This window comes from Kribbella sp. NPDC051770 (assembly GCF_040681455.1).
Classification (GTDB): Bacteria; Actinomycetota; Actinomycetes; order Propionibacteriales; family Kribbellaceae; genus Kribbella.
In genome coordinates this window covers 57,672-112,343 of the sequence record NZ_JBFAYT010000019.1, presented here as the reverse complement: position 1 = coordinate 112,343, position 54,672 = coordinate 57,672, and the positions used below count along the sequence as shown (strand labels likewise).

Annotated in this window: 57 protein-coding genes; 33 read left to right on the top strand and 24 right to left on the bottom strand. The window is 69.6% G+C overall.

Translation table 11 applies throughout. The features are described 5' to 3' along the window. The first annotated feature begins 475 nt into the window (after window positions 1–475). The 5 genes from AB0M01_RS37630 (at window position 476) to AB0M01_RS37610 (ending at window position 6,682) form a co-directional block, all read left to right on the top strand. The gene (locus AB0M01_RS37630) at window positions 476–1,561 is read left to right on the top strand and encodes an amidohydrolase family protein (RefSeq protein ID WP_363677420.1); all 1,086 of its coding nucleotides are present in this window, start codon (window positions 476–478) and stop codon (window positions 1,559–1,561) included. A gap of 514 nt (window positions 1,562–2,075) precedes the next feature. Next, window positions 2,076–3,425 carry an N-acetylmuramoyl-L-alanine amidase gene (locus AB0M01_RS37625; protein WP_363677419.1) on the top strand — a complete coding sequence of 450 codons (1,350 nt, stop codon included), beginning with the start codon at window positions 2,076–2,078 and terminating at the stop codon, window positions 3,423–3,425. A 147-nt stretch (window positions 3,426–3,572) separates the two neighbouring features. Further along, on the top strand, window positions 3,573–4,808 hold the full coding sequence (locus tag AB0M01_RS37620) for a histidine kinase (protein ID WP_363677418.1): 1,236 nt from the start codon (window positions 3,573–3,575) through the stop codon (window positions 4,806–4,808). Beyond that, window positions 4,796–5,434, top strand: a complete 639-nt coding sequence (locus tag AB0M01_RS37615) for a response regulator transcription factor (RefSeq protein ID WP_363677416.1) — start codon at window positions 4,796–4,798, stop codon at window positions 5,432–5,434. Before AB0M01_RS37620 ends, AB0M01_RS37615 begins: the two co-directional genes overlap by 13 nt. 117 nt (window positions 5,435–5,551) lie before the next feature. After that, the gene (locus tag AB0M01_RS37610; protein ID WP_363677414.1) at window positions 5,552–6,682 is read left to right on the top strand and encodes a S1 family peptidase; all 1,131 of its coding nucleotides are present in this window, start codon (window positions 5,552–5,554) and stop codon (window positions 6,680–6,682) included. A gap of 48 nt (window positions 6,683–6,730) precedes the next feature. Here the strand turns inward: AB0M01_RS37610 and AB0M01_RS37605 are convergent, their stop codons facing one another. The 3 genes from AB0M01_RS37605 to AB0M01_RS37595 form a co-directional block, all read right to left on the bottom strand. After that, the gene (locus AB0M01_RS37605; protein WP_363677412.1) at window positions 6,731–7,513 is read right to left on the bottom strand and encodes a M23 family metallopeptidase; all 783 of its coding nucleotides are present in this window, start codon (window positions 7,511–7,513) and stop codon (window positions 6,731–6,733) included. A gap of 141 nt (window positions 7,514–7,654) precedes the next feature. After that, complete coding sequence (locus AB0M01_RS37600; RefSeq protein ID WP_363677411.1) at window positions 7,655–8,998, bottom strand: SPFH domain-containing protein; 1,344 nt, start codon at window positions 8,996–8,998, stop codon at window positions 7,655–7,657. Between the two features lie 27 nt (window positions 8,999–9,025). Continuing rightward, window positions 9,026–9,220, bottom strand: coding sequence for a hypothetical protein (locus tag AB0M01_RS37595; protein WP_363677410.1), 195 nt, complete (start codon window positions 9,218–9,220; stop codon window positions 9,026–9,028). Between the two features lie 99 nt (window positions 9,221–9,319). On the opposite strand from AB0M01_RS37595, the gene AB0M01_RS37590 reads away from it, so the two are divergent. Continuing rightward, a complete protein-coding gene (locus AB0M01_RS37590; protein WP_363677409.1) occupies window positions 9,320–9,961 on the top strand; it encodes a maleylpyruvate isomerase family mycothiol-dependent enzyme in 642 nt (213 codons plus the stop codon). A 36-nt stretch (window positions 9,962–9,997) separates the two neighbouring features. On the opposite strand, the gene AB0M01_RS37585 is transcribed toward AB0M01_RS37590, so the two are convergent. Genes AB0M01_RS37585 through AB0M01_RS37570 form a run of 4 tightly spaced genes read right to left on the bottom strand, consistent with a single transcriptional unit; the run spans window position 9,998 to window position 14,025 of the window. After that, entirely contained in the window at window positions 9,998–10,819 is an 822-nt protein-coding gene (locus AB0M01_RS37585; protein ID WP_363677407.1) for a carbohydrate ABC transporter permease, read from the bottom strand. Continuing rightward, complete coding sequence (locus tag AB0M01_RS37580) at window positions 10,816–11,751, bottom strand: sugar ABC transporter permease (RefSeq protein ID WP_363677406.1); 936 nt, start codon at window positions 11,749–11,751, stop codon at window positions 10,816–10,818. The genes AB0M01_RS37585 and AB0M01_RS37580 overlap by 4 nt, the downstream gene beginning before the upstream one ends. Then, window positions 11,748–13,031, bottom strand: a complete 1,284-nt coding sequence (locus tag AB0M01_RS37575) for an extracellular solute-binding protein (RefSeq protein WP_363677404.1) — start codon at window positions 13,029–13,031, stop codon at window positions 11,748–11,750. Before AB0M01_RS37575 ends, AB0M01_RS37580 begins: the two co-directional genes overlap by 4 nt. A gap of 4 nt (window positions 13,032–13,035) precedes the next feature. After that, window positions 13,036–14,025: a carbohydrate kinase family protein gene (locus AB0M01_RS37570; protein ID WP_363677403.1), complete on the bottom strand. Its 990-nt coding sequence runs from the start codon at window positions 14,023–14,025 to the stop codon at window positions 13,036–13,038. 125 nt (window positions 14,026–14,150) lie between these two features. Between AB0M01_RS37570 and AB0M01_RS37565 the strand changes: the two genes are divergently transcribed. From AB0M01_RS37565 to AB0M01_RS37515, 11 genes are all read left to right on the top strand, one after another. Further along, window positions 14,151–14,903, top strand: a complete 753-nt coding sequence (locus tag AB0M01_RS37565) for a DeoR/GlpR family DNA-binding transcription regulator (RefSeq protein WP_363677402.1) — start codon at window positions 14,151–14,153, stop codon at window positions 14,901–14,903. Then, window positions 14,900–16,243: a 6-phospho-beta-glucosidase gene (locus AB0M01_RS37560; protein WP_363677401.1), complete on the top strand. Its 1,344-nt coding sequence runs from the start codon at window positions 14,900–14,902 to the stop codon at window positions 16,241–16,243. The genes AB0M01_RS37565 and AB0M01_RS37560 overlap by 4 nt, the downstream gene beginning before the upstream one ends. Before the next feature lie 171 nt (window positions 16,244–16,414). Further along, window positions 16,415–16,924: a 30S ribosomal protein S16 gene (gene rpsP, locus AB0M01_RS37555; RefSeq protein ID WP_363677400.1), complete on the top strand. Its 510-nt coding sequence runs from the start codon at window positions 16,415–16,417 to the stop codon at window positions 16,922–16,924. A gap of 5 nt (window positions 16,925–16,929) precedes the next feature. After that, window positions 16,930–17,181: an RNA-binding protein gene (locus AB0M01_RS37550; protein ID WP_363677423.1), complete on the top strand. Its 252-nt coding sequence runs from the start codon at window positions 16,930–16,932 to the stop codon at window positions 17,179–17,181. A 106-nt stretch (window positions 17,182–17,287) separates the two neighbouring features. Continuing rightward, window positions 17,288–17,836, top strand: coding sequence for a ribosome maturation factor RimM (gene rimM, locus AB0M01_RS37545; protein WP_363677398.1), 549 nt, complete (start codon window positions 17,288–17,290; stop codon window positions 17,834–17,836). Next, window positions 17,836–19,035 (top strand): tRNA (guanosine(37)-N1)-methyltransferase TrmD, encoded by a 1,200-nt coding sequence (gene trmD / locus AB0M01_RS37540; protein WP_363677396.1) that lies wholly within the window; start codon window positions 17,836–17,838, stop codon window positions 19,033–19,035. The genes rimM and trmD overlap by 1 nt, the downstream gene beginning before the upstream one ends. Window positions 19,036–19,189: 154 nt before the next feature. After that, window positions 19,190–19,540 carry a 50S ribosomal protein L19 gene (gene rplS, locus AB0M01_RS37535; protein ID WP_363677394.1) on the top strand — a complete coding sequence of 117 codons (351 nt, stop codon included), beginning with the start codon at window positions 19,190–19,192 and terminating at the stop codon, window positions 19,538–19,540. Between the two features lie 136 nt (window positions 19,541–19,676). Further along, complete coding sequence (gene lepB, locus AB0M01_RS37530) at window positions 19,677–20,306, top strand: signal peptidase I (protein ID WP_363677392.1); 630 nt, start codon at window positions 19,677–19,679, stop codon at window positions 20,304–20,306. Continuing rightward, complete coding sequence (lepB, locus tag AB0M01_RS37525) at window positions 20,303–21,073, top strand: signal peptidase I (protein WP_363677391.1); 771 nt, start codon at window positions 20,303–20,305, stop codon at window positions 21,071–21,073. The genes lepB (AB0M01_RS37530) and lepB (AB0M01_RS37525) overlap by 4 nt, the downstream gene beginning before the upstream one ends. 358 nt (window positions 21,074–21,431) lie before the next feature. Next, window positions 21,432–22,130, top strand: coding sequence for a ribonuclease HII (locus AB0M01_RS37520; RefSeq protein ID WP_363677390.1), 699 nt, complete (start codon window positions 21,432–21,434; stop codon window positions 22,128–22,130). Continuing rightward, on the top strand, window positions 22,127–22,450 hold the full coding sequence (locus tag AB0M01_RS37515) for a DUF2469 domain-containing protein (protein WP_012922325.1): 324 nt from the start codon (window positions 22,127–22,129) through the stop codon (window positions 22,448–22,450). The genes AB0M01_RS37520 and AB0M01_RS37515 overlap by 4 nt, the downstream gene beginning before the upstream one ends. Before the next feature lie 50 nt (window positions 22,451–22,500). Here AB0M01_RS37515 and AB0M01_RS37510 read toward each other — a convergent pair whose 3' ends face one another. Continuing rightward, window positions 22,501–22,692 carry a hypothetical protein gene (locus tag AB0M01_RS37510; RefSeq protein WP_363677388.1) on the bottom strand — a complete coding sequence of 64 codons (192 nt, stop codon included), beginning with the start codon at window positions 22,690–22,692 and terminating at the stop codon, window positions 22,501–22,503. Between the two features lie 13 nt (window positions 22,693–22,705). Next, on the bottom strand, window positions 22,706–23,488 hold the full coding sequence (locus tag AB0M01_RS37505) for a phosphotransferase (protein WP_363677386.1): 783 nt from the start codon (window positions 23,486–23,488) through the stop codon (window positions 22,706–22,708). A 96-nt stretch (window positions 23,489–23,584) separates the two neighbouring features. Between AB0M01_RS37505 and AB0M01_RS37500 the strand changes: the two genes are divergently transcribed. Further along, window positions 23,585–24,352, top strand: a complete 768-nt coding sequence (locus AB0M01_RS37500) for an SDR family oxidoreductase (protein WP_363677385.1) — start codon at window positions 23,585–23,587, stop codon at window positions 24,350–24,352. A 288-nt stretch (window positions 24,353–24,640) separates the two neighbouring features. On the opposite strand, the gene AB0M01_RS37495 is transcribed toward AB0M01_RS37500, so the two are convergent. The 5 genes from AB0M01_RS37495 to AB0M01_RS37475 all read right to left on the bottom strand — a co-directional run bounded on the left by AB0M01_RS37495 (window position 24,641) and on the right by AB0M01_RS37475 (window position 30,407). Further along, on the bottom strand, window positions 24,641–25,483 hold the full coding sequence (locus tag AB0M01_RS37495) for a LysR family transcriptional regulator (RefSeq protein WP_363677383.1): 843 nt from the start codon (window positions 25,481–25,483) through the stop codon (window positions 24,641–24,643). A gap of 41 nt (window positions 25,484–25,524) precedes the next feature. After that, window positions 25,525–26,613, bottom strand: a complete 1,089-nt coding sequence (gene dprA / locus AB0M01_RS37490) for a DNA-processing protein DprA (RefSeq protein WP_363677382.1) — start codon at window positions 26,611–26,613, stop codon at window positions 25,525–25,527. 113 nt (window positions 26,614–26,726) lie between these two features. After that, window positions 26,727–28,310 (bottom strand): YifB family Mg chelatase-like AAA ATPase, encoded by a 1,584-nt coding sequence (locus tag AB0M01_RS37485; RefSeq protein ID WP_363677380.1) that lies wholly within the window; start codon window positions 28,308–28,310, stop codon window positions 26,727–26,729. Further along, complete coding sequence (locus tag AB0M01_RS37480) at window positions 28,310–28,669, bottom strand: YraN family protein (protein WP_363677379.1); 360 nt, start codon at window positions 28,667–28,669, stop codon at window positions 28,310–28,312. Before AB0M01_RS37480 ends, AB0M01_RS37485 begins: the two co-directional genes overlap by 1 nt. A 127-nt stretch (window positions 28,670–28,796) precedes the next feature. Continuing rightward, window positions 28,797–30,407: an amino acid permease gene (locus AB0M01_RS37475; protein ID WP_363677378.1), complete on the bottom strand. Its 1,611-nt coding sequence runs from the start codon at window positions 30,405–30,407 to the stop codon at window positions 28,797–28,799. 135 nt (window positions 30,408–30,542) lie between these two features. Here AB0M01_RS37475 and AB0M01_RS37470 point away from each other — a divergent pair, with 135 nt between their 5' ends. Together AB0M01_RS37470 and AB0M01_RS37465 are read left to right on the top strand one after the other, a co-directional pair. Then, complete coding sequence (locus AB0M01_RS37470; protein WP_363677377.1) at window positions 30,543–31,481, top strand: tyrosine recombinase XerC; 939 nt, start codon at window positions 30,543–30,545, stop codon at window positions 31,479–31,481. A gap of 72 nt (window positions 31,482–31,553) precedes the next feature. Then, window positions 31,554–32,033: an Rrf2 family transcriptional regulator gene (locus AB0M01_RS37465; protein ID WP_363677375.1), complete on the top strand. Its 480-nt coding sequence runs from the start codon at window positions 31,554–31,556 to the stop codon at window positions 32,031–32,033. Between the two features lie 12 nt (window positions 32,034–32,045). Here AB0M01_RS37465 and AB0M01_RS37460 read toward each other — a convergent pair whose 3' ends face one another. Then, window positions 32,046–32,927 (bottom strand): peptidoglycan DD-metalloendopeptidase family protein, encoded by an 882-nt coding sequence (locus AB0M01_RS37460; RefSeq protein WP_363677374.1) that lies wholly within the window; start codon window positions 32,925–32,927, stop codon window positions 32,046–32,048. 297 nt (window positions 32,928–33,224) lie between these two features. Between AB0M01_RS37460 and rpsB the strand changes: the two genes are divergently transcribed. The 6 genes from rpsB to AB0M01_RS37430 all read left to right on the top strand — a co-directional run bounded on the left by rpsB (window position 33,225) and on the right by AB0M01_RS37430 (window position 38,231). Then, the gene (gene rpsB, locus AB0M01_RS37455) at window positions 33,225–34,151 is read left to right on the top strand and encodes a 30S ribosomal protein S2 (protein ID WP_363677373.1); all 927 of its coding nucleotides are present in this window, start codon (window positions 33,225–33,227) and stop codon (window positions 34,149–34,151) included. Between the two features lie 259 nt (window positions 34,152–34,410). Further along, window positions 34,411–35,229, top strand: a complete 819-nt coding sequence (gene tsf / locus AB0M01_RS37450) for a translation elongation factor Ts (protein ID WP_363677372.1) — start codon at window positions 34,411–34,413, stop codon at window positions 35,227–35,229. A gap of 54 nt (window positions 35,230–35,283) precedes the next feature. After that, entirely contained in the window at window positions 35,284–36,045 is a 762-nt protein-coding gene (gene pyrH / locus AB0M01_RS37445) for a UMP kinase (RefSeq protein ID WP_344183774.1), read from the top strand. A 155-nt stretch (window positions 36,046–36,200) separates the two neighbouring features. Continuing rightward, a complete protein-coding gene (frr, locus tag AB0M01_RS37440) occupies window positions 36,201–36,758 on the top strand; it encodes a ribosome recycling factor (protein ID WP_363677371.1) in 558 nt (185 codons plus the stop codon). Continuing rightward, a complete protein-coding gene (locus tag AB0M01_RS37435; protein WP_363677369.1) occupies window positions 36,758–37,591 on the top strand; it encodes a phosphatidate cytidylyltransferase in 834 nt (277 codons plus the stop codon). Before frr ends, AB0M01_RS37435 begins: the two co-directional genes overlap by 1 nt. A gap of 31 nt (window positions 37,592–37,622) precedes the next feature. Then, entirely contained in the window at window positions 37,623–38,231 is a 609-nt protein-coding gene (locus tag AB0M01_RS37430) for a GNAT family protein (RefSeq protein WP_363677367.1), read from the top strand. Here the strand turns inward: AB0M01_RS37430 and AB0M01_RS37425 are convergent. Next, window positions 38,221–39,216: an LLM class flavin-dependent oxidoreductase gene (locus tag AB0M01_RS37425; RefSeq protein ID WP_363677365.1), complete on the bottom strand. Its 996-nt coding sequence runs from the start codon at window positions 39,214–39,216 to the stop codon at window positions 38,221–38,223. The two genes, AB0M01_RS37430 and AB0M01_RS37425, sit on opposite strands and share 11 nt — an antisense overlap. Window positions 39,217–39,362: 146 nt before the next feature. Here AB0M01_RS37425 and AB0M01_RS37420 point away from each other — a divergent pair, with 146 nt between their 5' ends. Further along, entirely contained in the window at window positions 39,363–40,004 is a 642-nt protein-coding gene (locus tag AB0M01_RS37420) for a C39 family peptidase (RefSeq protein ID WP_363677363.1), read from the top strand. Here AB0M01_RS37420 and AB0M01_RS37415 read toward each other — a convergent pair. Together AB0M01_RS37415 and AB0M01_RS37410 are read right to left on the bottom strand one after the other, a co-directional pair. Continuing rightward, window positions 39,992–40,933, bottom strand: a complete 942-nt coding sequence (locus AB0M01_RS37415) for an NAD(P)-dependent oxidoreductase (protein ID WP_363677362.1) — start codon at window positions 40,931–40,933, stop codon at window positions 39,992–39,994. The genes AB0M01_RS37420 and AB0M01_RS37415 overlap by 13 nt on opposite strands. A gap of 22 nt (window positions 40,934–40,955) precedes the next feature. Further along, a complete protein-coding gene (locus AB0M01_RS37410; protein ID WP_363677360.1) occupies window positions 40,956–41,780 on the bottom strand; it encodes an SDR family NAD(P)-dependent oxidoreductase in 825 nt (274 codons plus the stop codon). A 71-nt stretch (window positions 41,781–41,851) separates the two neighbouring features. On the opposite strand from AB0M01_RS37410, the gene AB0M01_RS37405 reads away from it, so the two are divergent. The 4 genes from AB0M01_RS37405 to pdxY all read left to right on the top strand — a co-directional run bounded on the left by AB0M01_RS37405 (window position 41,852) and on the right by pdxY (window position 45,375). Further along, entirely contained in the window at window positions 41,852–42,754 is a 903-nt protein-coding gene (locus AB0M01_RS37405) for a LysR family transcriptional regulator (protein WP_363677358.1), read from the top strand. A gap of 61 nt (window positions 42,755–42,815) precedes the next feature. After that, the gene (gene rlmN / locus AB0M01_RS37400; protein ID WP_363677356.1) at window positions 42,816–43,934 is read left to right on the top strand and encodes a 23S rRNA (adenine(2503)-C(2))-methyltransferase RlmN; all 1,119 of its coding nucleotides are present in this window, start codon (window positions 42,816–42,818) and stop codon (window positions 43,932–43,934) included. Beyond that, a complete protein-coding gene (locus AB0M01_RS37395; protein ID WP_363677354.1) occupies window positions 43,934–44,446 on the top strand; it encodes a DivIVA domain-containing protein in 513 nt (170 codons plus the stop codon). The genes rlmN and AB0M01_RS37395 overlap by 1 nt, the downstream gene beginning before the upstream one ends. Window positions 44,447–44,523: 77 nt before the next feature. Beyond that, entirely contained in the window at window positions 44,524–45,375 is an 852-nt protein-coding gene (pdxY, locus tag AB0M01_RS37390; protein WP_363677351.1) for a pyridoxal kinase PdxY, read from the top strand. Here the strand turns inward: pdxY and AB0M01_RS37385 are convergent. Then, on the bottom strand, window positions 45,372–46,466 hold the full coding sequence (locus tag AB0M01_RS37385) for a Rossmann fold nucleotide-binding protein (protein ID WP_363677349.1): 1,095 nt from the start codon (window positions 46,464–46,466) through the stop codon (window positions 45,372–45,374). The two genes, pdxY and AB0M01_RS37385, sit on opposite strands and share 4 nt — an antisense overlap. 54 nt (window positions 46,467–46,520) lie before the next feature. Here AB0M01_RS37385 and AB0M01_RS37380 point away from each other — a divergent pair, with 54 nt between their 5' ends. After that, window positions 46,521–47,810 carry an aspartate aminotransferase family protein gene (locus tag AB0M01_RS37380; protein WP_363677347.1) on the top strand — a complete coding sequence of 430 codons (1,290 nt, stop codon included), beginning with the start codon at window positions 46,521–46,523 and terminating at the stop codon, window positions 47,808–47,810. On the opposite strand, the gene AB0M01_RS37375 is transcribed toward AB0M01_RS37380, so the two are convergent. After that, window positions 47,807–48,700, bottom strand: a complete 894-nt coding sequence (locus AB0M01_RS37375) for an aminoglycoside phosphotransferase family protein (RefSeq protein ID WP_363677345.1) — start codon at window positions 48,698–48,700, stop codon at window positions 47,807–47,809. The two genes, AB0M01_RS37380 and AB0M01_RS37375, sit on opposite strands and share 4 nt — an antisense overlap. Before the next feature lie 85 nt (window positions 48,701–48,785). Here AB0M01_RS37375 and AB0M01_RS37370 point away from each other — a divergent pair, with 85 nt between their 5' ends. Beyond that, entirely contained in the window at window positions 48,786–50,204 is a 1,419-nt protein-coding gene (locus tag AB0M01_RS37370; protein ID WP_363677343.1) for a hypothetical protein, read from the top strand. Between the two features lie 27 nt (window positions 50,205–50,231). Here AB0M01_RS37370 and AB0M01_RS37365 read toward each other — a convergent pair whose 3' ends face one another. The 4 genes from AB0M01_RS37365 to AB0M01_RS37350 form a co-directional block, all read right to left on the bottom strand. After that, window positions 50,232–52,013 (bottom strand): helix-turn-helix domain-containing protein, encoded by a 1,782-nt coding sequence (locus tag AB0M01_RS37365; RefSeq protein ID WP_363677341.1) that lies wholly within the window; start codon window positions 52,011–52,013, stop codon window positions 50,232–50,234. Window positions 52,014–52,145: 132 nt separating this feature from the next. Beyond that, on the bottom strand, window positions 52,146–53,012 hold the full coding sequence (locus tag AB0M01_RS37360; protein ID WP_363677339.1) for an amino acid ABC transporter permease: 867 nt from the start codon (window positions 53,010–53,012) through the stop codon (window positions 52,146–52,148). Beyond that, window positions 53,012–53,659, bottom strand: coding sequence for an amino acid ABC transporter permease (locus tag AB0M01_RS37355; RefSeq protein ID WP_363677337.1), 648 nt, complete (start codon window positions 53,657–53,659; stop codon window positions 53,012–53,014). Before AB0M01_RS37355 ends, AB0M01_RS37360 begins: the two co-directional genes overlap by 1 nt. Window positions 53,660–53,738: 79 nt before the next feature. Then, on the bottom strand, window positions 53,739–54,662 hold the full coding sequence (locus tag AB0M01_RS37350; RefSeq protein WP_363677335.1) for a glutamate ABC transporter substrate-binding protein: 924 nt from the start codon (window positions 54,660–54,662) through the stop codon (window positions 53,739–53,741). Between the last annotated feature and the right edge of the window lie 10 nt (window positions 54,663–54,672).

The following is a 54,672-nucleotide window of genomic DNA, read 5'->3' as shown; positions in this document are numbered from 1 at the left end:
TAGTCTCAATCGGTTGAGTGGTTTCCCCTGGTGTCCTCACCCGATCTACAACACCGCCGCGCGCCCCCGCCCCCCCCCCGCGGACTTGTTGGTTTGGAGGGGAGCTCGCGCGAGTTGTCGCGGTCCGCGCGGGCCTGGTCGCGCGGCTTGTCGCGGTGTGCGTGGCTGACCCTTCATCTCAAGTCCGCGCGCCCCGCGACGAGTCGCGCGAACTTGGTGGTTTGAAGGAGAGTTCGCGTGAGTTGTCGCGGTGCGCTGCGCGGCTGACCCTTCACCCCAAGTCCACACGGCCCGCGACGAGTCGCGCGGACTTGGTGTTCGGAGGGGAAGCGCGCGCGAGTACCCGGTGCGCGCGGGCTTGGTCGCGCGGCTTGTCGCGGTGCGCGCGGACATGGGCTGCTTCGAGCGGAGTTGCCGCGCCGAGAGATCAACCCTCTGGGTGCACGACCCGGCCCCGCCGGTTACGGTCGGCGGTATGACGGTGATCAAGCTGGTCGGCACAGTCCTTCCGGACGGCGAACGCCGGGACCTCTACCTCAGCAACGGCACGGTCGTCGACAAGCCCGCGACCGGTGAGGTGACCACGCTCAGCACCGGCGGCTGGATCGTCCCCGGGCTCGTCGACGCGCACTGCCACATCGGGCTCGACCAGCGCGGCGCGGTCGACGAGGAGACCCAGGTCGAGCAGGCGATCGCCGACCGCGACGCCGGCGCCCTGCTCGTCCGCGACGCCGGCTCCGCCGCCGACACCCGCTGGATCGACGACCGCGAGGACCTCCCGAAGATCATCCGGGCCGGCCGCCATATCGCGCGCTCCAAGCGCTACATCCGCAACTACGGCTGGGAGATCGAGCCCGAGGAGCTCGCCGCGTACGTCGAGCAGGAGGCGGCCCGCGGCGACGGCTGGGTGAAACTCGTCGGCGACTGGATCGACCGCGACGCCGGTGACCTGACGCCGTGCTGGCCCGCCGACGTCCTCGACGCCGCGATCGCCCGCGCGCACGAGCTCGGCGCCCGCGTCACCGCGCACGTCTTCGGCGAGCACGCGCTCCCCGATCTGCTTGCCGCGGGCATCGACTGCCTGGAGCATGCGACCGGCCTGCGCCCCGAGCTGCTCGACGACATGGCAGCCCGCGGCGTCGCCGTCGTCCCGACGATCATCCAGCTCGACAACTTCCCCCTGTACGCCGACCAGGCCGAGGCGAAGTTCCCCCAGTACGCCGCCCACATGCGCGACCTGTACGCCCGCCGCCACGAGACCCTGCGGAACGCGGTCGAAGCCGGCGTGCCGGTCTACGCGGGCACCGACGCCGGCGGCGTGCTCGGGCACGGCCTGGTCGCCGACGAGATCCGCGCGCTGACCGAGATCGGGATGACCGGCGAGCAGGCACTCGCAGCCGGGTCGTGGGCGGCGCGCGAGTGGCTCGGCGTACCGGGGGAGCTGACGCCGGGCGCGCCCGCCGACCTGGTCGTGTACGACGAGGACCCGCGCGCGGATCCCCGCGTGCTCGACGCTCCGCGGCTGATCGTCCTGCGTGGTCGGGTGGTTCTCAGTCGGTAGCGTGCTGCGCGGTCAGGTGGTGGTTCTGAGTCGGTGCCGTGTAGCGCGGTCAGGCGGTCCTGAGCCGCTAGCGCGCTGCGTGGTCACGTGGCTCTGAGTCGGTAGCGGTGCTGCGCTGTACGTCAGGTGGTTCCGAGTCGGTGGCGGTGCTGCGTGGTCAGGTCATCGTCAGCCGCTAGCGTGCTGCGGGTCAGATTATCCTGAGCCGCGAGCGTGACCACAGCTGCCCGCCGCCTGTTCTTTCCTTGTTGAGTTTACAAGCGGAGAAACGGATGGTGGGGAGTTGTCCACAGCTCAGCCCGACCGGCGGGAGCACCGCAGGGGGCGATGGGCGCACCTGCTCGGCGTTCCGGGCGTTGTCGAGGAGTGGTGCGGCGTGGGTCCATCAGTTCACCGTGTGAGCGCGTCAGTTCACCCCGTGACGGGAAAAAGTTCACCCAACCTCTGGTCTGGCCGGAAGTTTTTGCCCTACCGTGAGGGAAACCTCCGCCGCCCCTCGGAAGGATTCCCGCCCATGCATTCCAGTATCCCGAGACTGACCGCCGTGCTCGCTGCCGGCGCTCTCGCGTTCAGCGCCCTCCCCAGCAACGCTTCGACGCCGGTCGAGACTGGCTCCACCTCGACGCTGTCCGAAGCCTTCAAGACCGCCGCCGCCCAGTACGACGTACCGCGTGAGCTCCTGGTCGGCATCGGCTACGCCGAGTCCCACCTGGACGGCCACGACGGTCAGCCCAGTCAGGCCAACGGGTACGGCGTCATGCACCTGGCCAGCAACCCGAGCAACCCGACCATGTCCGAGGCCGCGAAGCTGACCGGGCTGCCGGTTGAGCAGCTCGCCAAGGACGCGAATGTGCGAGGCGCCGCCGCCGTTCTCGACTCGTACGCCGACCAGGCCGGGTTGCAGGGCCAGGCTCGCCGCGACATCGGCCGCTGGTACGAGGTCGTCGCGAAGTACTCGCACTCCGCCGACGGCCCGACCGCGCGCCTGTACACCGACGAGGTCTACCGGATCATCGGCCTCGGCGTCGGCGCGGAAGGCGTCTCCACGCAGCCGGTCAAGGTGACGCCGCAGCGCGGCAAGTACGCGAACGTCGCACCGCTCGGCACCCGGACGCCGGCCTCGATCCAGGCCGCCGACTACCCGGGCGCGATCTGGAACGCGGCGAACAGTGCCAACTACCGGGTCGGCCGGACCGCGGCGATCAGCACCATCGTGATCCACGTGACCCAGGGCTCGTACGCCGGCACGATCAGCTGGTTCAAGAACGCGTCCTCGCAGGTCAGCGCGCACTACGTGGTTCGTTCCAGCGACGGCCAGATCACCCAGATGGTCGCCGAGAAGGACACCGCGTACCACGTCCGCAGCGCCAACCCGTACACGATCGGCATCGAGCACGAGGGCTTCGTCGACCAGCCGTCGTGGTTCACCGACGCGATGTACCGGGCCTCGGCGGCGCTGACCAAGAACATCGCCGAGCGGCGCGGCATCCCGAAGACCCGGTCGTACATCAAGGGCCACAACGAGATCCCCGGCAACGACCACACCGACCCGGGTCCGAACTGGAACTGGAACTACTACATGCAGCTGGTGAACGGCGGCAACCCGAACCCGCCGACGTACAACTTCACCACCTACGGCAGCGGTGTCCGGGTCCGCTCGGACGCGAAGCTGACCGCGTCGATCGTCACCACGCTGCCAGGCCCGACACAGGTCTTCGTGACCTGCCAGAAGCAGGGCGACACGGTCAACGCCGAGGGCACCAGCAACAACTGGTGGTCCAAGCTGCGTGACCAGGGTGGCTACATGTCGAACATCTACATCGACCACCCGGCAGCGCAGCTGCCCGGCGTACCGGTCTGCTAGAACCGCCCGAGCGAGCCCCCTGTCGTGGCGACACGGCAGGGGGCTTTGCCATCATCTAGTCAGGGCCCGGTGGAAGAGTAGAGCCTGCTGTACCGACGCGAGGGTGGTCGGCGGCGGAGGATCGGTGCTGACGACGATGGAGGCACGATGCTCACCAAGATCCTGACCCGCGGCTGGCCCGCCTGCCGGTACCTGTACGCCCGGTACCTGTACGGCATGGTCGCTCTGGCGGCGACTCCGATCGGCCTGCTGCTGAGCTGGGCGATTCCTGGCATCACCGCCGGGCTGGTGGAGTTCGCCAACGCCGAGCGGGACAAGGCGACCCGGTACCTCGGGCTGCCGCAGGAGCAGCCACTGCCACGGGCCGTGCCTCGCCAGCCGGCGGACGTGGCCACGCTGGTGAAGGACCGCTCGTTCCGGCGCAGTCTGCGGGTGCTGCCGATGGCGGTGCTCGCGATCCCCGGTCTGTTCGTGGCAACCATCGCTCTCTTCGGAGCGCCCAGCGGCCTGCTGAGCATGTTCCTGTGGAAGCTGCAGCCTGGTGAGTTCAGCCTGATGGGTCTGCCGGTCCACAACTGGCTCGACGCGCTCCTGCTCGGCCCGGTACAGGTAGCGGTCAGCCTGTGGGTGCTGGGCTGGGGTGCTCCACTGGCAGCCAAGGGCTACGCCCGCAGCATCAGAAGCTTGCTCACACCGAGCAGCGCCGAGCTGGAGACAGCCGCGCTGACCCAGCGAGTAGAGGAGCTCACCAGGACCCGCGCCGGAGCAGTCGACTCCCACGGCGCCGAGCTCCGCCGCATCGAGCGCGACCTGCACGACGGCACCCAGGCGCAGCTCGTCTCGCTGGCCATGCGGATCGGTGTGGCCAAGCAGCTGATGGCGGACGACCCCGAGAAGGCAGCCAAGCTGCTCGACGATGCCAGGGACGGCGCTGAGCAGGCGATGACCGAGCTGCGCGGCGTACTGCGGACCATGTACCCGCCGATCCTCCAGGACCGCGGACTCACCGGCGCGGTCGCGGCACTGACCGCGCGCTGCCCGATCCCGGTCGACCTGCGGATGGGCGCGCTCGGCGACGTACCGGCCGCCGTCGAGGCCGCGGCGTACTTCGTGGTCGCCGAGTCGCTGACCAACATCACCAAGCACTCCGCGGCCGGCCAGGCCGAGGTGCATCTCGAGCGGCGCGGCCCGGACCTGTACGTCGCGATCACCGACAACGGCATCGGCGGCGCCCGGGTCGGCGACCAACCGGACCTGCTCGGCCGGGGGAGCGGGCTGCGCGGCATGATGCATCGCGTGGAAGCGATCGACGGACATCTGGAGCTGACCAGCCCGATCGGCGGGCCGACGACGGTCGAGGTGATCCTGCCGTGCGGGTCGTGATCCTCGAGGACAACCCGATCCTCGCCGAGGGCCTCGGCCTCCTGCTCGGCAACTCGGGCTTCGAGGTGATCGGCGTGGCCGGCGACGCGACCGAGTTCGCGACGCTGATCGACAACGACCCGCCGGACATCGCGGTCGTCGACGTCCGGCTCCCGCCGACCTTCACCGACGAGGGCCTGCGCGCGGCGATCGAGGCCCGCGGCAAGCGGCCCGGCCTTCCGGTACTGGTCTTCTCGCAGTACGTCGAGGAGGTGTACGCCGCCGAGCTGCTCGCCTCCGGCAGCGAGGGCATCGGCTACCTGCTCAAGGACCGCGTGTCCCGCGTCGACGAGTTCCTCGAAGCCGTACGCCGGGTCGCCGCGGGCGGCACCGTGCTCGACCCCGAGGTCGTCAGCCAGTTGATGGTCAAGCGCAACGACCCCCTCGACCGGCTGACCCCGCGCGAGCGCGAGGTGCTGGCGCTGATGGCCGAGGGCCTCGGCAACGTCGCGATCGCCGAGAAACTGGTGATCAGCGAAGGGGCCGTGCACAAGCACGTCGGCAACGTGTTCCTCAAGCTCGACCTGCCGCCGACCGACTCCGGGCACCGTCGCGTGCTCGCCGTCCTGGCCCATCTCGGGCTGTAAGCGTTTGCCCTGACAACGTAGGTCTTCGACCTCTTGACGGCTCGTGCGCGATCCAGCACGCTGAGTCGCGAGAGCGCTCTCACCGCACCCCAACCGCCCCGAGGTGAGGAGAGTCCCGTGAAGATCCTGATCACCACAGCCCTGGTCGCCACCGTCCTGGCCGTGCCCGTCCAGGCGTCGGCCGTCCAGTCGGCAGCGACCGAGCAGTTGGCCGTCCCGCGCCAGCAGACAGCGATGCAGAAGGACCTCGGCCTGACCGAGCAGCAGATGCAGAAGCGCCTCCGCGCCGAGTCCGCCGCCACCAAGCTCGTCCCCGCCGCCCAGAAGGCAGCCGGCGCAGCGTTCGGCGGCGCCTGGTACGACGCGGCCCGGGAGACGCTCGTCATCGGCGTCACCACCCCGGCCGCCGCCGACGCCGTACGCCGTACCGGCGCCGAAACCGCGCAGGTGAAGCTGTCCGCCACCGAGCTGGACCGGCGGAAAGCAGCGGTCGACAAGCTCGCCGGCCAAGTCCCCGCAGCCGTCAGCGGCTGGTCGACCGACGCGAAATCCGGCACGATCGTCGTCAACGTCCAAGCAGGCAAGCGATCCGCCGCCACGGATGCCTTCGTCAGCAGGCTCGCCCGAACCACGCCGATCACCGTCAAGGAGGTCGCCGCCCAAGCCCCGACGACCTTCGCCGCCGGAACGGTCGGTGGCGACCCGTACTACACCGGCAACGTCCGCTGCTCGATCGGCTTCTCCGTGCATGGCGGCTTCGTCACCGCCGGCCACTGCTCCGGCGCGGGCGCCAGAACCCGTGGCTGGGACGGCTCCAACCAGGGCGTCTTCCGCGGCTCGTCGTTCCCCGGCAACGACTACGCGTGGGTCCAGGTCGACAGCGGCTGGTGGACCGTGCCGGTAGTGCTCGGCTGGGGGCAGGTCAGCGACCAGCTGGTCCGCGGCTCCTGGGAAGCACCTGTCGGTACGTCGGTCTGCCGCAGCGGTTCGACCACGCACTGGCACTGCGGCACGATCCTGGCCAAGAACGAGACCGTGAACTACGGCAACGGCCAGCTGTTCTACGGCGCGACCAAGACCAGCGTCTGCGCCGAGGGCGGGGACTCCGGTGGCTCGTTCATCACCGGTGACCAGGCCCAGGGCGTCACCTCCGGCGGCTGGGGCAACTGCTCCAGCGGCGGCGAGACCTGGTTCCAGCCGGTCAACGAGATCCTCGGCGCGTACGGCCTGACCCTGCACACCGCATGACAAGAGCCCGGATCCCCTGCCTGAGCAGGGGATCCGGGCCCGGGGCGGCTAACAGACGGGCACGCCTGGCAGCTGTGCCGCGGGATGGTCGATGTAGATGTTGGTGATGAAGCCGTTCTGGTCACGCAGCTTGGACCACCAGTTGTTGGTGTAGCCCTCCGCGTTGACCGTGTCGCCCTGCTTCTGGCAGAGCACGAAGACCTGTGTCGGGCCGGGCAGCGTGCCGACCACCGGAGCGGCCAGCCGGGCGTCGCTGCGGATCCGGATGCCGGAGCCCCAGGTCATGAACGGCGTACCGCCGCCACCCCCGCAGCCGTTGTCGCTGGTCAGGAAGTACTGGTTGTACGAGCCCGGGTAGGCCAGGCCCTGGCCGTTGATGACGATGTTCTGGCCGACGCCGTTGTAGAGCTGCTCGTAGTGGATGTGCGGACCGGACGAGTTGCCGGTGCTGCCGGTGAGCCCGATCTGCTGGCCCTGCGCGACCTGTGCGCCGCTGGGCACGGAGTACGCGTTCAGGTGGAAGTAGTAGGTCTTCCAGCCGCCGCCGTGATCGATGGCGATGTAGTTGCCGGCGCCGGACGGCTGGGAGTAGCGGGTGGCCACGCCGGCCGCCGAAGCCAGGACCGGCGTGTTGTTGGTGGTGCCGCCGTCCGCGCGGACGAAGTCGAGCGCGCGGCGGACCTCGGCCGAGTGGTGGCTGTAGGTCCAGCGCTGACCACACGGGAACGGGGCCTTGAAGTTGGGAGCGGCCAGCGCCTCGGTCGGTACCGCCACCAGCGTGGCGGCACCGACCAGGAGCGAGGCCAGAACAGCGAGAGTCCGTCTGAGCACGATGATCAGTCCCTCAAGCGACCGGTCACGGGCGGTGATGTCCGTGACGCCTGGAGTGATGGGCTCAAGCTAGCGCACCACTGGCCAGTGAGGAACAGAAACTCGACAGATCCCGTTACTGATTAACCTACGGTCGAAAGGCTAGGCCGTTTCGTCCTTCACCGGCTCCAGCGTCGGCTGCTCCTTGGTGCTGAGCGAGTCGATCAGCTGCTTGGCCAGGGCGAAGCCCGAACCACCCATCGTGATCGTCTTGACCAGGGTGTCCTCGATGCCCTGGGCACCGTTCAGCACCACCATGTTGCCGACCTTGTCGAACGACGAGGAGGCGGCCCGGACGATCTCCGGGTAGGCCTCGGCCAACTGCTGGGCGACGACGGCGTCGGTGTTGGTGGCCAGCGCCTCGGCGCGCGCCTTGATACCGGCCGCCTCGGCCATCGCCTTCGCCTGGACGGCGGCCGCCTCGGCCTTACCGGTCAGCTCGGTGGCCTTCGCCTGCGCCTCACCGCGCAGCTGGACCTCGCGGGCGTTCGCCTCGGCGGCCGCGATCTGCGCGTCCCGGGCGGCCGCGGCCAGCGTGCGCTGCTTGTACGCCTCGGCGTCGGCCGGCTTCAGCACGCTCGACTCCAGCTGCTTCTCGGCCAGCGACGCGTTCAGCTTCGCGGTCTCGGTCTCGGCGACCACGACCTCCTGGCGGGCCAGCGCCTCGGCCAGCGGGCCGGACTGCGACGCCTTGCTGTTCGCCTGGTCGACCTCGGCCTGGTACCCGGCCTGCGCGATCGAGCTCTGCCGTACGGCGGCCGCCTTGGCCGCGGCCGCGACCTGCTCGCGCTCGGTCGCCTCACGGTCCCGCTCGGCCTGCGCGATCCGGGCCGCGGCCTCGACCGCGGCGGCCTGCGGGCGGCCCAGGTTCTTGATGTAGCCCGACTCGTCGTCGATCTCCTGGATCTGCAGCGAGTCGACCACCAGGCCGAGCTTCTCCATGTCCCCGGCCAGCGAGCCGCGGATGTTCGTGGTCAGCGTCTCCCGGTCGTGCAGCATCTCCTCGACCGTGGTCGAACCGACGATCGCCCGCAGGTGACCCGCGAACAGCTCGTGGATGGTGCCCATCACCTGCTCGTCGCTCTGCTCCAGGAATCGCCGGGCGGCGTTCGCGATCGAACCGTAGTCGTCACCGACCTTGTACGCCGTGACGCCCTTGATGTGCAGCGGGATGCCCTGGCTGGACACGCAGGTGACGGTCAGCGGCGTGGCCCGGATGTCCAGCGGCAACCGGCGGACAGTCTGAAAGCCTGGGAGCACCGCGGTGCCGCGGCCGACGACGATCTTGAAGCCCAGCGTCTCGTTGACCTGCTCGACGCTGGAGTGCGCGCCGAGGCCGGAGATGATCAGCGCCTCGTTCGGCTCCGCCACCCGCCAGACCATCCGGAACAGGATCAGCAGCACCACCAGCGCGATCGCGCCGATGATCAGGTACGTCCAGAGCATTTCCCCTCCAAGGGAACGGGATACGAATCAGATGGCGCGAGCGACGTAGACCGTCCGGGGCGGATCGAAGTCGACCACCACCACCGGTGTCCCGACCTCGATGACCTCGTCGGTCGCGGGGTAAGCGTAGAAGGCCTCGGTGGCACCGCGGACCGGCAACATCACCTCGCCGACGATCCCCGGACCGACCCGCCCGATCACGCGTCCCCGTTTCCCCACCATGTCGCACCCTCCGACGCACTCAGGCCTGCTCCAGTTCCCGCACCCTACCGCCCGGCCGAGCTCTACCGGCGGCCGTCGGCCGGTGCCACACTGCCGGGTATGGGGGAGTTGCACGAGCTGATCCGCACCGAGCGGCTGGGCCTGATCGAACTGCTGGAGACCCTGGGGCCGGCCGAGTGGTCCACGCCGTCGCTCTGTGGTGCCTGGACCGTGCAGGAGGTCGCCGCGCACCTCGCGTGGGCGCCGGTGACGCCGATGGCCGCAACGCTGGTCGCGCTCGTCCGTTCGGGCTTCCGGCTCAACCGGGCCAGTGCCGAGCAGAGCCGTACGGCGGCCGAAGCCGGACCGGAGGCGATCCTCGCGCAGTTGCGCGACAACGCACGGACGGGCGCGCTGCCCAGCGGCGTACCGGTGCCGGCCGGAGTGGTCGAGGCCGTTGTCCACGGCATCGACATCCGGCGGCCGCTGGGCCGGCCCGTGACGATCACGCCGGAGGTGTTCCGGATCGCGGCCGACACGTCGGTCGGGCTGCGCTGGCCGCTGACCGTCGTGGTCGGCGGCAGCGCCCGCAAGCGGCTGGCCGGGCTGACGTTGGTTGCCGAGGGCTACGACTGGTCGTACGGCGAGGGGCCGGAGGCGGTCGGCTCGGCGGAGACGGTGCTCCGGGTGCTGAACGGCCGGCCGGTCGACCGGGCCGAACTGACCGGACCGGGAGCGGGCCTGCTGATGTCCCGGCTCTGAGCGACCGCGGCTCGGGACAGCCGCGGTCGCTCAGTTCTAACCGCGGACAGCGCCTTCGGTGGCGCCCTTGATGAACTGCCGGGCGAAGACGATGAACACGATGATCAGCGGGATCATCGCCAGCAGCGCGCCGGTCATCACCATGCTGTAGTCGACACCGTGCGACCGGTTCAGCGACGACAGCGCCACCTGGAGGGTGAGGTGGTCGGGGTTGGTCAGCACGATCAGCGGCCAGAAGTAGTCGTTCCAGCTGCCGACGAAGGTGAAGATGCCGAGGAACGCCAGCGCCGGCCGCGCCGACGGCAGCGCCACGTGCCGGTAGACGCCGAAGAAGCCGCAGCCGTCCAGCGTCGCCGCCTCGATCAGCTCGTTGTGGATCGAGTTCTGGAAGTACTGCCGCAGCCAGAAGATGCCGAACGCGTTCGCCGCGGCCGGGATCACCAGGGCCTTCAGCGACCCGACCCAGCCGAACGCGATCATCGTCTGGAACTGCGGTACGACGGACAGCTGCGCGGGCAGCAGCATCGTCGCCAGCAGGATCACGAACAGCGCCTGCCGTCCGGGGAACCGGAACTTGGCGAACGTGAACGCGGCCAGCGAGTCGAAGAACAGCACCAGCACCGTCGTACTGATCGCGACGATCGCCGTGTTGGCCATCGAGGAGAAGAACGCGACGTTCTCCAGCACGTGCCGGACGTTGTCGTCGAACTGCGACCCGAAGGTGAACTTCGGCGGGTAGCGGTAGATGTCGGCGGTGGTGTTGGTCGCCATCACCAGCGTCCAGAAGAACGGGAACAGGCAGAGCAGCCCGGCCACCGCCAGCCCGACGTGCAGAGCGATCCCGCGACCCCGGTTCATTCGGAGCTCCTTCCGCGCAGCAGCCGCCAGTTGATCGCCGTGAACAGCAGCACCAGCAGGAAGATGCTGATCGCGATCGCGCCGGCGTAGCCGTAGTCGTTGGCCCGGAAGGCGGTGTTGTAGAAGTACAGAACAGTGGTCAGACCGCTCTGGTCGGCACCGCCGGTCTCACCGACCATGACCTGCGGCTCGGTGAACGTCTGCAATCCGCCGATCGTCGACATGATCACGGTGAACAGCACCACCGGCCGCAGCTGCGGCAGCGTGATCGAGAAGAACGTCCGCAGCGGACCGGCGCCGTCCACCTTGGCCGCCTCGTACTGCTCGGTCGGGATCGCCTGCAGCCCGGCCAGGTAGATGATCGTGTTGTAGCCGGTCCACTGCCACACGATCATCGCCGAGACCGCGATCTTGATCCCCCACGGCTGGCCGAGCCAGTCCTCGGTGGGCAGCCCGAGGGCCCGCAGCCCGGAGTTGATCAGGCCGAAGTTGGTGCTGAAGATCGCGGCGAAGAAGATCGCCGCCGCGACCAGTGAGGTGATGTTCGGGATGAAGTACGCGATCCGGTAGACGCCCTTGAACCGGATCGCCGAGTTCAGCATCACCGCCAGCGTCAGCGCGATCGCCAGCGTCGGCACGGTCGACATCACGAACAGCACCAGCGTGTTCCACAACGACAGCCAGAACGTGCTGTCCTCGAGCAGGAACCGGAAGTTCTGCAGCCCGACGAACGTGCGCGGGCCGAGGCCGTCCCACTTCTGGAACGCCAGCAGGATCGTGGAGCCCAGCGGGTACAGCCCGAACACCGCGAACAGGATGTAGAACGGCGACAGCGCCAGGTAGTACCGCCAGTACGACCAGATGCTCTTGCGCCGCGGCCCCGTGCCCGCCGTACCGGCGGACCGGGGCGGGGCCGTCGCGGTCAGCGTCACTGCACGCCCTGACGCTTGCCGATCTGCTTCGCCTGCGAGACCGCCTGCTGCCAGGCCGCCTCCGACGACTTGCTGCCGGCCTGGACCGACTTCAGCGCGGCGGTGTACGCGGCGGCGAGCGCGGAGTCGAACGGCGACTCGTAGGCGATCGGGACATTGGCCGCCGCCGGGCCGAGCACGTCGATCGGCACCTGACCGCCGAAGAACGGGTCGGCGACCTTGAGCTGCGGCTTCTCGTACGCCGCCGGCGTGGCCGGGAAGATCTGCGCGTCGGCGTACGCCTTGGCCTGGTTGTCCGGGCTGAGCAGGTACTTGATCACCTCGAAGGCCGCCGCCGGGTCCGGGCAGTTCTTGGTGATGGCCAGGAACGAGCCACCGAAGTTCGCCGGGCCGCTCGGGGTCGGCGCGACCCGCCACTTGCCGACGCCGGTCTTGCTGGCGGCCTTGATGTCGAGGGCCACCCAGGCGGCGCCGACCACGGTCGGCACGGTGCCCTGGTCGAGACCGGCGTTCCAGTCCGGCGTACCGCCCGGGGTGCGGCCGTCGACCTTGGTGGTGATCGCCTTCACCGACAGGTCCCAGGCCCGGCGGATGTGGTCCTGGTCGCCGATGAACTTGTTGTCCTTGTCGATGTAGCGGTCGGTGCCCTGGTTGATGATGGTTCCGTACATGTCGGTCGCGTCGGCGACGATCGGCGCCTTCGGGTTGGCCTTGCGCAGCTCCAGCCCGGCGGCCAGCAGGTCCTCCCAGGTCTTCAGCTGCGCGGCGACCTCGGCCGGGTCGCTGGGCAGGCCGGCCTTGGCGAAGACGTCCTCGCGGTAGAACAGCGCGGTCGGGCCGATGTCGATCGGCAGCCCGATCACCTTGCCGTCCAGCGTGGTGGCCTGCTTGACCTTCCACTCGACGTACTGGCTCAGCACGGAGTCCGCGCCGACCGACTTCAGGTCGACGAACCGGTCGGCCTGCGGCAGCAGCGAGGCGACGTCCTCGCCCTTGAGACCGGTGATGTCGGGGATCGCGGTCCCGCCGTTGAGCGTGGTGACGAGCTTCTGCTTGAAGTCGCCGCCGATCTCGGAGTACTTGATGTGCTGGTCGGGGAAGTGCGCGATGGTGTCGTCCAGCACGGACTTGCCGAGGCCGCCGCCCCAGCACCACAGCGCCAGGTTGCCGGTGGCGTTCTTCTTGCCGGCGCCGGCGTCCATGCTCGACGAGCAGCCGGTGGCCGCGGCGACGACCGCGGCGAAGCTCCCAGCGAGCAGCGTGCGACGGGAGAGCTCCATGGTTCTACCTTCCTGACTGGTCGCGCGACGTCGCGCTTCCGATGGGTGCGCTGTGCTGGCTGGCGACAAGCGCGGCAAGGGATTGGTCTTCGGGGTGGTGCTGGTGCCAGGCGGCGAGATCGGCCCAGGTCGGGGCCGCGTCGGCACCGCCGTACCGGGTGACGGAGAGGGCGGCGGTCAGCGCGCCGAACCGGACCCGTTCGGCCAGCGGGAGTCCCCACAGCGTGGCCGCGATGAAACCGGCGGCGAACACGTCACCCGCCCCGGTGGTGTCCACCGCCGCAACGTGCAGAGCCGGTACGGCGATCCGCTCGCCGGTGCCGGCGTCGAGCGCGAGCGCGCCCTGGTCCCCGTTGGACACGACCACCAGCGGCACCTTCTCGGCGAGCTTGGTGAGCGCCTGGTCGGGGGTGTCGGTGCGGGTGTAGTTCATCGCCTCGCCGGCGTTGGGCAGGAACACGTCGCAGTGCTGGAGCTGGTCCAGGACGCTGGGGTCCCAGCGCTCCGACGGATCCCAGCCCACGTCGGCGAACACCACGCTGCCGGCCGCCTTCGACGTGGCCAGCCACTCGTTCGGCCACGGGCCGATGTGAGCGGCGACCGCGCGGGCGGCCGGCGGCGTGGTGATCAGCTCGTCGGCCGACAGCGGGGGAGGGGTACCCCGGGTGACCAGTGCCCGGTCGTTGTCGTAGGCAAGAGCCACCGTGAGGGGGGTCTGCCAGCCGTCGAGCCTGCGGGAGAGCGTCAGGTCGACGTTCTCGTGGTTGGTGAGCCGGTCGCGGAGGCGGTCGCCGAGATCGTCGGCGCCGAAGGCCGCGGCCAGTCCGGTGCGGAGTCCGAGGCGGGCCAGCGCGACCGCGAAGTTCGCGATCCCGCCGGGGCTCTCGGCCGAGTCGGTCGCCCAGACCTCGGTGCCGGGGCGGGGCGCGCTGGGCAGGCCGAGCACCAGGTCGTGGAAGACCAGGCCGGACACCACCACATCCAGCTCGCTCACGTTCGGCACACTCCTGCACTGTCGCTCAAACTCGTGCAGACAGTGTGGTCCTTTCGAGCAAACCGCGCAATACCCGTGCAGATTGTTGCGTGAGTGTGACGGAGTTTGCGTGGTACGGTCTCTCCGTGTTGCCGAAGCAGCGTCAGGACCAGATCGTGCGCGCGCTCAGGGCCGACGGGGCCGGGGGCGTCAAAGTGCTGGCCGCGCAGCTGGGGGTCAGCGAGGCGACGATCCGCCGCGACCTCGAGCAGCTGCACGAGCAGGGCCGGCTGACCCGCGTGTACGGCGGGGCGCTGGCCGTCGACGGCGGTGACGAACCGTTCGCCGAAGTGAGCGCCGTCCACGCCGACGAGAAGAACCGGATCGCCCGCGCGGCGGCCGAGCTGATCTCCGACGGCGAGTCCGTGCTGCTCGACATCGGGACCACCGCGCTGCGGCTCGCTCAGCAGCTGCACGGCCGGTCCCTGACCGTTGTCACCAGCAACCTCGCCGTCCTGGAGGAGCTGCAGAACGACGAGCAGATCGAGCTGATCGTGCTCGGCGGGTTCCTGCGCCGCAGCTACCGCTCCCTGGTCGGGTACCTGACCGAGGAGAGCCTGCGCCAGATCCACGTCGACACGCTGTTCCTCGGCACCAGCGGGGTCCGCCCCGACGGCCGGGTGATGGACAGCACGATGATCGAGGTCCCGGTCAAGCGCGCGATGATCCAGGCCGCCGACCGGGTGGTGCTGCTGGCCGACGGCACCAAGTTCCCCGGTCACGGCGTCGCGAAGGTCTGCGACCCGGCCGAGCTGGCGATCGTGGTGACCGACCCCGGCGCGGACGAGAAGACCCGCGCCCAACTGACCGAAGCGGGAGTGCAGGTGGTACTGGCGTGAAACTCACCATCCTCGGCGGCGGCGGTTTCCGCGTCCCGCTGGTCTACCAGGCGTTGTTGTCGGACCGCGGCGAAGGCCGGATCACGGCGGTCACGCTCTACGACACCGACCGCCACCGCCTGGACGCGATCACCGCGGTACTGAAGCAGCAAGCTTCTTCTTTCGCTGATGCTCCGTCGGTTTCCCCGACGACTGATCTCGACGAAGCCATTCGTGGTGCCGACTTCGTCTTCTCCGCCATCCGCGTGGGCGGCCTCGAAGGCCGCACCATCGACGAGCGGGTCGCCCTCGACCTCGGCGTCCTGGGCCAGGAGACCGTCGGCGCGGGTGGAATCGCCTACGGTCTGCGAACGTTGCCGGTAGCAACCGCCATCGCGCGGCGGATCGCCGTACTGGCCCCCGAGGCCTGGGTGATCAACTTCACCAACCCGGCCGGCATGGTGACCGAGTCGATGCTCCCGTACCTCGGCGACCGGGTGATCGGCATCTGCGACTCACCGTCCGGCCTCGGCCGGCGCGCCGCGCTCGCGCTCGGCCTCGACGCTTCGCAAACGTTCTACGACTACGCGGGCCTCAACCACCTCGGCTGGCTCCGCAGGCTCGAGTACGACGGCGTCGACCGCCTGCCGCAGCTGCTCGCCGACCCCGAGGCGCTGGGCGCCTTCGAGGAGGGCCGCCTGTTCGGCGTCGAGTGGCTGCGCTCGCTGGGCTCGATCCCGAACGAGTACCTGCACTACTACTACTTCGCCCGCGAGACGCTGGCCGCCGTCCAGTCGGTGGAGAAGACCCGCGGCAAGTTCCTGCTCGACCAGCAGTCCGACTTCTACGCGGAGACCGCCCGCCGCCCCGGCGACGCGCTGGAGCTGTGGCAGAAGACCCGCGCCGAGCGCGAGTCGACGTACATGGTGGAGAGCCGTGAGGTCGCGGACGCCGGGGAGCGCGACGAGCGCGACATGTCGGCCGGCGGCTACGAGCAGGTCGCGCTGTCGCTGATGCGCGCGATCGCCCACAACGAGCGCGCCTCGCTGATCCTGAACGTGCGCAACCGCGGCACGCTGGAGCACCTGGACGCCGACGCCGTGGTGGAGATCCCGTGCACGGTCGACGCCAACGGCGCCCGGCCGCTGACCGTCTCCCAGCTCACCGACCACCAGGCCGGGCTGGTCAGCGCGGTCAAGGCCGTCGAGCGCTCGACGATCGAGGCGGCCGCCTCGGGGTCGCGGGCGACCGCGCTGCGGGCGTTCGCCTGGCACCCGCTGATCGACTCGGTGAACACCGCGGGCAAGCTGCTCGACGGGTACGTCGACCAGCTGCCGGATCTGGCGGCCTTCCGGGGCTGACCCGCGATTGGGCTGTGCGCTGCCGATCTGGCAGAATGTCAGGCTGAGTCCGTCCGGATGCTGTGCAGCCCTCTAACTCCACGCGCCGGCCGGCCCATCGAGCCTTCCTCCGTTGTCCCCACGACGGCGTGCAGCTCACCCATTTGTATTTCCAAGGGAGACCACACAAACGTGGCAGTCAAGATCCGTCTGAAGCGCATCGGCAAGAAGCGTGCGCCGCACTACCGCATCGTCGTGATGGACGCCCGCGCCAAGCGTGACGGCCGCGCCATCGAGGAGATCGGCAAGTACAACCCGAAGACCGAGCCGTCGTTCATCCACGTCGAGTCGGAGCGGGCGCAGTACTGGCTGGGCGTCGGCGCGCAGCCGACCGAGGCCGTCGAGGCGATCTTCAAGGCCAGCGGCGACTGGCAGAAGTTCAAGGGCCTGGAGGCCCCGGCGCCGCTGCGGGTGGCCGAGCCGAAGCGCGACAAGCAGGAGATCTTCAACGAGGCCCTCGCCGAGGCGCACGGCACGCTGAAGACCGAGGCCGTCACGGCGAAGAAGTCCGCGGCCAAGAAGGCCGACAAGAAGGACGACGCCGCCAAGGACGAGGCCAAGACCGAGGAGCCGAAGGCTGCCGAGGCCGACGCCGAGACCCCGGCCGCCGAGGCCGCGCCGGCCGACGACGCCAAGGCCTGACCATGATGGAGACCGAGGCGCTGGAGCACCTGGTCCGAGGCATCGTGGACAACCCTGACGACGTCAACGTCCGCTCGCGCAACCTGCGCCGCGGACGCACCCTCGAGGTGCACGTGCACCCCGACGACATCGGCAAGGTGATCGGCCGCAACGGCCGGACGGCGACCGCGATCAGGACCGTGGTCGGGGCGCTCAGCTCCGAGCAGTCGGTCCGGATCGACTTCGTCGACGAGCTCAACCGGCGCCCGCGCCGCTGATCTCGCAGCAGTCTCTGGAGGGCCGCACCCCACGGGTGCGGCCCTTCGTCTTATCTTCGGTACGTCGGCCCGCTGGGGGCCGTGGAAAGCAGAGAGGGACACGCAGGTGCTGGTGACCGTCGGCCGGATCGGCCGGGCACACGGGATCAAGGGTGAGGTCGGGATGATCGTCCGGACCGACGAGCCGGACCGCCGGTTCGCCGACGGCGCGGTCCTGATGACGGAGTCCAAGCCCGCCCGGGCCCTGACCGTCCAGTCCAGCCGCTGGCACAGCGGCAAGCTGCTGGTGAAGTTCGCCGAGGCCCCGGACCGGACCGCCGCCGAGCTGCTGCGCAACCTGGCCGTCCAGGCCGAGATCGGCGAGGAGGAGCGGCCGGAGGACCCGGAGGAGTACTACGACCGCGAGCTGGTCGGGCTGAAGGTCCGGACCACCGACGGCGCCGAGGCCGGCGAGGTCATCGACGTGGTGCACCTGCCGTCGCAGGACCTGCTGGAGATCCGCCGCCCGGGCGGCAACGCCGTACTGGTGCCGCTGGTCGAGGAGCTGGTCCCGGAGATCGACCTGGGCGCTGGGTTCGTGCTGGTCGCCGACCGGCCCGGCCTGCTGGACCCGGACGGCGCTGAGGTGGTCCCGACCGAGCCGGACGCCGGCTGATGAGGCTGGACGTCTTCTCGATCTTCCCGGAGTACCTGGCCGCGCTGGACCTGAGTCTGGTCGGCAAGGCGGCGAAGAGCGGCCTGCTGGACGTCCGGCTGCACGACCTGCGCGACTGGACCCACGACCGGCACCGCACCGTCGACGACACTCCGTCAGGGGGTGGCGCCGGGATGGTGATGAAGCCGGAGCCGTGGGGCGAGGCGCTGGACAGTGTGGCGCCTCTCGACAGTCCGACGCAGCCCCGGCTGATCGTGCCGACGCCTGCTGGTCGCCCGTTCAGCCAGGAGCTCGCCTACGAGCTGGCCGCCGAGCCGTGGCTCGCCTTCGCCTGCGGCCGGTACGAGGGGATCGACGCGCGCGTCGCAGCGTACGCGGGGGAGCGGATGCGGGTCGACGAGGTCTCCATCGGCGACTACGTGCTGAACGGCGGTGAGGTCGCCGTCCTGGTCATGGTCGAGGCGGTCGCCCGGCTGCTGCCGGGGGTGATTGGCAACCCGGAGTCCCTGGCCGAGGAATCCCACTCCGGTGACGGCCTGCTGGAGTACCCGGTGTACACCAAGCCGACCTCCTGGCGCGGCCACGACGTACCGGACGTCCTGCTGTCCGGGAACCACGCCCTGATCGCCCAGTGGCGCCACGACCAGGCCGTACGGCGTACTGCCGAGCGCCGCCCGGACCTGCTGGCCGCCTGGGGCGGTGTGGTCGCCGGCAAGGACGACGCGGCCGCGCTGGTCGACGTACTGCCTGCTGCTGAGTCCGACGCGGGGGAGCTGCTCACGCTGCAGCGGGCCGCGTACCTGTCCGAGGCGCTGGCGTACGACGACTTCACCATCCCGCCGCTGCTCGAGCCGATCGAGGGCGTCGCCGAGCGGATCCGCCAGGGCGTGGTCTGGAAGGCCGTCGCCGGGACGCGGATCGTCGGGTCGGTGCACCTGGCCGTGGACGGCTCGGTGGGCCGGATCGGGCGGCTGATGGTCGCGCCGGACTGGCAGGGGCGCGGGGTCGGGACGCGGCTGCTCAAGGTGGCCGAGCAGACGGCGCCGGCCGAGGTCACGGCGTACGAGCTGTTCACCGGGACGGAGAGCGAGCGGAACCTCGGGCTGTACCGCAAGGCCGGTTACCGAGAGGTACGGCGTGAGCCGCACACCGCGAAGATCGAGTTCGTGCTGCTGGCCAAGCGGCGCCGCCGCCGGTGATTTCGCCGCGACCGGGGCCGTGTGGCAAACTTGGTCGCTGTTGCCAGTGCGGTGCTCCTGCCACAGGGGGTGACCATCGCACAGTGACATCCTTCAGCTTCTCACCACCTATTTCGTGGGTGACCTGTGGCACGCGCGAGAAAGTGAACACCTGATGACCAACGTCCTGAACGAGCTCGACAACGCGAGCAAGCGTGACGACATCCCCTCCTTCCGCGCCGGCGACACGGTCAACGTGCACGTCAAGGTCGTCGAGGGCAGCCGCTCCCGCGTCCAGGTGTTCAAGGGCGTCGTGATCCGCCGCCAGGGTGGTGGCCTGCAGGAGACCTTCACGGTCCGCAAGGTCAGCTTCGGCGTCGGCGTCGAGCGCACCTTCCCGATGCACACCCCGATCGTCGAGAAGGTCGAGGTCGTCACCCGCGGTGACGTCCGCCGCGCCAAGCTGTACTACCTGCGTGAGCTGCGCGGCAAGGCCGCCAAGATCAAGGAGAAGCGGGACGTCTGAGTCCTAGCGACGACGGTCAGGTATGGCGCCGAGCACTGCGACTCGCGCTCGCCCGGTAGCCAAGAGGGCACGTCGCAGCAAAGGACGACATCGCAGGCTCAAGCAGCGCAACCCGCTGCTGAGCCTGCTGATCGAGATGACCACGGTGACGGTGCTCGCCCTGGTCATCACGGTCGTTCTGCGGCTTTTCGTCGCCGAGGCGTTCTACGTCCCCTCGGAGTCGATGTACGACACGCTCACGACGAACGACCGGATCCTGGCCGAGAAGGTCAGCTACCTGCACCGCGACGTCGACCGGGGCGACATCATCGTCTTCAAGGACCCCGGCAACTGGCTGAACGAGGAGCAGGAGACCCCCGGTCCGCTGCGCCGCGTCGGTGAGTTCGTCGGCATCCTGCCGCGCAGCGGCGAGGGGCACCTGGTCAAGCGGGTGATCGGCCTGCCCGGCGACCGGGTGTTCTGCTGCGACCGGTCGAGCCGGATCCTGGTCAACAAGATCCCGCTCGACGAGCAGGAGTACCTGCTGAAGGACGCGAAGCCGTCGCTGCAGCCGTTCGACGTCGTCGTACCGCCTGGTCATCTGTGGGTGATGGGGGACAACCGCGCCGAGTCGGCCGACTCGCGCGCCCACATGGGGGGTCCCGGTGGCGGGTTCGTGCCGATCGAGAACGTGGTTGGCCGGGCCTGTTGCGTAATCTGGCCGTCTGACCGGATGACGATGCTGCGTCCTCCGGAAACCTTCAAGAAGCCGGGGCTGAAGAAGTGACCGATACATCGACCGAGGCGACGCCGGACAAACCCACCCACCGCTCGGGGCTGGCGGCCGCGGCCCGCGAGTTCGTGCTGATCGTGGTCGGAGCGCTGATCGTCTCGTCGATCCTGCGGGCGTTCGTCGGGCAGATGTTCATCATCCCGAGCGAGTCGATGCAGAACACGCTGCTGGTCGGCGACCGGGTCGTGGTCGAGAAGCTGACCGACGTCGAGCGCGGTGACGTCGTCGTCTTCGAGGACCCGGGCGGCTGGCTGGGCACCGAGGAGAGCGGCCAGAAGCGCGGCTCGATCGGCCGCTTCTTCGAGGTCGTCGGCCTGCTCCCGGACTCCAGCCACGGCCACCTGATCAAGCGCCTGATCGGCATGCCCGGCGACAAGGTGGAGTGCTGCGACGAGAAGGGCCGCCTGCTCGTCAACGGCCAGCCGCTCGAGGAGTCGTCGTACCTGTACCCCGGTGACGCCCCCTCCGCGATGGAGTTCCAGGTCGTCGTCCCGGCCGGCAAGATCTTCGTGATGGGCGACCACCGCTCCGAGTCGGGCGACTCCCGGGTCCACCTGAGCGACACCGGCCCCGACGGCGGCGCGCCCGGCGACGCCGCCTTCGTCCCCCTCGACAAGGTCACCGGCCGCGCCATCCTGGTGGTCTGGCCCGCCAGCAACTTCACCAAGCTCGGCGTCCCCGACACGTTCAAATCCATCCCGGCCCCTGCTGGCCCACCGCCCGCGAAGCCGTCGATCTCCCTGACACCACCCCCCAAGTAGGCGGAGCCGTGCCACTCACCGCACACCCGCCCACCGGCAGCTGCTTTGGAGTACCGGCCGCCGGCAGCTTCTTTCAAGTACCGGCCACCGCCGGGTCCGGCGACTTCGTTCGAGTACCGGCCACGGCCAGGTCCGGCGACTTCGTTCGAGTACCGGCCACCGCCAGGTCCAGCAACCTGTTCCGAGTACCGGCCACCGCCAACTCCAGCGAACCGGCCACCGCCGGGTCCAGCGACGTCTTTCAAGTACCGGCCACCGCCAGGTCCGGCGACCTCGCCACCCCGGTCACCAACGCCGCACCTGGTCGCCCCACCTCCTCCCGTGGCGGTGTTCGCCCATGCCCTGCGGGGAGCGTCAGATGAGCGCTCTCCCGCGCGGCAGCACGATCCGCCGCGACGCGGGCCTGTACGGCTACGAGCGCGCCCTGCGCCGCGTCGGGCTCGACCCGATCGCGGGCGTCGACGAGGCCGGCCGCGGCCCCTGCGCCGGCCCTCTGGTCGCCGCGGCCGTGATCCTGCCCGACGGCAAGCGCGGCCAGATCCCCGAGCTCGCCGACTCGAAGCTGCTGACCGCGAAGGCCCGCGACCGCTGCTACGACCAGATCCGCGCCCGCGCGCTGGCCTGGTCGGTGGTATCCATCGAGGCCGACGAGTGCGACCGCCTCGGCATGCACGTCGCCAACGTCCAGGCCCTGCGGCGGGCCCTGTTCCGCCTCGACGTGCGGCCGTCGTACGTGCTGACCGACGGTTTCGGCGTCGACGGTCTCGGCGTACCGGGCCTGGCGATCTGGAAGGGCGACCGGGTCGCCGCCTGTATCGCTGCCGCGTCAGTGATCGCGAAGGTGACCCGCGACCGGATCATGGCGCACTGGGACACCGTCTACCCGGAGTACGACTTCGCGGTCCACAAGGGCTACTGCACGCCTGAGCACCAGGCGGCACTGGACAAATACGGCCCGTGTCCACAACATCGCCGCCGATTCGAGAATGTCCGCCGCAGTCTGCGGCCCGATATGGGACAGAATGTGACCAGTCCCACCGGAGTGGAGAGCCGATGAGTGCTGACGACCTCGAGAAGTACGAGACCGATATGGAGCTTCAGCTCTATCGGGAGTACAAGGACGTCGTCGGGATCTTCAAGTACGTCGTGGAGACCGAACGGCGCTTCTACCTGTGCAACGCCGTGGACCTCAAGGTCCGCACCGAAGGCGGCGACGTCTACTTCGAAGTGACGATGGCCGACGCCTGGGTCTGGGACGTCTACCGATCGGCGCGCTTCGTGAAGAACGCCAAGGTCGTCACCTTCCGCGACGTCAACATCGAAGAACTCGCCAAGTCCGACCTGGAAGTCCCCAAGGACTCCGACTTCGGCCGCTGACCTGAGTTGAGCCCGGCGCCCCTCCTCGGGGTGCCTGGCTCAGCGCGCGGTCACCTGCAGGACTGCGTCTGTACGCCGTCCTGCGCTTCCGCGCGCGCCCTGGCTTCTCCGCACGCGCGTACCAGTGCGAGGTCGTGCACGTCGCGACTGATCGTCCGCGAGCAGGTCGCCCTGGCCACCTCCGGCGCAGCATGTCCCTCCGCGTCCAGCTGCTCGGCGGCCGCGGTGGCGGTCACGTTCACGATCAGCGTGTCCTCAGCGCAGCGCCAGCTCGAGTTCCTCGGTCTTCGTCTCCAACCACCGAAGCTCCCGCGCGTAGAACTCCAGCGACACCGCCGAGTCGCGCGCGCCCAATCCCCACCCCTCCACCTGCCCCGCGGCCCGGAGCTTCGCCTGAACCAAGGCCGGCACGAGCCGCACCCGCTCCTCCAGCCCGTAAGCATCGGCGAGCACCCGCAGCCGCCGCCCGAGATCCGGCAGCGCCTCGAAGCCGGTCTCGACCAACTCCTGCTCCGAAGCCAGCGGCACGAACGCCCAAGCCGCCGCCGCAACATCCAGCAACGGCGTACTGGCTCCGCACGCGTCCCAATCGATGAACGCGACCGGCAGCCCATCGCGATACACCGTGTTCCAAGGCCCCAGATCTCCATGCGACATCACCTCACCGGCGCGCAATCCATCCGGCGGCACAAACCCCGCACTCGCCTCATGCAGCCGCCGCAACAACCGCCCCACCTCGGCAAGCGCCTCCTCCGAGCGCATCGCAGCAGTCAACGGGTTCCCCTTACCCGGCGTCCACTCCGGATCCGCCGGCACCTCACCCGGCAGCCAGCTGAGGACCTCCACTCGATCCTCCACGCCCAGAACCCGAGGCGCCCCCTCGAACCCGGCAGCTTCCAGATGCCGCAGATACGCATGTACGACCGGCGAAGCCGCGCCGACCGCTCGCCGTACGGTCTCCCCACGCCGTACCACCCCAGCGTTGTTGCGCCCGCCCACGAGCGTCTGGTCAGTTCCCGCCGCCACCTCATCACCCATCTCCCCAGCATCCCGCACCCACCGATACCCGCCGGGTATTGCTGCCCCACCCAAACCGTCATTGTTCGCCCAGCCGCCGCTTGATGGAGTTGTTGCATGAGACAACTTCAGAACAAGGTCGCCCTGATCACCGGCGGCACCGCAGGCATCGGTCTCGCCACCGCGCAGCGCTTCACCGAGGAAGGCGCGACCGTCTACATCACCGGCCGCCGCCAGTCCGAACTCGACACCGCGGCCACCAAGTCAGGCGCCATCCCCGTCCAGGGCGACGTAGCCAACCCGGCCGACCTCGATCGCCTCTACGCCCAGATTCGCGCCGACGGCCACCGCCTCGACGTACTGGTCGCCAACGTAGGCGTCGGCGACTTCGTCCGCCTCGAAGACATCACCGAGGACCACTACGACCGCATCTTCGACACCAACGTCAAAGCCACCCTCAACACCGTCCAAAAGGCCCTCCCACTCCTCAACGACGGCGCCTCGATCGTCCTGGTCACCTCGATCGCCTCAGTCACCCACCAGGAGGGCCTCAGCGTCTACTCCGCCTCGAAGGCAGCCGTCCGCTCCTTCGCCCGCAGCTGGGCCAGAGAACTGAGCCCCCGCAACATCCGAGTCAACGCAATGTCCCCCGGCAGCACCGACACCCCCGCAGTAGACGCCGCCCTGACCGCCGCCGGCCTCACCGACAAGTCCGCCCGCGACGCCTGGAAAACCAACCACGTAGCCACCATCCCCCTGTCCCGAGTCTCCCAACCCGAAGAACAAGCCGCCGCAATCCTCTTCCTCGCTTCCCCCCAGAGCACCTACGTCACAGGCACCGAGTTGGTAACCGACGGCGGCACCACCACAGGCCTCAACCTGTAGGTCGCTCCGCGGGCTGAGTAGCTGGTTGCTTCTAGCAATGCGGGGTGGGTCGTGAGGTGGGCGTGGTGGGAGCTTCCGGCGTTCGCTCCAGCTTGCGTAGGTGACTCGGCGCTTGATGGGCGCCGGGCGGTTGGTGAGGCTGACCGCGAGGCGGCCGGCGTTTGCCTCGGCGTACGGCGCGGGGTGGCGGGGTCGAGGCGGCCGGTTGGGGGAGGAGGTTGGGTGGTGGCGGTCGAGAAAGGTGTTGGCGGGCGGCGGGCGGCGGGCGGCGGGTGGCGCGCGGGGTTGTCAGGCTGTGGCGGCTGGTTGGGGGAGGAGGTTGGGGTGGGGTGCGGCGGTGGATTGGGTGGTTCGGGTGAAGGAGGTGCGGGTGGTGGGTGGGGTTTCGGGGTGCCAGGCGAGGACCAGGTGGGTGGTGGGGGCGTCGATGACGGGGACTGCGGTGATCAGGGGGCCGGTTCGGGTGGTGGCGGTGGCTCCTACGGTGACGATGCGGTGGCCTAGGGAGACCTCCTCGACGAGTTGGTCGAGCGTGTCGGTGGGGGCGCAGGCCGGGCGGTAGGTGGGGTCTGTGGTGATGTCGTGGGTGGTGATGAAAGGGCGGGCGGCCAGGGGGTGGTCGGTGGGGAGGAGAGCGACGGTCTGCTCCTCCGCGATCTCGGTGGTGGTGAGGTCGGTGAGGTCGTTGCGGCCGCAGATGAGGGCTACGTCGGCGGTGCCGGTGTGGACCTCTTGGAGGGGGTCTTGGGTGAAGATGACTTGCACCTCGGCGGCGCCGGGTTGGCGGCGGTAGGCGCGGAGGGTGTTGGCGAGCAGGCCTGGGCCTACGCCTGGTCTGGTGGCGATGACGAGGCGGTGGGGGCGGCCGGTGCGTTGGGCGCTCAGGACGGCGGTGTCGACCGCTCTGAGGGCTTTGCGGGACTGGGTGAGGAACGTGGTGCCGGCGTCGGTGAGGGCCACTCGGCGGCTGGTGCGTTCGAAGAGTTGAACTCCTAGGCGGCGTTCCAGGCGGCTGATGGCTCGGGAGAGCGGTGGCTGGGCGATGCCGAGGCGGTCGGAGGCTCGGCCGAAGTGGAGCTCCTCGGCGACTGCCACGAAGTACTCGAGCTCTCGGGTTTCGACTCGTTCCATACCTTCAAGGTAACAATCGCCCGGGCATCGACAGGGCCGGTTCATGGCGCGCGCCGTTGGCTGGGGGAGAGGCGGTAGCCGGATTCGTCGTGGGTGATCAGGTTGGCCTCGGTGAGGGTTTCCAGGGATTGCTCGACCGTGGTGCGGTCGAGGCCGGCGGTGGCGGCGATGCGGGTGGCGGGGGCTGGGCGGAGTACCGGGACGGCGTCGAGGGTTCGGCGGAGGTCGTGGGAGAGGGCGTCTTCGGCGGTTGTCGGGGCGTGCGGGTACTGCGTGAGCTGGTGGCCCAGGGGTGCGATGGCTTCGAGGATGTCGGCTACTGAGGTCGCGAGGGTGGCGTTGCGTTCGCGGATCAGGAGGTGGGTGCCGTCTGACATCTTCGAGGTGATGGGGCCGGGTACGGCCAGGACCGGGCGGCCGCACTGTTCGGACCAGGTGGCGGTGTTGAGGGCTCCGCTACGGATGGCGGCTTCGACGACGACGGTGCCTTGGGCCATGGCGGCGATCAGGCGGTTGCGGGACAGGAATCGGAGTTTGGTCGGGGAGCAGCCAGGTGGGAGCTCGCTGACGAGGAGGCCTTCGGCGGCGATGCGGTTGAAGAGGGCTGAGTTGCTGCGGGGGTAGCTGACGTTGACCCCGCAGGCGAGGACGGCGATGGTCGTGCCGGTGCTGGCCAGGGCGCCGCGGTGGGCGGCGGCGTCGATGCCGTAGGCACCGCCGGAGACGACGGTGGTGCCTCGGTCGCCCAGGCCGGCGGCGAGCTCGGCGGCTGCGTGTTCGCCGTACGAGGAGCAGGCTCTGGCGCCGACGATGGCCACTGAGGACTGGAGCAGGTGGTGGAGGTTGGCGGGTCCTTTGATCCAGAGGCCGTACGGCGTGCCGCCGCGGCGGGCTTGTTGGCCGGCGTCGGTGAGGACTTCGAGCTGGTCGGGCCACTCGGGGTCGCCGGGGATGACGAAGCGGGCGCCGGCGGCGTCCGCTCGGGCGAGGTCGGCTTCGGGGGAGACCACGGCGACACGGGACGACCAACGTTCCACGCCGGGGGCCTTGGAGCGGAGGAGGTCCCAGATCTCTAGTGGGGTGAGGTCGGCGAAGGTCTTCTGCGTGGTGGGGTCGCCGGGTTCGATCACTCGGGACAGCGCCGCTCTCGCCAGCCGGTCCTCGTCGCAAGGGGCCGGAGGGGCGAGGGCTGTGGAGGGGGCGTTGCCTTGGGCAATCGGTGGGGTGGGGATTGAGGGGTGGGTCATTGCAGGATGGGCTCTCTGAGGGGGCGGATGTCTTCCAGCGGGGTCAGTGGGGCGCCGGTGCGGAGTTGGAAAGCTTCGTGGGTGAGGGGTGGAGTGGGAGCAGGGAGGCCGGCCAGGTCGGTGAGGGTCCAGGCGAGGCGGACTACGCGGTCGAGGCCTCGGGCGGTGAGGCGGCCTTCGGCGTAGTGGGACTCGAGGATGGACTGGCTGGTGGGATCGAGGGGGAACTCTCGGCGGAGAACCGGGCCGGGGATTTCGCTGTTGAGGCGCCACGGTGTGTCTTGGTAGCGGTGGGACTGGCGGTCTCGGGCAGCGCGGACTCGGGCTGCCACGTCGGCGGTGGACTCGGGGTTGTCGGCGGCAGTGCCGATGCCGCGGGCTGCGGGGAGGATCTGACGCTGGATGTCCATCCGGTCCTTGATCGGCCCGCTGATGCGTTGGCGGTAGCGGTTGAGGATCTGGGGTGTGCAGCTGCAGATCCCCGTGGGGGTGCCGGATTGGCCGCACGGGCAGGGGTTTGCGGCCAGGACCAGGAGGAAGCGGGCGGGGAACTTGGCGACGGCGGCGGCTCGGTGGACTTCGACGAAGCCGGACTCCAGTGGCTGGCGCAGGGTGTCGAGGGTCAGCGGGTGCATTTCGGGTGCTTCGTCGATGAAGAGGATGCCTCGGTGAGCGCAGCTGATCGCGCCGGGGCGGGGGATGCCGGAGCCGCCGCCGACCAGGCTGACCAGGGATGCCGTGTGGTGAGGCGCGATGAAGGGTGGGCGGGTGACCAGCTCGGCGTCGTTGGTGAGCAGGCCGGCCAGGGAGTGGACGGCGGAGACCTCCAGGGAGTCGTCGGTGCCCAGGTCGGGCATCAGGCCGGCGAGGCGTTCGGCGAGCATCGTCTTGCCGGAGCCCGGTGGGCCGTACAGGTAGAGGTGATGGCCGCCCGCGGCGGCCGCCTCGATCGCGCGGCGGCCCTCGCGCTGGCCGAGGACGTCGTCGAGGTCGACCTCGGGGACCCGCGTGAGGGACTCCGACATCAGCCGTGGTTCGGCGCGCGGTGGCTCCTCGTCGGGGATCTCCTCGCTGCGGATCATCGCGAGCACCTGGCGCAGCGAGCGCACGCCGTACACGCTGATGTCGGGGACCAGGCGGGCCTCGCCGGCGTTGAGCTCGGGGACGATGATGCGGGTGAAGCCGGCGCGGGCCGCGGCCAGCGTCATCGCGAGGGCGCCGCGGACCTCGCGGATCCGGCCGTCGAGGCCGAGCTCGCCGATGATCGCGCAGTGCCGCAGCTCGCCGATCGGGAGCACGCCGCTGGCCGCGAGCAAGGCACACGCGATCGTCACGTCGTAATGCGAACCGGTCTTGGGCAGGGTCGCCGGGGACAGCCCGATGGTGACCTTGCGGTCGGGGAACCGCTCGCCGCTGTTCACCACGGCGGCGCGGACCCGGTCCCTTGCCTCGGACAACGAGGCGTCGGGCAGGCCGATCAGCGTGGTCTTCGGCAGGCCCTGGGCGATGTCGGCCTCGACCTCGACGAGATGGCCCTCCAGGCCGACGAGGGCGACGGACCAGGCTTGGGCGAGGGACATCAGCCGACTCCTCTCAGGTGCTCGACCGTTGGTTTGCCGCCGCCCGGTGGGACCAGGACGGCGATCACGTCGATCCGGATCTCCGGCGGGTGCAGCTCGTGCTCCTGCAGCCAGCGGCCGACCAGCCGGCGCAGGGTGCTGAGCTTGCGATAGGTGATCGACTCCAGGGGGCTCCCATACCCGAGGCCGCGTCTGGTCTTCACCTCGCAGACGACCAGCGCGCGGCCGTCCCGGGCGACGATGTCGATCTCACCCTGGTCGCAGCGCCAGTTCCGCGCGAGGATCGCGAAGCCCTGGTCGCTGAGATGTTCCGCGGCGAGTTGTTCGCCGTACTGCCCGACTGCGTCTTTGGTGCGCATCGATGACCACCTCCGACAAAGAACATGCCGGGAATCGAGGCGGATTCTGCGGTGACTTCGCAGCTGTGGACAAACGAAAACGCCGGCCGGGCCCGAGGGGCCGGCCGGCGTTCAGGTGGTGCTGGAATCAGTTGCGCATGTGCTTGCCGCGGTTGGACTTCGGTGGGTTGCGGACCGCGCGGAGCTCGTTGTTCTCGTGGCGGACCGGCTGCAGGCCGCCGGTCCCCGGATCGGTGTCGCCGATCTCGAAGTCCCAGCTCTCCTCGTTGGCCAGGCGGCTGTGCCAGCGGCCGTACAGGCCGTAGATGGCCAGACCGATCAGCATCCAGATGCCGAACTTGGTCCACGTACCGGTCTTGAGGTTGAGCATCAGCCACAGCGTCGCGGCCAGTGACAGCAGCGGGATCAGGGGCACCAGCGGGACGCGGAAACCGCGCTCCAGGTTCGGCTCGGTACGGCGCAGGCGGAGCACTCCGACAGCACAGAACGCGAAGCAGAACAGGGCTCCGATGACCAGCAGCTCCTCGAGCTCGACCACCTTCGGGTAGAGCGTGAGCAGCAGGGCGGCGCCGCCAGCCGCCGTGGCGGCGCGAGCCGGCGAGGAGTAGACCCGGCTGACCCGGCCCAGGCTCTTCGGCAGCAGGCCGTCACGGCCCATGTTGAAGAGCACGCGGCTCTGGGCGATCAGAACCACCATGATCACCGTCGACATCGCCAGCAGCGCGCCGAGATTGACCACGTCCGCGGCCCAGCCGACCCCGACCGATTCCAGGGCCTCCGACACCGGAGCGCCGCCGCCGAGCTGACCGTACGGCCGCAGTCCGACCAGGACGACCGCCATCGCGACGTACAGGACGGTGACGACGACGACGCCGAGCAGCATGCCCTGCGGGACCGTCTTGCGCGGGCTGCGGGCGTCCTCGGACGCGGTGGCGATCAGGTCGAACCCGATGAACGCGAACACGATCGCGCTGGCGGCCGTGAAGATGCCCATCATGCCGAACGAGCCGAACGACGAATCGAGCATCCAGCCCAGCAGCGTTGGATTCGCCGTCGCCGGTGCCGGGCGCTCCATCGGGACGAAGGGCTTGAAGTTCTCCATCTTGATGTGCGTCGCGCCGACCACCACGACCAGCAGGATGACCGCGACCTTGGCCGCCACCACCACGGTCAGCACCCGGGCCGACAGCTTGGTGCCGGTGACGATCATCGCGGTCAGCAGCAGGATCAGCAGCGGGGCGACCAGGTTCACCTTGGCCTCGGGGCCGAAGAACTGGGCCAGCCCGTCGGGCAGGGTGACGCCGAAACCGTTCAAGGTCGCGAGGAAGTAGGCGGACCAGACACGGGCGACGATCGCGGCGGCGGTGACGAGCTCCAGCACCAGTGCCCAGCCGACCAGCCACGCCCACATCTCACCGAAGGTGACGTAGCTGAACGTGTAGGCGCTGCCGGACACGGGAATGGTCGACGAGAGCTCGGCGTAGCACGCGGCTGCCAGCAGGCAGACGAGCGCCGCCACCACGAACGACAGAATCACGGCAGGGCCGGCCACGTTCGCGGCCTGCTTGCCGCTCAGGCTGAAGATGCCGGAACCGATCATCACACCGAGGCCGAGCACGACAAGGTCGCGTCGACCGAACAGCCGCGGTAGTCGGTGCCGCGCCTCCTCGACTCGGGTGAACGCCGACTCGACCGGCAGGCGCCGGCCTACGGTCTGTCCGTTCGCTGAGGGGGCCATGGTCAGGGGTGCCTCCGTTGCTACTAGGGCAATCGGGCCGAACAGTAGTCGACCTGGGGACTACGGGCCAGACCTCCTTGTGTCGCCACCGCGCGGCTGCTTGCGATGCCGGGGCCACTCACGCATGGTCGAACCATGGCACCGGACGACGTCGGCCCAGCGCGCTCCGTACCGCGAGAACTCGCTGCGTTACTGGCTGACTACGAACGGCATCTGACGGCGGAAAGAGGCCTCAGCGATCATTCGGTCCGAGCGTACATGGGAGACGTCGCCGATTTGATCGATCATTTGAATCGGCTTGGTCACGATGAGTTGGGCACGCTCGACATTCGTGGCCTGCGGTCCTGGCTGGCCAAGCAGCAGAGCCTCGGCAAGGCTCGCAGCACGATGGCCCGGCGGGCCACGGCCGCGCGGGTGTTCACCGCGTGGGCTCAGCGGACCGGGCGGATCGCGACTGATCCGGGGGCGTTGCTGGCCAGTCCCAAGGCGCACAAGACGTTGCCGGGGGTGCTGGGGCAGGCGGATACGCGTGCTGTGCTCGATGCTGCCGCGGTCGCGGCGGATGACGGGAGCGCTGTCGGGCTGCGGGATCTGGCGATCATGGAGCTGCTGTACGCGACCGGGATCCGGGTTGGAGAGCTTTGCGCTCTCGATCTGGACGAAGTCGATAGGGAACGCCGCGTGGTTCGCGTCTTCGGTAAGGGGCGTAAGGAGAGATCGGTGCCGTACGGCGTACCGGCTGGGGCTGCGTTGGAGTCGTGGTTGGGGGTGCGGGGGCAGTTGGTGCGGGAGGGGAGTGGGGCCGCGCTGTTCCTCGGGGCGCGGGGTGGGCGGATCGATCAGCGGACCGTACGGCGGGTGGTGCATGCGCGGATCGGGGCAGTGGAGGCGCCGGACCTGTCGCCGCACGGGTTGCGGCACACGGCGGCGACGCATCTGCTCGAGGGCGGGGCTGATCTGCGGAGCGTGCAGGAGTTGCTGGGGCATGCGTCGTTGGCTACGACGCAGGTCTACACGCATGTGTCGAGTGAGCGGTTGCGGGCGGCGTACCAGCAGGCTCATCCGCGGGCTTGAGGTCGCTTGCCGTGGGTGGGGTCGCGGCGGGGTGATGGGCGGGCGGGACGGGAATGGGGCAGACTGCGGGCCATGCGGGTTTCGGCTAAATCTGACTATGCGTTGCGGGCGCTGATCGAGATCACTCAGCGCTGGGTCGCGAACGATCCCTCGGTGGTGTCGGCGGAGGAGCTCAGCCGGCAGCAGGGGATACCGCACGGGTTCCTGCAGGGGATCCTGGCTGATCTTCGGCGGGCCGGCGTGCTGACGAGTCAGCGGGGACAGTCTGGTGGGTGGAAGCTGGCTGTGGATCCGAACGAGATCTCGGTGGCTGATGTGATGCGGGCTGTGGACGGGCCGATCGTGAGTATCTCCGGGGTGCGGCCGGAGAGTGTCGACTACAACGAGCGGGCCGTGGTGCTGCAGCGGGTGTGGATCGCTGCTCGGGCGAGTCTGCGGGACGTGCTGGAGCACACGACGCTGACGGATCTTGCCAAGGGCAAGCTTCCGGCGGGGGTGGAGCGGCGGTCGAAGGACGAGGACGCTTGGCAGGCGCGGGTTCCGGGGAGCTGAGGTCATCTTTCGTCAGTGGTTTCTGATGAGGGCTGCTGCGGTGATGGTGAGTAGGGCTGTGAGGGTGACCAGCAGGGTGGGGGCCAGGGGGTTGGCTTCTCGGGTTGGTTTTTCGGTGGTGGGGGTTGGCGGGGTGCCCGGGCGTGGGGTGGTCGGGAGTGGTGGCACTGCGTTGGGTGGGAGTAGCCACGCTGCGTTGGGTTGGGGTTGTTGGCAGGCCGGCGGGCACGTGGTCTGTGGCTGAGGCCGCTGCGCCGGAGGAAAAGACGTGGTGGGGTCTGGCCGGGAGCGCGGGGGTGAGGTGGTGGGGAGTGGTGACGCGGCGTTGGGTGGGAGTGGTCGAGCGGCGTTGGGCTGGGGTTGTTGGCAGGCCGGCGGGCACGTTGGCTGTGGCTGAGGTCGCGGCGCCGGGGGAGAAGACTTGGGGAGTTCTGCGGGGTGTGCCGCGCGGGGCTGGGGTTGGGTTGTGGGGAGTAGGCGGACCGGGTGGGTGGGGAGTAGCTGCAGGGGGTTGAGGTAGGTCTTGCCCTCCAGGAGGCCCCAGTGGAGGCAGGTTGTGGGGGTGCAGTGGGAGGCGGCTGCTGAGAGGGTGCCGATGGGTTGGCCTTGGGTTACCTGGGTGCCTCGGGGGAGGGACGGGATCACGGGCTCGTAGGTGGTTCGGTGGGGGCCTCGGGTGATCACCACGACGGAGCGGCCGGCTACCGGGCCGGCGTACGTGATGGTGCCGGGGGTTGCGGCTAGGACTTTTTGGCCTGGGGTGCCTTCGAGGTCGATGCCTCGGTGGCCGGGGAGCCAGGGCTTGGCCGGTGGGGTGTAGGGGTGGACGATTCTGGGTTGGGGGGTGAGGGGCCAGATGGCGTCTGCGAGGGGTGGGGGCTGCAACGGGGTCATACGGGGAATGTGCAGGTGGGAGCGGTGAAACGCGGGGGTGAGTTGGGGGCTGTGGACGGGGTGGGGGCCGGTTCGACCAGGGGTGGGGTTCTCGCGTAGACTTTTGGTGGCGTCCCACCTCGGTGGGGCGACTTCGCACGTCTGCACACATCCGAATCCTCTTGGTCCCGGTTCGCCGGGGTGGGGTTCGCGCGGGCGTCAGGCGCGACGGACCAACCCCGGTCCGCCGCGGACCAACCGAGACAGCGTCACCGTGACGGGTAACCCGTGCGGGGCGCGACAGGAGAGAACCACGTCATGGCCGTCGTCACCATGAAGCAGCTGCTCGAGAGCGGCGTGCACTTCGGGCACCAGACCCGTCGCTGGAACCCGAAGATGAAGCGCTACATCCTCACCGAGCGCAACGGCATCTACATCATCGACCTGCAGCAGTCGCTGTCGTACATCGACCGCGCCTACGAGTTCGTCCGGAGCACCGTCGCCTCCGGCGGCGCGATCCTGTTCGTCGGCACCAAGAAGCAGGCCCAGGAAGCGATCGCCGAGCAGGCGACCCGGGTCGGCATGCCCTACGTGAACCAGCGCTGGCTGGGCGGCATGCTCACCAACTTCCAGACCGTCAACAAGCGGCTCCAGCGCCTCAAGGAGCTCGAGCTGCTCGACTTCGACGACGTCGCCGCCTCCGGTGTGACGAAGAAGGAGCTGCTGCAGAAGCGTCGCGAGCACGACAAGCTGCTCAAGACCCTCGGCGGTATCCGCGACATGGGCCGGGTTCCGTCCGCGGTCTGGATCGTCGACACCAAGAAGGAGCACCTCGCGGTCGACGAGGCGCGCAAGCTCAAGCTGCCGATCATCGGCATCCTGGACACCAACTGCGACCCCGACGAGGTCGACTTCCCGATCCCGGGCAACGACGACGCGATCCGCTCCGTCGGCCTGCTCACCCGCGTCGTCGCCGACGCCGTGGCCGACGGGCTGATGGCCCGCTCCGGTCAGGGCGCTGCCGCCGCCGGTGAGGAGCTGGGCGCCGAGGAGCCGATGGCCGCCTGGGAGCGCGAGCTGCTGGAGAGCCAGAACGCCGCCGCGGCCGCCCCGGCCAAGGCCGACGAGGCCCCGGCTGCTGCCGAGGCCCCCGCCGCGGAGGCGTCGGCCGCCGCGACCGAGGCGCCGGCTGCCGAGGCTCCGGCCGAGGCCGCTGCCGACGAGGCGCCGAAGACCGAGGCCTGATCCCGTTCCGGGCTGCCGGACGACCTGGTACGCCGCCGGGACCCGCAAGGGTCCCGGACCGGCGGGCAGGAGATCGGTGGCCCGGGCGAGGCAGGACCCGGAAGGCTACGGAGGAAATGACCCGGACCTGAAGGCCCGGCCGGAATCCGTACAAGCTTCAGGATCGACAAGGTTCCGAGTGTGGAACCCCGATCGCCCGGCGACGCCGCCGGGCGGCGACCACCAGCTGATCGCACCGACTAGATCGAGAGAACGAGGAATGGCGAACTACACCGCCGCTGACGTGAAGAAGCTCCGCGACGCCACCGGCGCGGGCATGATGGACGCGAAGAAGGCGCTCGAGACCACCGACGGTGACTTCGAGAAGGCGATCGAGGAGCTGCGCATTCACGGCGCCGCCAAGGCCGCCAAGCGCGGCGCCGAGCGCTCGGCCTCCAACGGCCTGGTCGCCGCCGCCGAGAACGCGCTGGTCCAGCTGAACTGCGAGACCGACTTCGTCGCCAAGAACGAGCAGTTCCAGCAGCTCGCCGCCGACATCGTCGCGCACGCCGCCGCCAGCAAGGTCGGCGACGTCGAGGGCCTGCTGAACGAGAAGCTCACCGACGGCAAGAGCGTCGCCGAGAACATCGAGGCCCTGGCCGCGGTCATCGGCGAGAAGCTCGAGCTCGGCAAGGTCGCCGTCTTCGACGGCAAGGTCACGGCGTACATGCACAAGCGTGCGGCCGACCTCCCGGCCCAGGTCGGCGTGCTCGTCGAGTTCGAGGGCGATGACGTCGAGGCCGCCCGGGGCGCTGCCATGCAGGCCGCCGCGATGCGCCCGCTCTACACCAACCGCGACGAGGTCCCGGCCGAGACGGTCGAGAACGAGCGCCGGATCGCCGAGGCGACCGCTCGCGAGGAGGGCAAGCCGGAAGGCGCCCTGCCGAAGATCGTCGAGGGCCGGGTGAACGGCTTCTTCAAGGAGGTCGTGCTGACCGAGCAGTTGTCGGTCCAGGACAGCAAGAAGTCCGTGAAGGCCGTTCTCGACGCGGCCGGCGTGACCGTGAAGCGGTTCGCCCGCTTCGAGGTCGGCGCCTGACCGTCACCGGTTAGGACGAGACAGCACAGCATCATCGACGAGGAGGCCGGAATCGTGACGGAAACCCTGGGTACCGAGACGAATCCGGCCTCTTCGCCGTTCGATCCGGCCTACCACCGGGTGCTGCTCAAGCTGTCGGGGGAGGTGTTCGGCGGCGGCAAGCTCGGCGTCGACCCCGACGTGGTGAACTCGATCGCCAAGCAGATCGCCGAGGTGGTCCGGGCCGGTGTCCAGGTCGCCGTGGTGGTCGGCGGCGGGAACTTCTTCCGCGGTGCCGAGCTCCAGCAGCGCGGCATGGAGCGCAACCGCGCCGACTACATGGGCATGCTCGGCACCGTGATGAACTGCCTGGCGCTGCAGGACTTCCTGGAGAAGCTGGGCGTGGAGACCCGGGTCCAGACCGCGATCACGATGGGGCAGGTCGCCGAGCCGTACATCCCGCGCAAGGCCGACCGGCACCTGGCCAAGGGCCGGGTCGTGATCTTCGGCGCCGGCTCCGGGATGCCGTACTTCTCCACCGACACCGTCGCCGCCCAGCGCGCGCTGGAGATCGGCGCCGAGGCGCTGCTGATGGGCAAGCAGGGCGTGGACGGCGTCTACGACTCCGACCCCAAGACGAACCCGGACGCGGTGAAGTTCGACCAGCTCTCGTACGACGACTTCCTGGCCCGCGGGCTGCGGGTCGCCGACGCGACCGCGATCAGCCTGTCCCGCGACAACGCGCTGCCGATCGTGATCTTCGGCCTCGAGGAGGGCAACATCGCCCGGGTCGTGCGCGGCGAGAAGATCGGCACCGTCGTCTCCCCGGGCCAGTAGCCCGCGTCAGCGGCCGGGCCGCCCGATAGGGTACGTCGGGTCGGCCGGGTACTAGGATCGTTCGACACGCGGGCCCACGTCCGCGGGCTGGTCCGCCAGCGTTCGTAGGGTTTGAGCGGCCGCACCGACGCGGCCCCGAGGAAGCGAGGAATGTCGTGATCGACGAAGCACTCCGCGAAGCCGAGCAGAAGATGGCGAAGGCCGTGGAGGTCGCGAAGGACGACTTCGCCGCGATCCGCACCGGCCGCGCGCACCCGTCGATGTTCTCCAACATCGTCGCCGACTACTACGGTTCGCCGACGCCGCTGCAGCAGCTGGCCGGTTTCCAGGTCCCGGACCCGCGGACCGTGCTCATCTCGCCGTACGACAAGGGCGCGATGGCCGCGATCGAGAAGGCGATCCGCGACTCCGACCTGGGCGTGAACCCGGGCAACGACGGCGCGGTGATCCGGGTCTCGATGCCGCAGCTGACCGAGGACCGCCGCAAGGAGTACATCAAGGTCGCCAAGACCAAGGGCGAGGACGCGAAGATCTCGGTCCGGACCATCCGCCGGCACGCCAAGGACCAGATCGACAAGTCGGTCAAGGACGGCGAAGCGGGCGAGGACGAAGGCAAGAGTGCTGAGAAGCGGCTCGACGGGATGACGAAGAAGTACGTCGACTCGATCGACCAGCTGCTCAAGCACAAGGAAGCCGAACTGCTCGAGGTGTGATGGGACTCGACCAGAGCCCCTCCGTGCCGAGCCGCGCCGGGCGGAACCTGCCCGCCGCGATCGGTGTCGGGGTCGGCCTCGGTGCGGTGATCATCGGGTCGCTGTTCTGGCAGAAGTCGCTGTTCGTCCTGGTCGTGCTGGCGACGGTGCTGGTCGCCGTCGACGAGATGATCCGCGCGCTCAAGACCAGCGGGGCGACGATCCCGCGCATCCCGGTGCTCGCCGGGACGACGGCGATGCTCGTCGCGGCGTACTTCGGCGGGCCGATGGCGCTGCTGACCGCGATGGCGCTGACCGCGCTGGCGACGATCTTCTGGCGGATGCCCGGCGGCTCGATCGGCTTCGTCCGGGACGTCACCGCCGGGGTGTTCCTGCTCGGCTACATCCCGCTGCTCGCCGGGTTCGCCGTCCTGCTGGTCCAGCCGGACGACGACGGGCCGCAGCGGGTGGTGACGTTCTTCCTGGTCGTGGTGGCCAGCGACGTCGGCGGCTACGTGGCCGGCGTGCTGTTCGGCAAGCACCCGATGGCCCCGACGATCAGCCCGAAGAAGTCCTGGGAAGGCTTCGCCGGTTCGACGCTGGCCTGTATCGGCGCCGGGATCGGATCGGTCGTCTGGCTGCTCGACGGCGCCTGGTGGGTCGGCGCGATCGTCGGCGCGATCGCGGTGCTGACGGCAACGGTCGGCGACCTCGGCGAGTCGATGATCAAGCGCGACCTCGGGATCAAGGACATGTCCAACCTGCTGCCGGGCCACGGCGGCGTGATGGACCGCCTCGACTCCCTGCTGGCCACGGCTCCGGCCGTCTGGCTGCTGCTCCACCTACTGGTTTGACCGGCCGCCGCTCCGGAGGTTGGCTGGTGCCATGACCATCGCTCCGGACGGCCGCCCGCTGGTCGGCGACCTCGTACGCCTCGACCGCTTCGTTGCCAGTGACACCGATCAGCTGTACGCCGCGATCGACGACGACCGCGTGTACGCCGCGGGCTTCGGCGGCGGCCCGGGCGGTCGCCCGGCCGACGTCGAGCAGATGCGCGCCAAGTGGGCCAAGGCGACGCAGGACCGGACGGCGTACGTCGTACGGCTGGCCAAGGACTCGGAGCTCGGTGCCGAGGGCACCGTCGTCGGGACGACGAGCCTCGGCGATGTCGACCTGGCCAACGAGCGCGTTCACCTCGGCTGGACCGGCTACGCGCCGGCCGTCTGGGGGACCGCGGTCAATCCCTCGTGCAAGTTCCTGATGCTTCAGCACGCCTTCGAGGACTGCGGGTTCAACCGGGTCAAGATCCAGACCAGCCTGGTGAACACGCGCTCGCAGGCGGCGATCGCGAAACTCGGCGCCACGCGCGAAGGCGTACTGCGCCGGCACATCAAGCAGCCCGACGGCACTTGGCGGGACACGGTCGTGTTCTCGATCCTGGCCGACGAGTGGCCCGACGTACGGAAGGGCCTGCTCGCGCGGATCAGCGGCTGAGTTCGGCCAGCAGTCGGTAGTTCTCGAGCAGGTCGGCGCGGTCGTAGGTGTTGGTCGTGATCAGCACCTCGTCGGCGCCGGTCCGCTCGACCAGGCCGCCCAGGGCGACGTCCACCTCGGACGGTGTGCCGTAGATCTGGCCCTGCAGCGACTGCTCGAAGAAGCCGCGCTCCTTCTCGGTCATCTCGCGCCCCAGATCGAGCGGTTCCAGCGGTGGGAACACCCCGCGCGTCCGCGAGTAGGCGCTCGACCAGGCCTCGGGCAACAGCAGCTCCCGCGCGGCCTCGGCAGTTGCAGCGACAGCAGCAGTCGCCGCCAGTACGACGTACGGCTGCTGAGCCCACTCCGAGGACCTGAACGCGGCGCGGTAGCCGGCCACGGAGTCGAGCAGCGCCGCCTCGCCGCGGGCACCGGCGATCACCAGTGGCAGACCGAGCGATGCGGCGAGCTGGGCGCCCTCGCCGACAGCTAGTACATACGCCGGTACGTGGAGACCTTCGCCGGGACGTGCGTGGACCTGTGGGTGGCTGGACTGCTTGCCGGTGAAGTACCCGAGCAGCTCCCGCACCTGCTCGACGAAGTCCTCCGCCGCGTCCTTCTCGACCCCCAGCGCCCGGCGGATCCCGCCGGTGAAGCCGACAGATCGCCCCAGACCCATGTCGATCCGGCCCGGATACAGCGACTCCAGTACGCCGAACTGCTCCGCCACCACCAGCGGCCGGTGGTTCGGCAGCATCACCCCACCAGTCCCGACCCGGATCCGCGACGTCGACGCCGCGACAGCCGCCGCGAGCACGGTCGGCGCGGAGCCGACCACCCCGGGCACGCTGTGGTGCTCGGACACCCAGAACCGGTGGTAGCCGAGCTTCTCGACCTCCTGCGCGAGCCGGACCGTGCCGCGCAGCGTCTCCGCCTCGGTCTCGCCGACGCGCGTCCGGGAGCGGTCGAGGATCGACAGGGGGACACCGCGCAGCGAGGGACTCATGATGCAGAGTCCAACCGCGCGGTCAAGCTTTGGCATTCCTGGTGGAAAGGAAGCACCGATCCCACCAAATCTCCGGTAACTCCTTTACATCCGCCGCCGAACCGAGTGCACTGTGGGTGATCGGGGGGCCACAGTGAGGAGTTGAGATGAGGAAAGCGAAAGCCGTACTCAGCGGGCTGGTGCTCACCGGCGCGTTGCTGATGCCGACGGCCGGTCCGGCGGTGGCAGCCGACCCGGTCGCCACCAAGGCGGTCCCCAGCGGTGCCAGCAAGACGCTGACCGCCAAGACGCTGCAGGTCGACTTCCAGTACCAGGAGACGGGCTACTGGTGTGGCCCGGCGGCCACGCGGATCGCCCTGTCCGCCCGGGTCTCGCCGCCGAGCCAGCAGCAGCTGGCCAACGAGCTGCCCACCACCACGAACGGCACCGACTGGATCGGTCAGGTGACCCGCGTGCTGAACAACCACGTCGGCACCGGTTGGTACGAGACGAAGGAGATGCCGAACGACCCGCCCACGCAGGCGCAGCGCGACCTGCTCTGGCGCGACATCGTGCTCGACATCGACAACAACTACCCAATCGTCGCCAACATCGTCGCGCCGGCCAGCAACCACCCGCCGGGCTACCCGAACTACACGATCTACCACTACTTCACCGTGATCGGCTACGACACCGCCGACATGACCGTGCTGATCGCCGACCCGGCCGGGTTCGCCCCGACGGCGACGTACTGGCTGACGTTCAACCAGCTCGCGACGCTCATCCCGCCGAAGGGCTACGCGGCCTGAGCCAGCTCCTCGAGCACCGCGGCGACGTGCTGCAGGCGCAGGTCTCGCACCTCGCGCAGGCTGAAAGCGCCGCCGCGGTGCGGGCTCAGGACGACGTTGCCGAGCTCGTGGAACGGGTACGCCGAGGCGCTGATGGTCCCTGCGTCGGCTGACGTCGCCTCGTTCCACCAGACGTCCAGCCCGGCGGCGACCCCGCCGCCGACGAGCCGCTCGTACAGCGCGCGCTCGTCGACGACCGTGGCGCGGGCGACGTTGACCAGGACGCTCGGCTCCGGCAGCGCGGCGATCAGGTCCGGGCCGAAGAGGCCCTCGGTGGCCGGGGTACCGGGGACAGCCAGTACGACGACTCGCGACTCCGCGACGAGCGCGGGCAGCTCGGAGCGCGGGCGGAGCTGGACCTCACCGTCGACGGACGCGGTGTCGGCCGAGCGGATCGCAGAGACCCGCATGCCGAGGCCGGTCAGCGCGTGGGCGACGCGGCGGCCGACCTCGCCGTAGCCGACCACGAGCGCGGGATGGCCGCCGAGGACCATCGTCGGGTTCGGCGGGACGAAGCGTGGGGTCCAGTCGCCCGCGCGCATCGCCTGGTCGGCGGGGACGATCGCGCGGGCGGCGGCGAGAGTGAGGGCGACCGCGAGCTCGGCGGTCGGGCCGGCGTTGTGGTGGACGGTGCGGACCACCAGCTCGGAGCGGGTGGACAGCAGCGCCCGCGTCTCCGCGGGCACCCCGGCGTACGGGATGACCAGAGCGCGGAGGCGCGGGCTGGCCGCGAGGAGTTCCTCGGTCGGGCGGCCGTCGACCAGTACGTCGTACGCCGCGTCAGCGGTCGGCGGGCCGTCGGTGAAGCGCCAGTCGGGATAGGCGATGGCGAGGCGTTCGGTCGCGTTGTCGTCGAGCGCGCCGAGGCCGTGCACCCAGAAATCGGTCACGCCTCGCAATGTAGACCCAAGCTCAGATCGCCGTGGAGCGGCTCAGCTCCTCCCACTCGGTCACCGACGCCAGCAACGCCTCGTGGTGCTCCCTCAGCCCGTCGACCGCGTCGTTGCCCAGCAGCAGGCGCAGCGGCGGGTTGCCGCTGTCCAGCGCCTTCATGATCGCCGCGACGCCCTTGACCGGGTCGTTCTGCTCCGAGTCGAGCAGCGCGACGGTCGCCGCCCGGGTAGCGCCGGCGGTCTCCCGGTAGACGTCCAGCGCCTCCGTGGTCACCTTGTTGCGGTTGAACGCCGTACGGAACGCCCCCGGCTCCACGATCAGCACTCGGATACCCAGCGGAGCCAGCTCAGTGGCCAGTGCCTCCGAGTACCCCTCCAGGGCGTGCTTGGCCGAGTTGTACGCGCCGTAGCCCGGGTACGTCTTCAGCCCGCCCAGCGAGCTCATCTGCACGATCGTCCCCGATCCCTGCGCGTGCAGCGTCGGCAGCACAGCCTCGACCACCTGGGCAGCGCCGAAGAACACCACGTCGAACTGCTCCCGCAACCGCCGTACGCCGACCTCTTCGATCGCGCCCATCACCATCGAGCCCGCGTTGTTCACCAGTACGTCGATCCGCCCGAAGACCGCCAGCGTTACCTGTACCGCTGCCTCGATCGACGCCGGGTCCGTGACGTCGAGGGCCGCTGTCGAAGCGCCACGCTCAGCCAGGTCGACCAGTGTCTCGGGCCGGCGCGCAGTGGCCATCACCTGGTCGCCGGCAGCCAGTGCGGCGAGCACCAGCTCGCGTCCGAAGCCTGTGGAGCAGCCGGTGATCAGCCAAACCTTGTTGTTGTTGTTTTCCATGCTCCGAGTCTTCGTCCGGACGCCCGTGCGGGACCAACACCGGCTGCCTGGCGCAGCAGTAGCCTGGGCCTGTGACCCCCGAGCTGCGGCAGCTGCGCTACTTCGTCGCGGTAGCGGAGGAGTCGAGCTTCACTCGCGCCGCTGCACGGCTGACGATCGCCCAGCAGTCGCTGTCGCAGCAGATCACGTTGCTGGAGCGGCAGGTCGGCGCAAAGCTGTTCGACCGGGACAGCCGAGGCACTGCACTGACGGAGGTCGGTGCGCTGTTCCTGCCTGAGGCGCTGGCGGTGCTGGAGCGAGCAGACCAGGCGATGGCCGTCGTAGCTCGTGCTGTGCGTGGCGAGATCGGCCTGCTCCGGCTGGCGTTCCTGGCGACTACTGCGAACTACCTGCTGCCACCGGTCGTCCGGGCGGTGCGGGAGCGCTTCCCGGACCTGCAGCTCGCAACTGAGGAGACGACGATCGGCCCGCTGGTCGAGGGCGTTCGCAGCGGCCGGTACGACGTGGCGTTCACCCGGCCGCCGCTGGTCGAGGACCTGGCGAGCACGACGCTGGTCACCGAGGAGATCTGCGCTGTGCTGCCGGAAGGGCACCGGCTGGCTGACCATCAGCAGCTCGACCTGCGGGACCTCGCCGACGAGCCGTGGCTGCTGACGCCGCGCAGCTCGTGGCAGCCCTGGCACGACGTGTACGACGCGGAGTTCCGCGCGGCCGGGTTCGAGCCGAAGGTGGTGCACCGCGACGCCAGCGTCCAGGTGCTGCTCGGGATGGTCGCGGCCGGGGTCGGGGTGACGCGGCTGGCGCGGTCGGCGTCGAGCCTGCGGCGTACGGGGGTGGTGTTCGTGCCGATCGCGGGGGAGCGGGTGGCGACGGAGATGGTCTGGCTGCCGGAGAACGCGTCGCCGGTGCTGCCCGCCGTACGGCGAGCGGTGGAGGAGCTCGCCGCCGGCAGCGATCTGACCGCTGCCGGGTAGTGACCGGGGCCACCGGTGTGAATTTGTGAAAGCGGTCGGCGGCGAGGGACAATCGAGGGCGATGACTACCTCCCTCCCGCTCGTTTTCGATGAACCGCGCCGTGCCAAGAAGCCGCCGCGGCACCTGGCCGACCTCAGCGGGGAGGAGCGCAAGGCGGCGGTGGTGGCGCTCGGCGAGCCTGGTTTCCGGGCCAAGCAGCTGTCGAACCACTACTTCTCCCGGCTGGTCTCCGACCCGGCCGAGATGACCGACCTGCCGGCGGCGACGCGGGACAATCTGGCCGCTGATCTGCTGCCGCCGTTGCTGACGAAGGTCCGCGACCTGGAGTGCGACAACGGGCAGACCCGCAAGTCGCTGTGGAAGCTGCTCGACGGCTCGCTCGTCGAGTCCGTCCTGATGCGCTACACCGACCGTACGACGATGTGCGTGTCGTCGCAGGCCGGCTGCGGCATGGCCTGCCCGTTCTGCGCGACCGGCCAAGCCGGGCTGACCCGGAACATGACCACCGCCGAGATCGTCGAGCAGGTCGTCGACGGCGCCCGGGCGCTGTCGCGGGGCGAGATCGCGGGCGGTCCGGGGCGGGTCAACAACATCGTCTTCATGGGCATGGGCGAGCCGATGGCCAACTACAAGGCCGTCATCGGCGCGGTCCGCCGGTTCACCGACCCGTCCCCGGAGGGCCTCGGCATCTCGGCGCGCGGGATCACCGTGTCGACCGTCGGGCTGGTGCCGCGGATCAACCAGCTGGCGACCGAGGGCATCCCGGTCACGCTCGCGCTGTCGCTGCACGCGCCGGACGACGAGCTGCGCGACGAGCTGGTCCCGATCAACAACCGCTGGAAGGTCGACGAGGTCCTCGACGCCGCCTGGGGGTACGCCGAGAAGACCAAGCGCCGGGTCTCGATCGAGTACGCGATGATCCGCGACATCAACGACCACGCCTGGCGCGCCGACCTGCTGGCCGAGAAGCTGGCCGCCCGCGGCGACTGGGGCTGGGTGCACGTCAACCTGATCCCGCTGAACCCGACCCCGGGCTCGAAGTGGACCGCCTCCGACCCGGCCGACGAACGCGAGTTCGTCCGCCGCCTGCAGGCCGGCGGCATCCCGGTCACCGTCCGCGACACCCGCGGCCAGGAGATCGACGGCGCCTGCGGCCAGCTCGCCGCCGCCAACAGCTGATGGAGGCTCCGCTCTTCCGCCGCGTCAAGTGGCAGGAGGGCTACGACATCGCCGAGGTGGACGCGTTCGTCGCGCGCATCGAGGCGACGGTCGAGGGCCGCCCGGGCGTCGACGCGGTCACCGCCGCCGACGTACGCAACGTTGCGTTCAGTCCCGTCCGTTTCCGGGAGGGCTACGCGATCGAGGATGTCGATGCCTTCCTCGACGTCGCAGTACAGAGCCTGACCAACCGCCCATCCTCGAACCAGCCGCCGAGCAGCACCCCGGCCGCCGTACAGCGGGAGACTCCCCGCTTCACGCTGGTCAAACTCCGCGAGGGCTACGACATCGCCGAGGTCGACGACTTCGTCGACCGCGTGATGGCCACGGTCAACGGCCTGCCCGTCGACAGCCCGGTGACCCGCGCCGAGGTCAGCCGGGTCCAGTTCTCCCCGGTCCGCTTCCGCGAGGGCTACGACGTGATGGAGGTCGACCTCTTCCTCGAAGAGGCCGAGAGCTGGCTCAAACCGTAGCCAGCAGCAGCTTCGCGAGCTCCTTCGGCCGGGAGACCGACAGAATCCGTGGCAGTGCCGGATGGCATGATCGAGCGGTGAAGATCCTCTCGATCCAGTCCGCCGTGGCCTTCGGGCACGTGGGGAACTCGGCTGCCGTCTTTCCGCTTCAGCGCATCGGGGTGGAGGTGCTGCCGGTCTACACGGTGAACTTCTCCAACCACACCGGGTACGGCGCCTGGCGTGGGCCGATGATCAGCCCGGACGACGTCCGCGCGGTGATCCAGGGCATCGAGGACCGTGGCGTGCTGCCGCAGATCGACGTGGTGCTGTCCGGCTACCAGGGCGGCGAGGGGATCGCGGACGTGATCCTCGAGGCTGTGGACAAGGTCAAGGCGGCGAACCCGGGCGCGGTCTACTCCTGCGACCCGGTGATGGGCAACGCGAAGTCCGGCTGCTTCGTCGCGCCGGCGATCCCGGTGCTGCTGCGGGACCGCGTGGTCCCGGCGGCCGACATCATCACGCCCAACCAGTTCGAGCTGGGCTTCCTGACCAACACCGAGCCCGACACGCTCGAGTCCACGCTGGCGTCGGTCGAGCTCGCCCGTGCGACCGGCCCGCGCACGGTGCTCGTCACCAGTGTCGAGCGCCCCGACCGCGGGGACGGCACGATCGAGATGCTGGCCGTCGACGACAGCGGCGCCTGGATCGTCCGTACGCCGTACATCCCGATGAAGGCGAACGGCTCCGGCGACGTCACGGCTGCGCTGTTCACCGCGCACTACCGGCGTACCGGCGACCTCGCGGAAGCGCTGGCCCGGACCACGTCGAGCGTGTTCGACCTGCTCACCCGGACGCACGAGTCCGGTGAGCGCGAGCTGCAGCTCGTCGAGTCGCAGGAGGCCTACGCCAACCCGCAGATGCAGTTCACCCCGGAGAAGGTCGCCTAGCTGACCAGCGCCGCGGCCTCCTCGATGGTGTCGACCAAGTGGATGGACGACTCCATCGGGCGGCCGCCGGCCAGCGACCGCAGCAGCGGCCAGACCGGTAGTTCAGCTGTCCAGTGAGCGACGCCGACGAGGACCATGGGGATCTGGGTCGCCGGGTCGCCGTAGTAGTTCGGCGTGACGGCCTGGAAGATCTCCTGGACGGTGCCGGCCGCGCCGGGCAGGTAGAGGATGCCGCCGCGGGCCCGGCTGAGCAGGACGTCCTCGCGCTGGGCGTTGGAGAAGTACTTCGCGATCGACGACGCGAACACGTTCGGCGGCTCGTGCCCGTAGAACCAGGTCGGGATCGACACACCGCCGTCGCCTGGGTAAGTCCGGCGGACCGCGAGACCGGCGCCGGCCCAGGCAGCGATGGACGGGCGGAAGGAGGGGACGGCGGCCAATGCCTCCAGAGCTGAATCGACCGCCGAGGAGTCGTACGCCGAGAGCATCGCGCCCAGGTTGGCCGCCTCCATCGCGCCCGGGCCGCCGCCGGTCGCGACGGTCAGCCCCGAGCGGGTCAGGCAGCGCCCGAGCTCGACGGCCGACCGGTACGTCGGGTCGCCGCGCTTGATCCCGTGGCCGCCCATCACACCGATCCAGGGCCGGCCGTCGGGGAGCTCGTGCAGCGCGTCGGCGATCGAGTGGTCGTGCAGCGCCGCGGCGAGGGTGCGGCTGGTGTCGCCCTTCTCGTCGTGCTGCCGCGACCAGGCGTAGATCCGGGCGTCCGGGGTCGCGTCGTAGCCCGCGTCGAGGCTGGCGTACAGCTCGTCGGCGTCGTACAGGGTGCCGCGGTACGGGTCGAACGGCAGCTCCGGGATCGCCGGGAAGAGCAGGCCGCCGCCGTCGCGGATCCAGGCGGCGGCGGGCTCCTCCAGCGCGCAGCCGAGGAACAGCGAGCCGGCCGGGGTCAGCGCGAGCAGCTGCGCGGTGCGCCCGGACAGGTCGACCGACTGGACCCGCCAGCCGGTCATCGCGGTCGCTCCGGCGGCCAGGACCTGGTCGAAGTGGGCCAGGGACTCGATGTCCACGTGCGGGATGCTCGGCTGCGTCACCCGCAGAACCTTAGGACACTGTCGGACAACCCGAAGATGAGGTATTGCTAAGACATGACACATGCGGAGCTCTGGGAGCGTCACAAGGCCGTCATGCCGGACTGGCTGTCGTTGTACTACGAGGAGCCGATCGAGATCGTCCGGGGCAGCGGCCGGCGGGTCACTGACGGGGAAGGCAAGGAGTACCTGGACTTCTTCGCCGGCATCCTGACCAACGCGATCGGCTACGACATCGCCGAGATCTCCGACGCCGTCCGCGAGCAGCTCGGCAGCGGGGTCGCGCACACCTCCACGGTGTACCTGATCCGCCGGCAGATCGAGCTGGCCGAGAAGATCGCCGGGCTGTCCGGGATCGAGAACGCCAAGGTGTTCTTCACCAACTCCGGGACCGAGGCGAACGAGGCCGCGCTGCTGTTCGCGACCCAGAAGCGCCGGTCCAACCAGGTGCTGGCGATGCGCAACTCGTACCACGGCCGCGGCTTCGGCACGGTGGCGATCACCGGCAACCGCGGCTGGTCGGCGAGCAGTCTGTCGCCGGTCAACGTGCAGTACCTGCAGGGCGCGTACCGGTACCGCAGCCCGTTCCGAGACCTGCCCGACGCCGAGTACGTGCAGCGCTGCGTCGAGGACCTGCGCGAGGTGATCGCGACGACGACCGCCGGGGACGTGGCCTGCCTGATCGTCGAGCCGATCCAGGGCGTCGGCGGGTTCTCGTCGCCGCCGGACGGCCTGTACGCCGCGTTCAAGGAGGTCCTCGACGAGTACGGGATCCTGCTGATCTCCGACGAGGTGCAGACCGGGTGGGGCCGGACCGGCGAGCACTTCTGGGGGATCCAGGCGCACGACGTGGTCCCGGACGCGATGACGTTCGCGAAGGGGCTCGGCAACGGGTTCGCGATCGGCGGCGTGGTGGCGACGCCCGCGCTGATGGACAGCCTGAGCGCGAACTCGCTGTCGACGTTCGGCGGCAACCCGATCTCGACCAGCGCCGCCAAGGCGACGATCGAGTACCTGCTCGACCACGACCTGCAGGCGAACGCGGCCAAGCGCGGCGCGCAGTTGGCCGATGGGCTGCGGGGGATCGCGGACGAGTTCCCGGAGCTCGGCGAGGTGCGCGGGAAGGGGCTGATGCTCGCGGCCGAGATCGTGAAGCCGGGCGACAAGGCGCCGGACGCGGCGACGACGGCGAAGCTCCAGCAGGAGGCGAAGAACCGCGGCCTGCTCGTCGGCAAGGGCGGCCTCTACGGCAACGTGCTGCGGATGGCGCCGCCGATGACGCTCACCGAGCCGGAGACGACGGAAGCCATCGAGATCCTCCGAGAGTCCTTCAACACTCTTCGTTAAGAAGAGAGTTGGTGATCGGCGAGCACCTCGTCGATCACCAACTTGTTGATCTCCTCGTCGCGCCCGTCGGCGAGCACGATCAGCGCCTTCCACAGCGCCCACCCGCGCGCCCTCGCCCACGTCCCGGCATCAGCAGCGACCGTACGCCGGAACGCCGCCCGGCTCTCACCCGAGAACATCGTCCACGCGATCACCAGGTCGCACGCCGGATCGCCCACCCCGGACGTCCCGAAGTCGATCACCGCCGACAGCTTCCCGTCCCGCACCAGAAGGTTGCCCGAGGCAATGTCCCCGTGGAACCACACCGGCGGCCCGTCGAAGCGACTGGCCAGCGCGGCCTCCCAGACCGCCGAAGCAGCCTCGACGTCGACCTGACCGTCCAGCGCGACCAGCGCAGCCCGCGTCTCGGAGTCGTAGTACGCCGGCGGCCCGCCGCGGTGGAAGTTGTGCCCACCCGGCACCGGACCGCCCGTCGCGTCGCACGCCTGCAATGCAAGGAGAAACTCGCCGACCGCCACCGCGAACGCTGTCAGGTCCGAGATCCGCTCCACCGACGAGGTCTCCCCGTCGAGCCACCGCCGTACGGACCAGTGGTGCGGATACCCCTCACCCGGCACCCCGTTGCCCACCACCTCCGGCACCGGCACCGGCAAGTACGGCGCGAGCCGCGGAATCCACTCGTTCTCCTTGCCCACCGCCTCCGCGTACGCCGCCGCCGACGGCAGCCGAACCGTCATCGACGCCCCCAGCCGGTACGTCCGGTTGTCCCACCCGTCCACCTTCACCGGCTCCACCGCCAGCTCGGCCCACTGCGGGAACTGCGCCTTGATCAGCCGCCGTACCAGCCCCGCGTCGATCCCGCCGCGTCCGTCCACCGAAGTCCCGTCCATCCCGGCAGTCTGGGCAAGCTCGCCGCGCTGCACAACCGGATTACCACCCCGGGCATGAGCTAGGGTGGCGCCTTGGGGAGGGACTGTGCGGATCAACCTCTGCGTCCGGGAAGGCGATTTCGTCGACACCCGGTGGACGACCCTCGGCCTGAGCATCGCGTACTCGATGGCCGGCAGCGGTGCCTTCGACGGTACGCCGCCCGCCTCCGATCGCTGGGACGCGCTGCACGACGCCTTCTGGTCGAGCACCTGCTCGGTCGAGATCGACCCCGGCGCGTCGCTCGCCGACCTGACCGCCGCGGCCCTGCAGGCGGCAGGCTCCGCCGGTCTCGTGTCCGGACCGATGGGGGACGAGACGACCTCCTGGCTCGCCGACGCAGTCACCGACAAGACCTACGCCGCCGAGGTGACGGTGGAGTCCACTGACCTAGAGGACGGCGACCTCGTCGTTCTCTGTGTCGAGCACCCGCCCACCGCTCTGTACAGCCTGATGCCCACTCCCAACGCAGCTCGCCTCTTCTCGCAGCTGCAGCTGGCCGAAGCGGTCGAGGACGCGCCGAAGATCCGCGGCGTGCTGCTCTACACCGCGGCCGACGTGGAGCTGGCGGCGTTCGTCCGCACGCATTTCGACGAGTTGAACGCCTTGTCGGGCGAGCAGTTCCAGATCTTCGTGCACGAACGACCGGCGAACTGGCGACGGGCCAAGCGGTACTGGAAGCCCAGGATGCGGCCGGAGCTCTACCGCATGCTGGCGGCGTTGCAGTGGCTGAAGTGGGGTCCGTACGAGAAAAGCGACGTGTACGCCGTCGCGCACCGGTTCGGCGTCCGTTTGACCGAGCTGCCGTGCCTGGTGCTGTTCAACTCGACCGGCTCCGGTGAGCGGTTCGTGTTCCCGCTGGGGAACGCCGGGCCGGCTGAGTTCCGGCGGCTGTTCGGCGCCCTCTCCGAGACGCTCAACGGCGAGCGGCCGGCGCCGGCCGGCCTCAAGCGGCAGCTCGAACGGCTGCGCAACGACAGCTACCAGTTCGCGTGGAACGAACCCGAGAGCCTGGCACCTGACCTGGACCGGCTGGCCGAGGCCGAGCGGCGGTTCCGGGCCGAGCTCACGCAGACCGCAGGCAGCTACGCGTTCAGGGGCGCGACGGTGATCATCAACTCCGGAGGACCAGCCATGACCGAGAACTTCAACTTCCACGGTCCGACGACCTTCGTCAACCGCCCGACCGACACCGTCATCCGCGACTTCCAGAACACGTACGCCGCGGCGCCGGCCCGTCAGGACCTGGCGTCGCTGCTGGAGCTCGTGCTGGACAGCGACGAGCTCGACGACGCCGGACGCGAGACGGTCGCGCAGCTGATCCACGACCTCCCGAACGACCTCACCACGGCACCGGAGAACGCGCGCCACAAACTCGAGCGGATCAAGACCACCGTCGGCCGGGCCGCCGACATCGCGGCGCCGGCCCTCGGGATCGTCAGCAAGATCCTCGAACTGCTGCCCTGACGAGGACCAGATCGTCAGGCCCTGAGCTCAGATCGTCAGCACGATGCCGTAGTCGCGGATCTTGCGGTAGATCGTCGCGCGCGACATCCCCAGGTCGCTGGCCGCCTTGTCCTTGTTGCCGCGGTGGATGACCAGCGCCTTGACGACGGCGTCGCGTTCCAGGGACTCCAGCTGGGTGAGTCGGCGTCGCGTCGTGGCACGGCACTCGCCGGGGAGGTCGTCGAGCTGGATCGTGCCGGAGCGCCGGTGCTGAGCCACGCGCAGCAGCACCCGCCGGAGCTGCTCCACGTTGCCCAGCCAGGGCAGACGCATCAGCTGTGCCAGCGCGGACGAGGAGATCGTCAGCTGGTTGCCTCGGTTGAGTCGGCCGAGCAGGTGGGGGACCAGCTTGTGCATGTCCTCGAGATGGTGCCGCAGCGGCGGTACCTCGATGGTGTGCGCGAAGTGCGGCAGCAGTTGCGCGTCGACGGCCGCGTTGCGCGACTCGCTGCGCATGGTCAGCGCGACCCACACACCACGCCGCTGGTCGGCGTACTCGAGGAGGAGGTCGGACAGCCCGCCCACTGTCTCCGCGTCGAGCAGGTGCGCACGCCGTACGACGAGAGAACCTGCTCCCGCCGACAGCTCCTCAGCGATCGTGTCCAGCCAACCAGGACCGACCTCCGACGCGTCCATCACCCGGAAGTGCCCGGAGCCGTTGCGCAGCTGGTTGACCGAGCGGAGCAGCGCGATCTTGCCGACGCCGGCCTCACCCTCCAGCACCACCCACGACCCGCTCTTCCGCGAGGTGTCCACCGCGTGGCAGACCCGCTGCCACGTCGCACTGGTCCCAGCCAGCCCAGGCATCACCGGTACGACGGCCGGAGCCGCCGAGTCGAGCCCTGACTGCACCTGGATCCGCAGCACTCCGCCGGCCAGCTCAGCGCCGCTGAACGCCGGCCGGTAGTCCATCCGGGCGACCAGCCCGCTCGGCAGGTCGGTCACCAGCGTCACCGGCGACGACTCCCCGGCAGCGTCAGCGGAACGCGCCAGCAACGCCGCCTGGTCCGCAGGGTCGAATCGCTGCTGGGCCTGGGCGTTCATCATCACCAGGTCCTTGCTGAGCGCCAACACCCCGCTCCCCGGATGCTGACAGGCCGCCAGGTAGTCCCGGAACAGCGCCAGCTCCCGCGCGCCCGCCCGGGCCAGCACCTGCTGCTCGATCTTCTGCGCGGTGGAGCGGGCGCAGTACATCAGCAGCGCGTTGGAGTGCGCCACCGACGACGTCAGATCCAGTACGCCGAGCAGCGCACCCGTGATCGGGTGGTGGATCGGCGCGCCCGCGCAGGCGAAGCCGCCGAGCCGGCCGGTGAAGTGCTCGCTGCCGGTGACCATCGTCGGGACGCCGGCCTCCAGCGTCGTACCGATCCCGTTGGTGCCTACCTGCTCCTCGGCGTAGCTGAAACCGGGGGACAGGTGAGCGCGATCCAGCTTCCGCACCAGCGATTGGTCGGCGCAGGTGCGCTGCAGCACCAGTCCCTGGGCGTCGGTGAGGATGATGCTCACCGATTCGTTGGCGAGCTCCTCGGCCAGCGCGGTCAGCACCGGCGTCGCGCTGAGCGCGAGCGCGGACGGCTCCTCGATCGGTCCCAGGTACGTCGGGTCGAGGTGGTCGGTGTCGACCCGGAGCCGGGACGACCGCACCCAGGAGGCCTGGATCGGCTCCCGGACCAGCGGGTCGAACGCACCGGAGGACAGGAAGCGGTCGCGGGCCCGCTGCAGGACCAGGCTGCCGCCGTGGGCGGTGTGACGGTCGTCCGGTGAGTCCACAGGCGGCGCCTCTCGGCATCGGGATACGGGCGGCTGCCACCAAGATCCGTCTCAGATCAAGACAAGCGCAAGGGCTCAGCGTCGTCCCGAAAGGCACCGGCCCGAACCGCGGTGCGGTTCGGGCCGGGGGAGTCAGCGGACGGCGTCGCCCGTTTCGATCGGGGTGTCGATCGGGGGTGGGGCGCCGGTGATCTTGCTGCGGCGGCGGGAGCGGCCTTCGAGGTAGCGGGCCAGCAGCGAGAGCAGGGAGCACAGGCCGATGTAGACGACCGCGACGACGAAGTACGTCGGGATGTAGGGGAAGCCGAACTCGAGGCGGCCGCCCATCTGCTTGGCGACGTAGAGGAGCTCGTTGTAGGTGATGATGAAGCCGAGCGCGGTGTCCTTGAGCAGGACGACGAGCTGGCTGACGATCGCCGGGAGCATCGCGCTGATCGCCTGCGGGAGCAGGATCAGCCGGACGACCTGGTTCTTGCGCAGGCCGGTGGCGTACGCCGCTTCGCGCTGGCCCTTGGGAACGGCGGCGATGCCGGCCCGGAAGATCTCGGCGAGGACCGAGCCGTTGTAGAGGGTCAGGCCGAGGACGACCGCCCAGAACGGGCTCAGGCCGAGCTTGAACTGCAGGCTGCCGTAGTAGAAGAAGAACATCAGGATCAGCAGCGGGATCGCCCGGAACAGCTCGACGACGAAGGTCGCCGGCACCCGCAGGATCGCGTGGTCGCTGATCCGCGCGGCCGCGAAGACCGCTCCGAACAGCAACGCCAGGACCGCGGCCAGGGCGGCCGCGCGCAGGGTGTTCAGCAGGCCGTCGAGCAACTCGTTCTGGATCGCCGTGTACTGGAACTGCGCCCAGCGGCGGCTCTCGAACTGGCCGGTCTGGTTCAGCCGGTACAGCACCCACGCGACGGCGGCCAGCAGGGCCAGCACCACCACGACGTTGATGATCCGGTTGCGCGCCTTCGCGCGGGGCCCGGGTACGTCGTACAGGACCGCACTCATCAGGCCACCGCCGTCCGTCGCTCGGCCCACCGCTGCAGGAAGACCAGGGGAATGATCAGGATCAGGAAGCCGATGGTGATCCAGAGCAGCGTCAGCATCTGGTTCTCACCGCGCTCGGCCATCGCCGCCGGGATCGACCCGGCCTCGACGATGGAGAAGCCGGCCGCGATCGTGGTGTTCTTCAGCAGCGCGATCAGCACGCTGGTCAGCGGCGGCACGATGGCCCGGAAGGCCTGCGGCAGCACCACGATGTTGAGCACCTGGACGAACGTCATCCCGACCGAGCGGGCCGCCTCGGCCTGCCCCGGCGGGATGGTGTTGATCCCGGACCGGACCACCTCGCAGACGAACGCCGAGGTGTAGACGGTCAGCGCGACCACGCCGGACCAGAAGAACGACGGCAGGTTGATCTGCATCTTCGGGGCGCCGAAGACCAGGAACGCGAACACCAGCGTCAGCGGGGTGTTCCGCAGGGTGTTCACGTAGCCGGTGCCGATCGCCCGCAGCGCGGGCACCGGGGAGACCCGGAAACCGGCCAGCAGGGTCCCGAGCACGAGGCTGAGCGCACCGGCGATCAGGAACAACCGCAGTGTCGTCCAGAACCCGTCCCGGAACAGTTCCCAGTTGTCGGTGAGGACCGAGAGCATCGCGACCTTCCAGAAGATGAGGGAAACGCGGCCCGGCCACGGCGCCGGGGTGAGCCGGTCGCCGTGGCCGGACGGTGGATCAGTACTTCTCGAGCGGCGGCGGCGTACCGGCCGAGCCGGACTTGCCGAGCGTCGCGTCGTACAGGGACTGCCAGGTGCCGTCACCGAAGGAGGCCTCGAGACCGGCGTTCACCTTGTCCCGCAGCGGCTTGTCGGCCAGCGGCAGGCCGATGCCGTACTTCTCGGTGCTGAACGGCTTACCGACCACCCGCAGCTCCTCGGGCGCGTTGGCCGCGTAGCCCTTGAGGATCGCGTCGTCGGTGGTGACGGCGTCGGTCTTGTTGTCGAGCAGCTGGGAGACGCACTCGGAGTAGGTCTTGAACTCCGAGATGTTGCTGGCCTCGGTCAGGTTCTCGTCCTTGACCTTCTGGATCGGCGTCGAGCCGGTCGCCGAGCAGACCTTCTTGCCCTTCAGGGCGTCCTTGCCGGCGTCCATCGAGGTGTCGGCCTTGCGGACCAGCAGGTCCTGGCCGGCGATGAAGTACGGGCCGGCGAACGAGACCAGCTTCTTGCGCTTGTCGGTGATCGAGTAGGTGCCGACGTAGTAGTCGATCTCACCGCCGGCGATCGCCGTCTCGCGGTTGGCCGACGGGATCTCCTTGTACTCGATCTTGTCCGGGTCCAGGCCGAGCTGGGCCGACACCATCCGGGCGATCTCGATGTCGAAGCCGCAGCGCTTGCCGTTGGCGTCCTTGTACCCGAGGTTCGGCTGGTCGGCCTTGACCCCGACGACCGCGTTGCCGCGGGCCTTGATCTTGGCGTACGTCGCGCTGCCGGCCACGTCGGCGGCCGCGGCCACGTCGAACTTGTGCAGGTCGCCGCAGTCACCGGTGGAGCTGCCGCCGCCACCGCTGGCCGCCGGCGTGCCGTCCTTGCCACAGGCACCGACGGTGAGCGCGAGGGCCGCGACGCCGACCGAGGCGACGAGGGTGCGCATCTTCATGTTGGGGATC

Excerpts from the sequence above, each read along its gene's own strand:
- AB0M01_RS37630 (WP_363677420.1), top strand. The coding sequence starts at position 476 with ATGACGGTGATCAAGCTGGTCGGCACAGTCCTTCCGGACGGCGAACGC.
- AB0M01_RS37625 (WP_363677419.1), top strand. The coding sequence starts at position 2,076 with ATGCATTCCAGTATCCCGAGACTGACCGCCGTGCTCGCTGCCGGCGCT.
- AB0M01_RS37620 (WP_363677418.1), top strand. The coding sequence starts at position 3,573 with ATGCTCACCAAGATCCTGACCCGCGGCTGGCCCGCCTGCCGGTACCTG.
- AB0M01_RS37600 (WP_363677411.1), bottom strand. The coding sequence starts at position 8,998 with ATGCTCTGGACGTACCTGATCATCGGCGCGATCGCGCTGGTGGTGCTG.
- AB0M01_RS37595 (WP_363677410.1), bottom strand. The coding sequence starts at position 9,220 with ATGGTGGGGAAACGGGGACGCGTGATCGGGCGGGTCGGTCCGGGGATC.
- AB0M01_RS37590 (WP_363677409.1), top strand. The coding sequence starts at position 9,320 with ATGGGGGAGTTGCACGAGCTGATCCGCACCGAGCGGCTGGGCCTGATC.
- AB0M01_RS37585 (WP_363677407.1), bottom strand. The coding sequence starts at position 10,819 with ATGAACCGGGGTCGCGGGATCGCTCTGCACGTCGGGCTGGCGGTGGCC.
- AB0M01_RS37575 (WP_363677404.1), bottom strand. The coding sequence starts at position 13,031 with ATGGAGCTCTCCCGTCGCACGCTGCTCGCTGGGAGCTTCGCCGCGGTC.
- AB0M01_RS37550 (WP_363677423.1), top strand. The coding sequence starts at position 16,930 with ATGGAGACCGAGGCGCTGGAGCACCTGGTCCGAGGCATCGTGGACAAC.
- trmD (WP_363677396.1), top strand. The coding sequence starts at position 17,836 with ATGAGGCTGGACGTCTTCTCGATCTTCCCGGAGTACCTGGCCGCGCTG.
- rplS (WP_363677394.1), top strand. The coding sequence starts at position 19,190 with ATGACCAACGTCCTGAACGAGCTCGACAACGCGAGCAAGCGTGACGAC.
- lepB (WP_363677392.1), top strand. The coding sequence starts at position 19,677 with ATGACCACGGTGACGGTGCTCGCCCTGGTCATCACGGTCGTTCTGCGG.
- AB0M01_RS37520 (WP_363677390.1), top strand. The coding sequence starts at position 21,432 with ATGAGCGCTCTCCCGCGCGGCAGCACGATCCGCCGCGACGCGGGCCTG.
- AB0M01_RS37515 (WP_012922325.1), top strand. The coding sequence starts at position 22,127 with ATGAGTGCTGACGACCTCGAGAAGTACGAGACCGATATGGAGCTTCAG.
- AB0M01_RS37505 (WP_363677386.1), bottom strand. The coding sequence starts at position 23,488 with ATGGGTGATGAGGTGGCGGCGGGAACTGACCAGACGCTCGTGGGCGGG.
- AB0M01_RS37500 (WP_363677385.1), top strand. The coding sequence starts at position 23,585 with ATGAGACAACTTCAGAACAAGGTCGCCCTGATCACCGGCGGCACCGCA.
- AB0M01_RS37495 (WP_363677383.1), bottom strand. The coding sequence starts at position 25,483 with ATGGAACGAGTCGAAACCCGAGAGCTCGAGTACTTCGTGGCAGTCGCC.
- AB0M01_RS37485 (WP_363677380.1), bottom strand. The coding sequence starts at position 28,310 with ATGTCCCTCGCCCAAGCCTGGTCCGTCGCCCTCGTCGGCCTGGAGGGC.
- AB0M01_RS37480 (WP_363677379.1), bottom strand. The coding sequence starts at position 28,669 with ATGCGCACCAAAGACGCAGTCGGGCAGTACGGCGAACAACTCGCCGCG.
- AB0M01_RS37475 (WP_363677378.1), bottom strand. The coding sequence starts at position 30,407 with ATGGCCCCCTCAGCGAACGGACAGACCGTAGGCCGGCGCCTGCCGGTC.
- AB0M01_RS37470 (WP_363677377.1), top strand. The coding sequence starts at position 30,543 with ATGGCACCGGACGACGTCGGCCCAGCGCGCTCCGTACCGCGAGAACTC.
- AB0M01_RS37465 (WP_363677375.1), top strand. The coding sequence starts at position 31,554 with ATGCGGGTTTCGGCTAAATCTGACTATGCGTTGCGGGCGCTGATCGAG.
- AB0M01_RS37460 (WP_363677374.1), bottom strand. The coding sequence starts at position 32,927 with ATGACCCCGTTGCAGCCCCCACCCCTCGCAGACGCCATCTGGCCCCTC.
- rpsB (WP_363677373.1), top strand. The coding sequence starts at position 33,225 with ATGGCCGTCGTCACCATGAAGCAGCTGCTCGAGAGCGGCGTGCACTTC.
- tsf (WP_363677372.1), top strand. The coding sequence starts at position 34,411 with ATGGCGAACTACACCGCCGCTGACGTGAAGAAGCTCCGCGACGCCACC.
- AB0M01_RS37435 (WP_363677369.1), top strand. The coding sequence starts at position 36,758 with ATGGGACTCGACCAGAGCCCCTCCGTGCCGAGCCGCGCCGGGCGGAAC.
- AB0M01_RS37430 (WP_363677367.1), top strand. The coding sequence starts at position 37,623 with ATGACCATCGCTCCGGACGGCCGCCCGCTGGTCGGCGACCTCGTACGC.
- AB0M01_RS37425 (WP_363677365.1), bottom strand. The coding sequence starts at position 39,216 with ATGAGTCCCTCGCTGCGCGGTGTCCCCCTGTCGATCCTCGACCGCTCC.
- AB0M01_RS37420 (WP_363677363.1), top strand. The coding sequence starts at position 39,363 with ATGAGGAAAGCGAAAGCCGTACTCAGCGGGCTGGTGCTCACCGGCGCG.
- AB0M01_RS37410 (WP_363677360.1), bottom strand. The coding sequence starts at position 41,780 with ATGGAAAACAACAACAACAAGGTTTGGCTGATCACCGGCTGCTCCACA.
- rlmN (WP_363677356.1), top strand. The coding sequence starts at position 42,816 with ATGACTACCTCCCTCCCGCTCGTTTTCGATGAACCGCGCCGTGCCAAG.
- AB0M01_RS37395 (WP_363677354.1), top strand. The coding sequence starts at position 43,934 with ATGGAGGCTCCGCTCTTCCGCCGCGTCAAGTGGCAGGAGGGCTACGAC.
- AB0M01_RS37380 (WP_363677347.1), top strand. The coding sequence starts at position 46,521 with ATGACACATGCGGAGCTCTGGGAGCGTCACAAGGCCGTCATGCCGGAC.
- AB0M01_RS37375 (WP_363677345.1), bottom strand. The coding sequence starts at position 48,700 with ATGGACGGGACTTCGGTGGACGGACGCGGCGGGATCGACGCGGGGCTG.
- AB0M01_RS37360 (WP_363677339.1), bottom strand. The coding sequence starts at position 53,012 with ATGAGTGCGGTCCTGTACGACGTACCCGGGCCCCGCGCGAAGGCGCGC.
- AB0M01_RS37355 (WP_363677337.1), bottom strand. The coding sequence starts at position 53,659 with ATGCTCTCGGTCCTCACCGACAACTGGGAACTGTTCCGGGACGGGTTC.
- AB0M01_RS37350 (WP_363677335.1), bottom strand. The coding sequence starts at position 54,662 with ATGAAGATGCGCACCCTCGTCGCCTCGGTCGGCGTCGCGGCCCTCGCG.